General features: G+C 66.2%; 62 protein-coding genes (2 of these 62 cut by a window edge). 4 read left to right on the forward strand and 58 right to left on the reverse strand.

Features of this window, described 5'->3' with window-relative positions; genetic code table 11:
- The 4 genes from E3O50_RS10630 to E3O50_RS10645 all read right to left on the reverse strand — a co-directional run.
- On the reverse strand, positions 1-518 hold the 5' end (the start) of the coding sequence (locus E3O50_RS10630; protein ID WP_134558000.1) for a PTS mannitol transporter subunit IICB. It extends 973 nt beyond the left edge of the window; only the first 518 of its 1,491 coding nucleotides appear in the window; it begins with the start codon at positions 516-518; the stop codon falls past the left edge of the window.
- Between the two features lie 65 nt (positions 519-583).
- Positions 584-2,284 (reverse strand): phosphoenolpyruvate--protein phosphotransferase, encoded by a 1,701-nt coding sequence (ptsP, locus tag E3O50_RS10635; protein WP_134558001.1) that lies wholly within the window; start codon positions 2,282-2,284, stop codon positions 584-586.
- Positions 2,281-2,589 carry an HPr family phosphocarrier protein gene (locus E3O50_RS10640; RefSeq protein ID WP_134449905.1) on the reverse strand — a complete coding sequence of 103 codons (309 nt, stop codon included), beginning with the start codon at positions 2,587-2,589 and terminating at the stop codon, positions 2,281-2,283. The genes ptsP and E3O50_RS10640 overlap by 4 nt, the downstream gene beginning before the upstream one ends.
- Positions 2,590-2,631: 42 nt before the next feature.
- Positions 2,632-2,934, reverse strand: a complete 303-nt coding sequence (locus tag E3O50_RS10645; protein ID WP_134449904.1) for a PTS IIB subunit — start codon at positions 2,932-2,934, stop codon at positions 2,632-2,634.
- 154 nt (positions 2,935-3,088) lie between these two features.
- On the opposite strand from E3O50_RS10645, the gene E3O50_RS10650 reads away from it, so the two are divergent.
- Positions 3,089-4,999 carry a BglG family transcription antiterminator gene (locus E3O50_RS10650; RefSeq protein WP_134449903.1) on the forward strand — a complete coding sequence of 637 codons (1,911 nt, stop codon included), beginning with the start codon at positions 3,089-3,091 and terminating at the stop codon, positions 4,997-4,999.
- A gap of 20 nt (positions 5,000-5,019) precedes the next feature.
- Here the strand turns inward: E3O50_RS10650 and E3O50_RS10655 are convergent, their stop codons facing one another.
- The 50 genes from E3O50_RS10655 to E3O50_RS10910 form a co-directional block, all read right to left on the reverse strand.
- Positions 5,020-5,349, reverse strand: coding sequence for a PTS sugar transporter (locus E3O50_RS10655; RefSeq protein ID WP_166788281.1), 330 nt, complete (start codon positions 5,347-5,349; stop codon positions 5,020-5,022).
- A gap of 197 nt (positions 5,350-5,546) precedes the next feature.
- Positions 5,547-6,377, reverse strand: coding sequence for a type I methionyl aminopeptidase (map, locus tag E3O50_RS10660; RefSeq protein WP_134449901.1), 831 nt, complete (start codon positions 6,375-6,377; stop codon positions 5,547-5,549).
- A gap of 22 nt (positions 6,378-6,399) precedes the next feature.
- Entirely contained in the window at positions 6,400-7,014 is a 615-nt protein-coding gene (locus E3O50_RS10665; protein ID WP_174774563.1) for an adenylate kinase, read from the reverse strand.
- Positions 7,011-8,333 (reverse strand): preprotein translocase subunit SecY, encoded by a 1,323-nt coding sequence (gene secY, locus E3O50_RS10670; RefSeq protein ID WP_134449900.1) that lies wholly within the window; start codon positions 8,331-8,333, stop codon positions 7,011-7,013. The genes E3O50_RS10665 and secY overlap by 4 nt, the downstream gene beginning before the upstream one ends.
- A 94-nt stretch (positions 8,334-8,427) precedes the next feature.
- Positions 8,428-8,973 carry a 50S ribosomal protein L15 gene (gene rplO, locus E3O50_RS10675; protein WP_134449899.1) on the reverse strand — a complete coding sequence of 182 codons (546 nt, stop codon included), beginning with the start codon at positions 8,971-8,973 and terminating at the stop codon, positions 8,428-8,430.
- Positions 8,973-9,155: a 50S ribosomal protein L30 gene (gene rpmD, locus E3O50_RS10680; protein WP_174774564.1), complete on the reverse strand. Its 183-nt coding sequence runs from the start codon at positions 9,153-9,155 to the stop codon at positions 8,973-8,975. The genes rplO and rpmD overlap by 1 nt, the downstream gene beginning before the upstream one ends.
- Positions 9,155-9,826, reverse strand: coding sequence for a 30S ribosomal protein S5 (gene rpsE / locus E3O50_RS10685; RefSeq protein ID WP_104101028.1), 672 nt, complete (start codon positions 9,824-9,826; stop codon positions 9,155-9,157). Before rpsE ends, rpmD begins: the two co-directional genes overlap by 1 nt.
- 35 nt (positions 9,827-9,861) lie before the next feature.
- Positions 9,862-10,233, reverse strand: a complete 372-nt coding sequence (gene rplR / locus E3O50_RS10690) for a 50S ribosomal protein L18 (RefSeq protein ID WP_134449898.1) — start codon at positions 10,231-10,233, stop codon at positions 9,862-9,864.
- A gap of 2 nt (positions 10,234-10,235) precedes the next feature.
- Entirely contained in the window at positions 10,236-10,772 is a 537-nt protein-coding gene (rplF, locus tag E3O50_RS10695) for a 50S ribosomal protein L6 (RefSeq protein ID WP_134449897.1), read from the reverse strand.
- 6 nt (positions 10,773-10,778) lie between these two features.
- Positions 10,779-11,177 carry a 30S ribosomal protein S8 gene (gene rpsH, locus E3O50_RS10700; protein ID WP_066597609.1) on the reverse strand — a complete coding sequence of 133 codons (399 nt, stop codon included), beginning with the start codon at positions 11,175-11,177 and terminating at the stop codon, positions 10,779-10,781.
- A gap of 108 nt (positions 11,178-11,285) precedes the next feature.
- A complete protein-coding gene (rplE, locus tag E3O50_RS10705) occupies positions 11,286-11,885 on the reverse strand; it encodes a 50S ribosomal protein L5 (RefSeq protein ID WP_134449896.1) in 600 nt (199 codons plus the stop codon).
- A complete protein-coding gene (gene rplX, locus E3O50_RS10710; protein ID WP_134449895.1) occupies positions 11,885-12,244 on the reverse strand; it encodes a 50S ribosomal protein L24 in 360 nt (119 codons plus the stop codon). The genes rplE and rplX overlap by 1 nt, the downstream gene beginning before the upstream one ends.
- A 3-nt stretch (positions 12,245-12,247) precedes the next feature.
- Positions 12,248-12,616, reverse strand: coding sequence for a 50S ribosomal protein L14 (rplN, locus tag E3O50_RS10715; RefSeq protein ID WP_134449894.1), 369 nt, complete (start codon positions 12,614-12,616; stop codon positions 12,248-12,250).
- Between the two features lie 33 nt (positions 12,617-12,649).
- A complete protein-coding gene (rpsQ, locus tag E3O50_RS10720) occupies positions 12,650-12,949 on the reverse strand; it encodes a 30S ribosomal protein S17 (RefSeq protein ID WP_134449893.1) in 300 nt (99 codons plus the stop codon).
- A gap of 2 nt (positions 12,950-12,951) precedes the next feature.
- The gene (gene rpmC, locus E3O50_RS19830; RefSeq protein ID WP_134449892.1) at positions 12,952-13,296 is read right to left on the reverse strand and encodes a 50S ribosomal protein L29; all 345 of its coding nucleotides are present in this window, start codon (positions 13,294-13,296) and stop codon (positions 12,952-12,954) included.
- Positions 13,296-13,715: a 50S ribosomal protein L16 gene (rplP, locus tag E3O50_RS10730; RefSeq protein WP_134449891.1), complete on the reverse strand. Its 420-nt coding sequence runs from the start codon at positions 13,713-13,715 to the stop codon at positions 13,296-13,298. Before rplP ends, rpmC begins: the two co-directional genes overlap by 1 nt.
- A gap of 2 nt (positions 13,716-13,717) precedes the next feature.
- The gene (rpsC, locus tag E3O50_RS10735; RefSeq protein WP_134449890.1) at positions 13,718-14,479 is read right to left on the reverse strand and encodes a 30S ribosomal protein S3; all 762 of its coding nucleotides are present in this window, start codon (positions 14,477-14,479) and stop codon (positions 13,718-13,720) included.
- Complete coding sequence (gene rplV, locus E3O50_RS10740; protein WP_134449889.1) at positions 14,479-14,844, reverse strand: 50S ribosomal protein L22; 366 nt, start codon at positions 14,842-14,844, stop codon at positions 14,479-14,481. The genes rpsC and rplV overlap by 1 nt, the downstream gene beginning before the upstream one ends.
- 26 nt (positions 14,845-14,870) lie before the next feature.
- Complete coding sequence (gene rpsS, locus E3O50_RS10745) at positions 14,871-15,152, reverse strand: 30S ribosomal protein S19 (RefSeq protein ID WP_134449888.1); 282 nt, start codon at positions 15,150-15,152, stop codon at positions 14,871-14,873.
- A gap of 9 nt (positions 15,153-15,161) precedes the next feature.
- Positions 15,162-16,001: a 50S ribosomal protein L2 gene (gene rplB, locus E3O50_RS10750; protein WP_134449887.1), complete on the reverse strand. Its 840-nt coding sequence runs from the start codon at positions 15,999-16,001 to the stop codon at positions 15,162-15,164.
- Positions 16,002-16,026: 25 nt separating this feature from the next.
- On the reverse strand, positions 16,027-16,329 hold the full coding sequence (gene rplW, locus E3O50_RS10755) for a 50S ribosomal protein L23 (protein ID WP_104100968.1): 303 nt from the start codon (positions 16,327-16,329) through the stop codon (positions 16,027-16,029).
- Positions 16,329-16,979 carry a 50S ribosomal protein L4 gene (gene rplD, locus E3O50_RS10760; protein ID WP_134449886.1) on the reverse strand — a complete coding sequence of 217 codons (651 nt, stop codon included), beginning with the start codon at positions 16,977-16,979 and terminating at the stop codon, positions 16,329-16,331. Before rplD ends, rplW begins: the two co-directional genes overlap by 1 nt.
- A 4-nt stretch (positions 16,980-16,983) precedes the next feature.
- Entirely contained in the window at positions 16,984-17,643 is a 660-nt protein-coding gene (rplC, locus tag E3O50_RS10765; protein WP_134449885.1) for a 50S ribosomal protein L3, read from the reverse strand.
- A gap of 8 nt (positions 17,644-17,651) precedes the next feature.
- The gene (gene rpsJ / locus E3O50_RS10770; RefSeq protein WP_035834607.1) at positions 17,652-17,960 is read right to left on the reverse strand and encodes a 30S ribosomal protein S10; all 309 of its coding nucleotides are present in this window, start codon (positions 17,958-17,960) and stop codon (positions 17,652-17,654) included.
- Positions 17,961-18,972: 1,012 nt separating this feature from the next.
- Positions 18,973-19,182, reverse strand: a complete 210-nt coding sequence (locus tag E3O50_RS10780) for an Rv0909 family putative TA system antitoxin (protein ID WP_174774565.1) — start codon at positions 19,180-19,182, stop codon at positions 18,973-18,975.
- A 142-nt stretch (positions 19,183-19,324) separates the two neighbouring features.
- Positions 19,325-20,518, reverse strand: a complete 1,194-nt coding sequence (tuf, locus tag E3O50_RS10785; RefSeq protein WP_134449883.1) for an elongation factor Tu — start codon at positions 20,516-20,518, stop codon at positions 19,325-19,327.
- Between the two features lie 144 nt (positions 20,519-20,662).
- On the reverse strand, positions 20,663-22,777 hold the full coding sequence (fusA, locus tag E3O50_RS10790; RefSeq protein ID WP_134449882.1) for an elongation factor G: 2,115 nt from the start codon (positions 22,775-22,777) through the stop codon (positions 20,663-20,665).
- Between the two features lie 102 nt (positions 22,778-22,879).
- A complete protein-coding gene (rpsG, locus tag E3O50_RS10795; RefSeq protein WP_066597688.1) occupies positions 22,880-23,350 on the reverse strand; it encodes a 30S ribosomal protein S7 in 471 nt (156 codons plus the stop codon).
- Positions 23,350-23,724: a 30S ribosomal protein S12 gene (rpsL, locus tag E3O50_RS10800; protein ID WP_055787040.1), complete on the reverse strand. Its 375-nt coding sequence runs from the start codon at positions 23,722-23,724 to the stop codon at positions 23,350-23,352. The genes rpsG and rpsL overlap by 1 nt, the downstream gene beginning before the upstream one ends.
- Before the next feature lie 366 nt (positions 23,725-24,090).
- Complete coding sequence (locus E3O50_RS10805; protein ID WP_134449881.1) at positions 24,091-24,747, reverse strand: spermidine/putrescine ABC transporter substrate-binding protein; 657 nt, start codon at positions 24,745-24,747, stop codon at positions 24,091-24,093.
- 50 nt (positions 24,748-24,797) lie between these two features.
- The gene (locus tag E3O50_RS10810; protein ID WP_134558004.1) at positions 24,798-25,286 is read right to left on the reverse strand and encodes a DUF6121 family protein; all 489 of its coding nucleotides are present in this window, start codon (positions 25,284-25,286) and stop codon (positions 24,798-24,800) included.
- Between the two features lie 77 nt (positions 25,287-25,363).
- Positions 25,364-26,305 carry a hypothetical protein gene (locus tag E3O50_RS10815; RefSeq protein WP_134558005.1) on the reverse strand — a complete coding sequence of 314 codons (942 nt, stop codon included), beginning with the start codon at positions 26,303-26,305 and terminating at the stop codon, positions 25,364-25,366.
- 118 nt (positions 26,306-26,423) lie between these two features.
- Positions 26,424-27,110 carry a hypothetical protein gene (locus E3O50_RS10820; RefSeq protein ID WP_134558006.1) on the reverse strand — a complete coding sequence of 229 codons (687 nt, stop codon included), beginning with the start codon at positions 27,108-27,110 and terminating at the stop codon, positions 26,424-26,426.
- A 2-nt stretch (positions 27,111-27,112) separates the two neighbouring features.
- Positions 27,113-27,778 (reverse strand): hypothetical protein, encoded by a 666-nt coding sequence (locus E3O50_RS10825; protein WP_134558007.1) that lies wholly within the window; start codon positions 27,776-27,778, stop codon positions 27,113-27,115.
- On the reverse strand, positions 27,775-28,821 hold the full coding sequence (gene pilM / locus E3O50_RS10830) for a type IV pilus assembly protein PilM (RefSeq protein WP_241975166.1): 1,047 nt from the start codon (positions 28,819-28,821) through the stop codon (positions 27,775-27,777). Before pilM ends, E3O50_RS10825 begins: the two co-directional genes overlap by 4 nt.
- 35 nt (positions 28,822-28,856) lie before the next feature.
- Positions 28,857-29,654, reverse strand: coding sequence for a prepilin peptidase (locus E3O50_RS10835; RefSeq protein WP_347233254.1), 798 nt, complete (start codon positions 29,652-29,654; stop codon positions 28,857-28,859).
- Between the two features lie 35 nt (positions 29,655-29,689).
- Positions 29,690-31,288, reverse strand: a complete 1,599-nt coding sequence (locus E3O50_RS10840; protein ID WP_134558010.1) for an RICIN domain-containing protein — start codon at positions 31,286-31,288, stop codon at positions 29,690-29,692.
- On the reverse strand, positions 31,285-31,893 hold the full coding sequence (locus tag E3O50_RS10845) for a hypothetical protein (protein WP_134558011.1): 609 nt from the start codon (positions 31,891-31,893) through the stop codon (positions 31,285-31,287). The genes E3O50_RS10840 and E3O50_RS10845 overlap by 4 nt, the downstream gene beginning before the upstream one ends.
- 43 nt (positions 31,894-31,936) lie before the next feature.
- Positions 31,937-32,584 carry a type II secretion system protein gene (locus tag E3O50_RS10850; RefSeq protein ID WP_134558012.1) on the reverse strand — a complete coding sequence of 216 codons (648 nt, stop codon included), beginning with the start codon at positions 32,582-32,584 and terminating at the stop codon, positions 31,937-31,939.
- Positions 32,585-32,668: 84 nt separating this feature from the next.
- Positions 32,669-33,151, reverse strand: a complete 483-nt coding sequence (locus E3O50_RS19915) for a prepilin-type N-terminal cleavage/methylation domain-containing protein (protein ID WP_134558013.1) — start codon at positions 33,149-33,151, stop codon at positions 32,669-32,671.
- A gap of 149 nt (positions 33,152-33,300) precedes the next feature.
- Positions 33,301-34,530 carry a type II secretion system F family protein gene (locus E3O50_RS10860; protein ID WP_134558014.1) on the reverse strand — a complete coding sequence of 410 codons (1,230 nt, stop codon included), beginning with the start codon at positions 34,528-34,530 and terminating at the stop codon, positions 33,301-33,303.
- On the reverse strand, positions 34,530-36,359 hold the full coding sequence (locus E3O50_RS10865) for a type IV pilus twitching motility protein PilT (RefSeq protein ID WP_241975167.1): 1,830 nt from the start codon (positions 36,357-36,359) through the stop codon (positions 34,530-34,532). Before E3O50_RS10865 ends, E3O50_RS10860 begins: the two co-directional genes overlap by 1 nt.
- Positions 36,360-36,389: 30 nt before the next feature.
- On the reverse strand, positions 36,390-38,063 hold the full coding sequence (locus E3O50_RS10870) for an ATPase, T2SS/T4P/T4SS family (protein WP_134449871.1): 1,674 nt from the start codon (positions 38,061-38,063) through the stop codon (positions 36,390-36,392).
- A gap of 125 nt (positions 38,064-38,188) precedes the next feature.
- Entirely contained in the window at positions 38,189-40,429 is a 2,241-nt protein-coding gene (locus E3O50_RS10875) for a hypothetical protein (RefSeq protein ID WP_134558015.1), read from the reverse strand.
- Positions 40,426-41,082 (reverse strand): response regulator transcription factor, encoded by a 657-nt coding sequence (locus E3O50_RS10880; RefSeq protein WP_241975168.1) that lies wholly within the window; start codon positions 41,080-41,082, stop codon positions 40,426-40,428. Before E3O50_RS10880 ends, E3O50_RS10875 begins: the two co-directional genes overlap by 4 nt.
- Positions 41,083-41,212: 130 nt before the next feature.
- A complete protein-coding gene (locus E3O50_RS10885; protein ID WP_134449868.1) occupies positions 41,213-41,932 on the reverse strand; it encodes a thymidine kinase in 720 nt (239 codons plus the stop codon).
- Between the two features lie 55 nt (positions 41,933-41,987).
- Positions 41,988-43,358, reverse strand: a complete 1,371-nt coding sequence (locus tag E3O50_RS10890) for a hypothetical protein (protein WP_134558017.1) — start codon at positions 43,356-43,358, stop codon at positions 41,988-41,990.
- A complete protein-coding gene (locus E3O50_RS10895; protein WP_134558018.1) occupies positions 43,355-44,635 on the reverse strand; it encodes an ATP-binding protein in 1,281 nt (426 codons plus the stop codon). The genes E3O50_RS10890 and E3O50_RS10895 overlap by 4 nt, the downstream gene beginning before the upstream one ends.
- A 153-nt stretch (positions 44,636-44,788) precedes the next feature.
- Positions 44,789-46,372, reverse strand: a complete 1,584-nt coding sequence (locus E3O50_RS19395; RefSeq protein WP_194087893.1) for an Rv2578c family radical SAM protein — start codon at positions 46,370-46,372, stop codon at positions 44,789-44,791.
- A gap of 115 nt (positions 46,373-46,487) precedes the next feature.
- Positions 46,488-47,960: a malate:quinone oxidoreductase gene (locus E3O50_RS10910; RefSeq protein WP_134558079.1), complete on the reverse strand. Its 1,473-nt coding sequence runs from the start codon at positions 47,958-47,960 to the stop codon at positions 46,488-46,490.
- Positions 47,961-48,129: 169 nt separating this feature from the next.
- Between E3O50_RS10910 and E3O50_RS10915 the strand changes: the two genes are divergently transcribed.
- Complete coding sequence (locus E3O50_RS10915; RefSeq protein ID WP_134558019.1) at positions 48,130-49,128, forward strand: glycoside hydrolase family 6 protein; 999 nt, start codon at positions 48,130-48,132, stop codon at positions 49,126-49,128.
- Between the two features lie 86 nt (positions 49,129-49,214).
- Entirely contained in the window at positions 49,215-50,462 is a 1,248-nt protein-coding gene (locus tag E3O50_RS19920; RefSeq protein WP_134558020.1) for a response regulator, read from the forward strand.
- Positions 50,463-50,516: 54 nt separating this feature from the next.
- Here E3O50_RS19920 and E3O50_RS10925 read toward each other — a convergent pair whose 3' ends face one another.
- Both E3O50_RS10925 and E3O50_RS10930 read right to left on the reverse strand, forming a co-directional pair.
- Complete coding sequence (locus tag E3O50_RS10925) at positions 50,517-51,005, reverse strand: hypothetical protein (RefSeq protein WP_134449863.1); 489 nt, start codon at positions 51,003-51,005, stop codon at positions 50,517-50,519.
- Positions 51,002-52,456, reverse strand: coding sequence for a glycosyltransferase family 2 protein (locus tag E3O50_RS10930; protein WP_134449862.1), 1,455 nt, complete (start codon positions 52,454-52,456; stop codon positions 51,002-51,004). The genes E3O50_RS10925 and E3O50_RS10930 overlap by 4 nt, the downstream gene beginning before the upstream one ends.
- A gap of 119 nt (positions 52,457-52,575) precedes the next feature.
- Between E3O50_RS10930 and E3O50_RS10935 the strand changes: the two genes are divergently transcribed.
- The gene (locus E3O50_RS10935; RefSeq protein WP_134449861.1) at positions 52,576-53,187 is read left to right on the forward strand and encodes a hypothetical protein; all 612 of its coding nucleotides are present in this window, start codon (positions 52,576-52,578) and stop codon (positions 53,185-53,187) included.
- A gap of 40 nt (positions 53,188-53,227) precedes the next feature.
- Here the strand turns inward: E3O50_RS10935 and E3O50_RS10940 are convergent, their stop codons facing one another.
- Together E3O50_RS10940 and E3O50_RS10945 are read right to left on the reverse strand one after the other, a co-directional pair.
- Positions 53,228-54,385 carry a diguanylate cyclase gene (locus tag E3O50_RS10940; RefSeq protein WP_134558021.1) on the reverse strand — a complete coding sequence of 386 codons (1,158 nt, stop codon included), beginning with the start codon at positions 54,383-54,385 and terminating at the stop codon, positions 53,228-53,230.
- A gap of 26 nt (positions 54,386-54,411) precedes the next feature.
- Positions 54,412-55,881, reverse strand: partial view of an ATP-binding protein gene (locus E3O50_RS10945; protein ID WP_134449859.1) — the 3' portion only. 183 nt of this gene lie beyond the right edge of the window; 1,470 of the gene's 1,653 nt are visible here — the last part of the coding sequence; its start codon lies off the right edge, out of view — the gene reads right to left on this strand; the stop codon is at positions 54,412-54,414.

Below are 55,881 nucleotides of genomic sequence, written 5' to 3' on the forward strand. Positions count from 1 at the left end.
CCGCCCTCCAGCATGGTGCTGAAGCCGGTCACGACCGGAGCGATTCCGAAGAACGCGCCCAGGGCGAGGATGGCGCCGAGGATACCCGAGGAGAAGTTGTCCACGAGCATCTCGAAACCGGGGCGGATCTTGCCCGCCCACAGGCTGTCGAGCTTCTTGAGGAGCCAGGCGGAGAGCGGGCCGACGATCATCGCACCGATGAACATCGGGATCGCGCTGCCGACGATGACGCCCATCGTGGCGATCGAGGCGATGACGCCACCGCGGACGCCGTAGACCATGCGGCCACCGGTGTTGGCGATCAGGAGCGGGAGCAGGTACAAGATCATCGGGTCGACCATCTTGGCGACGGTCTCGTTCGGGGTCCAGCCGGTCGGGATGAAGAACGCGGTGATGAGGCCCCACGCGATAAACGCCGCGATGTTGGGCATGATCATGCCGCTGAGGAAGGTGCCGAAGCGCTGCACGTGGACGCGCGCTCCGCCTCCGCTCTTCGTGTCAGTTGACGTCGTCGTCATTTCTCTGCCTTTCGTTGTGTGTTCGGGTTGTGATTGCGGGTGAGCGGTGAAACGACTCGCACGTACTAGTCCGTGTGAGAGAAGGTGGCGGCGAGCTTCGTCGCCGCGGCGCGAGCGGATGCCGCGCCGTCTGCCGCGAGGGCGACCGCGGCGAGTTGCCCGGCCTCCTCCGCGCTGAACCGGGCGAGTTCCGCCCGGACGTCGGAGAGTGCCGCAGAGGACATGGACAGGCTCGTGGCCCCCAGTCCGACGAGCACGACGGCGAGCAGTGGGTCCGCCGCCGCCTCTCCGCACACCCCGACCGGTTTGCCGCTGGAGCGGCCTGCCGCGCCGACCTCTCCGATCAGGCGCAGCACCGCGGGGTGCCACGGGTTCTGGTAGCCCGCCACGGAACCGAGGAGACGGTCGGCGGCGAGGGTGTACTGGGTGAGGTCGTTGGTGCCGATCGACGCGAAGTCCGCGTGCTGCAGGATGCGGTCGGCCAGGAGTGCTGCCGAGGGGATCTCGACCATGACGCCGGCCGTCTTGAGCCCGAGCTTGTGGGCGAGTTCCACGAAGTAGGTGGTCTCCTCGACCGTTGCGACCATGGGCGCCATCACCCAGACGTCGGCGTCGGTCGCGGCATCCGCTTCGGCGAGCGCGGTCAGCTGTTCGCGGAGGATGTCTTCGGAGGCGCGCAGGGCCCGGAGGCCGCGGAGGCCGAGTGCGGGGTTCTCCTCCGCTGCGTCGTTGAGGAACGCGAGCGGCTTGTCGCTTCCGGCGTCGAGCGCACGCACCACGACCTTCTTGCCGGGGAAGGCATGCAGCAGGCGTGCGTACTGTTCCGCCTGCTCGAGGATCGTCGGTGCGTTCCGGGAGCCGAGGAAGAGGAACTCGGTGCGGAACAGGCCGACACCTTCCGCGCCCAGTTCGACGGCCCTGGCGGCGCCGTCGGCGGAACCGAGGTTCGCGAGGAGCGGGATCGGGGTACCGTCCCGGAGTCGGCCGGGGCCGGTCGGGGCCTGGGCGCGCAGGGCGCGGGCACGGATGCGGGCTTCGGCCGTTTCGACTTCGGCCTCCGTCGGGGAGACGGTCACGGTGCCGGCTGCGGCGTCCACGATCACGAGGGTGCCGTCGGCGAGGTCGGTTGCCCCTGTGGCGCCGACGATCGCGACAATCGCCTTGTCGCGGGCGAGGATCGCGGTGTGGGAGGTCGGGCCGCCGTCACTCGTGACGAGACCGAGCACGCGGGTGAGGTCGAGCAGCGCGGTGTCGGCGGGGGCGAGGTCATGGGCGACGAGGATGAACGGTTCTTCCTGCTCCGGCACGCCGGGGGCTGCCCGGCCGCCGAGCTGGGCGATGACCCGCTGGGACACGTCGTCGAGGTCTGCCGCACGCTCGGCGAGGTACCCGCCGAGTTCGGTGAGCTGGTCGCGGAAAGTGGAGAAGGCCTCGAACACGGCGCGTTCCGCGGTCTTGCCGGTCGCGAGCCGTTCGGTGAGGTCGTCGACGAGGGTGGGGTCCTCCGCCATCATGGCCTGGGCTTCGAGGACTTCCTGGGCCGCTCCGCCTGCGCGTTCGGCGCGGCCTTCGAGGTCGACGGCGACAAAACGCTGCGCGGCCGCGGCTCGGGCGCCTTCGTCCTCCGGGGTGAGTGCGCTGGGGGTGTCGGTCGGTTCCGGGAGCGGTTCGGGCATCCGCAGCACCCGGCCGATGGCCACGCCCTGGCCGATGCCGGTTCCGGTCAGGTCTGTGCCGGACGTGGCGGATGCCGTCGCGAGGCTCATACCGCGACCCGCGTTTCGGAGGTCGCCGCGTCCGCGGCAGGCAGGTCGTGGTCGGCGGCGAGCAGGGATACGAGGGTGTCGAGGGTGGCACTGGCCCCGTCGTCGACGGTCGCGATGGTGACCTCGTCGCCGTTGCCGAGGCCGAGGGAGATCACGGCGAGGATGCTGGCGGCGTTGACCGCCTTGCCGCCGGCCTTTTCGATGGTGACCTTGACGCCGGAGTCGGCTGCCGCCTTGGTGAAGAGTTTCGCGGGGCGGGCGTGCAGGCCGTTCGCCGAGCCGATTCGAACTGTGCGTTCAATCATCGGTGGGGTTCCTTCCGGTGAAGAGTGGAGTGCTGTACTGGGTCATGCCACGGCTGCGAGCGCCGCGTCGAGTGCTTCGGCTCCGTCGCGGGCCGCGAAGATCGTGTCGGCCAGGAGAGCGCAGCCCACGCCGTGTTCGGCCGCCTGCGCCCGGATCTCGGGGAATCGTGCGGCCAGGTGCGGGCCGACGAGCAGGGCGTCGATGCCGTCGAGGGCATCGGGGAGTTCTGTTTCGCTGGCCGCGGCGACCGTGGCGACCAGGCCACGCTCGGAAATGGTCCGGCGCATCCGCAGCGCGACGAAGGTGCTGGACGCGCCCGCACCACAGATCACAAGAATCCTCATTGACTCAGCCTTTCGGTGTTTCGACTCTTTCAGTTTCGTCCGATGGCCTGGCCCCGGCCAGTAGAGCTGTTTCCGCACCCCCGGAAACACGGCGCGGGAATACCGGAGGGGTGCAGCATGATTGACTAGCTACGACAATGTGGAGTTTTGTGCGATGAGCGACAAACAAACGCGGATGCTGGAGTATCTGTCGCAGACGCCGGTCTGGGTGACCGCCGGCGAACTCGCCGACCACCTCGGGGTGACCCCTCGGACCGTGCGCAGTTACGTGACGAACGTGAAGGCGGCGGCGCATCCGCTCGACGTGATCGAATCGGGGACGGCCGGGTACCGGTTGGATCTCGAGGCGTACGCCGTGTTCCGGTCGAGCCGCAAGCCGGTCGAGCCGGACACCAGGCAGAACCGGCTCTATGCCCTCGTCAGGCGGCTCACCGAGTCGGACAGCGGCCTCGACGTGTACAGCCTCGCGGCGGAGCTCTTCGTGAGTGATTCGACGATCGAGGCCGATCTCGCCCGGGTGCGGTCGCTGCTGCCGGAGACCGGGCTCACGCTCGGGAGGCGCGGCAGCGTCGTGACCCTGGCCGGATCGGAGACGGACCGGCGCCGGCTGCTCAGCCGGATGTTCCGCGAGGAGACCGACCGCGGGATGCTCAACCTCGAGACCATCCAGCGCGAGTTCGCGTCGAAGAGCCTCAGCGCGTTCAAGACCGACCTGATCGCCATGCTCGACGCCCAGGGCTATTTCGTGAACGAGTACGGCACCAACGACGTGCTCCTGCACGTGGCGATCGCCGTCGACCGCGTCACCAAGCGCGCCGCGCCGCTCCCCGCCGAGCCGGAGGCCACTCCCCCTGACGAGATGACCAGGGCCCTCGCCGTGCTCATCAAGCGGCACTTCGACGTCGAGCTCGCGCTCGGGGACCTCGACTACATCGGACTCCTCCTCACCACCCGGGTGATCACGCCGGGTCACGACCAGCCGGCGAAGAAGCTCATCGAGAACTTCGTGCGCCCGGAGGACCTCGACGCGGTCAGGCAGATCGTGACGCAGGCGAGCGAGGAATTCCTCGTCGACCTCACCGAGGAGACGTTCATCGTGCGGCTCACCCTGCACGTTCGGAACCTGATCAACCGCGCGCAGGACCGGTCATTCGCACACAACCCGCTCACCCGGTCCATCAAGACGGGCTACCCGATGATCTACGAGCTCGCGGTGTACATCGCGAGCCAGTTGCAGCGCCAGGAGCGGATCGTGATCAACGACGACGAGATCGCGTACATCGCGATGCACGTCGGCGCGCACCTGCAGCAGCAGTCCCGCCGGGTCGACCTCGTCAGCTGCGCTATCGTCTGCCCGAACTATTACGACATGCACGTCCTGCTGCGGGAACGCATCGAACGTGTCCTCGGCGATGAGCTCGAGGTCGTCTCCGTCGTCACGAGGAGCGACGTGGACTGGAGCGGGCTCGAGGCCGACCTCGTGCTCACGACGATCGATCCGGGCAGCCTCGGTGACGGGATCATCGTCATCCAGCCGTTCCTGACCGAAGCCGACATCGAGCGGGTCCGGAAGGCCGCGAGCCGGGTGCGCCGGCTGCGCAGGCGCGCGCATCTCAAGGACGACCTGCTGCAGTTCTTCGACGCCTCGCTGTTCTCGCACAACTTCTACGCGAACGACGAAAACGCCATGATCCGCGCGCTCGGCGACCGGATGGCCGCGCAGGGCATCATCGAGCCGGAGTACATCGTCGGCGCGATCGAGCGCGAACTGATGAGTTCGACGGCGTTCACCGACAACCTGGCCGTGCCGCACTCGATGTCGATGACCGCGAACCGCACGTCGATCGCGATCGTGATCAACGACACCCCGATGGACTGGGGCGAGGCTCGGGTCAACGTCGTCGCGCTCGTGGCGTTCAGCGCCGCGGGGCGCAAGAGCTTCCAGGATGTCTTCGACCAGTTCGTCGAGGTCTTCTCCGACCGCAACGACGTGCAGCGGCTGGTCCGCAGGTCGGTCGACTTCGCATCCTTCATCGACGAGCTCGTGCACCTGATGGACCAGTAGCCCTCACGGGGAAACCGGGATCAGGCGCGCAGTTCCGCCCAGCCGCGCGATTTGAACGCGTAGATGGCGAGGTCGAGTGCCTCGTCGCCGTTCTGGGAGGCGAACACGGTGTCGGGCAGGAGCGCGACGCCGACGCCCCGCTTGATCGCCTCCGCGCGGATCTTCTCGTAACGCGGGGCCAGATACGGGCCGACGAGCAAGACGTCGATCGGGTCCAATGACCCGGGAAGGTCGGATTCGCTGCCGGCGTGAACCGTCAGTTCGAGGCCCCTGGCCTCACCTGTGTGGCGGATGCGATGGGCGACGAAGGCGCTGGACGCCCCGGCACCGCAAACTACGAGAATCCTCATTGACCTGCTCATTTCTTCGGCGGGCTCTGCCCACTTCCATCTTCCCGCTAATCAGGGCCTTTGGCTAGCGGATGCCGCGCCCCGGCGCGCCGTCTCCCGCCGGGAGAGTACACTTTTGGCCCTTAAGACCGGGTCTTAAGGGCCAAAAATGCGCTCTCGCGGAGGTACGCGCGCGTGTTGGGGCGGCGGAGGGGTGGTTAGGGGATGGGGACGGGGATGACGCCGAGGGGGGCGAGCTGGGCTGCGCCGCCGTCCTCGGCGGTGAGCACCCAGATGCCGTCCTTGTGCACGGCGACGCTGTGCTCCCAGTGCGCGGCCGCGAGGCCGTCACTCGTCGCGACGGTCCAGTCGTCGTCGCGGACGAAGGTGTCGATCGATCCGAGCACGACCATCGGCTCGATGGCGACGACGAGTCCGGGCTTGACCTCCGGTCCCTTCTGGCGCACCCGGTAGTTGAAGACAGGAGGGGCTTCGTGCATGGACCGGCCGATGCCGTGGCCGACGTAGTCGGTCAGGATGCCGTAGCTGCCCTGCGACTCGATGTAGTCCTCGATGGCGTCGCCGACCTCGTTGAGGTACCGCGCCTCAGCGAGGCGGGCGATCCCGTGCCACAGGGACTGCTCCGTGACGTCGGAGAGTTTCTGGCGTTCGGCCACGACCTCAGGCCTGCTCGGGTCCGGGATCACGAAGCTGAAGGCGGCGTCACCGTTCCAGCCGTCGAGGATCGCGCCGCTGTCGATCGAGACGATGTCGCCAGGGGCGAGGACACGGGCGCCCGGGATGCCGTGGACGACGTCCTCGTTCACGCTCGCGCACACCGTGTGGAAGTAACCCTGCTCGAGCTTGAAGTTCGGCAGGCCGCCGCGGGCCACAATTGCGGCCTCTGCGGCCGCATCGAGCTCGAGGGTCGTGACACCGGCCCGCATCAGAGCGCGGGCCGCGTCGAGGGACGCGGCGGTCGCGAGACCCGGTGCGATCATCAGCCGCAACTGTGCCGGCGACTTGTAGATGGATCGACGAAGGCTCATTGCCTGGTTCCCCGCAAACGGATCAGGACGCGCTCGGTGCGTCCGTGTTGATGTCGACGGCGTGAAGCTCGCGCTCCGCGAGGGCACTCAGAATGCGCTCGGTCACCGCATCGACGGCACCGAGGCCGTCAACGGTGACAACGAGCCCGCGGGCCCCGTACACGTCGATAAGCGGAGCGGTCTGCTCCGAGTAAACCTCGAGACGGTGACGGATGACGTCGGCCGTGTCGTCCGCTCGGCCCTGTTCGGCCGCACGCTTGAGCAGACGGGCGACGACCTCGTCGGTGTCCGCTGAGATCTGGACGACGGCATCGAGTGCGGTGCCTTCGGCGTCGAGCAGGCGGTCGAGCTCGTGCACCTGTTCGAGCGTGCGCGGGTAACCGTCCAGGAGGAAACCGCCAGCGGCATCCGCCTGGGCGAGCCGGTCGGCGACGATCTCATTGGTCAGCGAGTCGGGCACGTAGGCGCCCTTGTCCATGAACGCCTTGGCTTTGAGGCCGAGTTCGGTCTGGTTCGTCACGTTGAAGCGGAAGATGTCGCCGGTCGAGACGGCGGGGATACCGAAGGCAGCGGCCAGGCGAACCGCCTGGGTGCCCTTGCCGGCGCCGGGCGGGCCGATCACGAGCAAGCGGGTCATCGGAGGAGCCCTTCGTAGTGACGCTGCTGCAACTGGGAGTCGATCTGCTTGACCGTCTCGAGGCCGACACCGACGATGATCAGGATGCTGGCGCCGCCGAACGGGAAGTTCTGGTCGGCTCCGATCACCGAGAATGCGATCAGCGGCAGCAGGGCGATCAGGCCGAGGTAGAGCGCACCGGGCAGGGTCACCCGGGTCAGCACGAAGTCGAGGTACTCGGCCGTCGGGCGTCCGGCACGGATGCCGGGGATGAATCCGCCGTACTTCTTCATGTTGTCGGCGACCTCTTCCGGGTTGAAGGTGATCGCGACGTAGAAATAGGTGAACCCGACGATGAGCAGGAAGTACATCAGCATGTAGAGCGGGTGGTCGCCCTTGGTCAGGTTGTTCGTGACCCAGGAGACCCACGCCGCCGGGGCCTGTCCGGCAGCCGGCTGGTTGAACTGCGCGATCAGGGCCGGCAGGTACAGCAGCGAGGACGCGAAGATCACAGGGACGACGCCGGCCATGTTGACCTTGATCGGGATGTACGTGTTGTTGCCGCCGTAGGTGCGTCGTCCGACCATCCGCTTGGCGTACTGCACCGGGATGCGTCGTTGCGACTGTTCGACGAACACCACGGCCGCGACGACCAGCAGTCCGACCGCGATCACGATCAGGAAGGTGTCGAGGCCCTTCTGGTTGAGGATCGAGCCGAGGGAGTTCGGGAAGCGGGCCGCGATGGACGTGAAGATGAGGAGCGACATGCCGTTGCCGATGCCGCGCTCGGTGATGAGCTCACCCATCCACATGATGACGCCGGTGCCTGCCGTCATGGTGATGACCATGAGCATGATGGCGTACCAGGCGTCGTTGGTGATGAGCTGCGAGCACTCGGAGCTGGAGGAGGTGCCGAACAGCGCACCGCTGCGGGCGACCGTGATGAGCGTCGTCGACTGGAGGATGCCGAGGGCGATCGTGAGATAGCGCGTGTACTGGGTGAGCGTGCTCTGCCCGGACGCGCCCTCTTTGTAGAGGGTCTCGAAGTGTGGGATGACCACGCGCAGGAGCTGCACGATGATCGAGGCCGTGATGTACGGCATGATGCCGAGCGCGAAGACCGACAGCTGAAGCAGCGCGCCACCGCTGAACAGGTTGACGAGTTCGTACAGGCCACTGGTGCCCTGGTTCGCCGCGAGACACGCTTGCACGTTTCCGAAGTCCACAAAGGGAGAGGGGATGAACGAGCCCAGTCGGAACAGAGCCACGATACCGAGGCTGAATCCGATTTTCTTGCGAAGGTCGGGCGTGCGGAAGATCCGCGCTATGGCGCTGAACAAAAGGCCTCCAGTTACTAACGTGAAACGAGCCTGCCGGGGCCGCTATCGAATGAACGATGGCGACGCCCGACAAGCTCGATCAGCGTCTACGGACTTACTTGATTGAGCCACCCGCGGCGACGATCTTCTGCTCAGCTGAGCTGGAGACCTTGTCGACCGCAATGTTCAGCTTAACGGCAATTTCACCGTTACCGAGCACCTTGACTTTTTCGTTGTCACGAACGGCGCCCTTGGCGACCAGGTCGGCGATGGTGACATCGCCACCGTTCGGGTAGAGCTCGGCAAGACGGTCGAGGTTGACGACCTGGTACTCGACGCGGAACGGGTTCTTGAACCCGCGCAGCTTCGGGGTACGCATGTGCAGAGGCATCTGCCCACCCTCGAAGCCGATGCGCACGTTGTAGCGTGCCTTGGTGCCCTTGGTGCCACGACCCGCGGTCTTACCCTTGGATCCTTCACCGCGGCCGACGCGCATACGGTCCTTCTTCGAACCGGGAGCGGGGCGAAGGTGGTGGACCTTCAGCACCTGCTCGCGCTTCTCAGCGGGTGCAGTCTTCGCGGCGGCAGCCTTGGGGGCAGCCTTCTTTGCGGTGGCGGGCTTGGTTGCCGCCTTGGCGGCAGCGTCCTTCTCGTCAGCCATTAGTCAATCTCCTCGACCTTCACGAGGTGAGCAACCGTGTTGACATAGCCGCGGTTCTGCGAGTTGTCCTCGCGGATCACGACAGCGCCAATGCGCTTGAGACCCAGGCTGCGAAGCGTGTCGCGCTGGTTCTGCTTCTCACTAATTTTGGACTTGATCTGTGTCACTTTGAGGCGAGCCATCAGGCACCTGCCTTTGCTGCCGCTGCTGCAGCAGCAGCCGCGGCGTCGGCGCGCAGGAAACGGGCCGGGGCCACGTCTTCGTACGCGAGGCCACGACGGGCGGCAACGGCACGCGGCTCTTCGAGCTGGTGCAGTGCCTCGACGGTGGCGTGGACGATGTTGATGGTGTTCGACGAACCGAGCGACTTGCTCAGGACGTCGTGGATGCCGGCGCATTCGAGCACGGCGCGGACGGGGCCACCGGCGATAACGCCGGTACCGGCAGCGGCGGGACGCAGCAGGACAACGCCCGCTGCGGCTTCGCCCTGGACGGGGTGCGGGATCGTCAGGCCGACGCGGGGAACGCGGAAGAAGTTCTTCTTCGCTTCCTCGACGCCCTTGGAGATAGCGGTCGGGACCTCGCGGGCCTTGCCGTATCCCACGCCGACGAGTCCGTTGCCGTCACCGACGACGACGAGGGCGGTGAAGCTGAAGCGACGACCACCCTTCACCACCTTGGAAACGCGGTTGATGGTGACAACGCGCTCCAGGAACTGGCTCTTGTCGGCGTCGCGGCTTCCGCGATCCTTGTTCGGGTTGCGCTCACGGCCACCACGACGAGCCTCACGAGGCTCGTTCTGTGCCGGAGCGGTTGACGCAGCGGTTTCGACGGGTGCCTCAGCGGCCACCACGGTCTCCTTGGCTGCTGTGTTACTGGTTTCAGCGGTCACAGGTTCAATCCACCCTCTCGAGCTCCCTCGGCGATGGCAGCGACGCGTCCCGCGTACTTGCTGCCGCCACGGTCAAATACGACGGCGTCGATACCGGCGGCCTTCGCGCGCTCGGCGACGAGTTCACCGACCTTACGGGCCTTGGCGGTCTTGTCACCATCGAAGGTGCGCATGTCCGTCTCGAGCGTGGATGCCGACGCAAGGGTGAAACCCTTGCTGTCGTCGACGACCTGCACGAAGACGTGGCGAGCCGAACGGGTGACGACGAGACGGGGACGAAGCTCCGTCCCAACGACCTTTTTGCGAAGACGTGTGTGCCTGCGTCCGCGGGCAGCGGCCTTGCTCTTACCTCTAGTTCCGAGACCCATGGTTACTTACCACTCTTTCCGGCCTTGCGGCGAACAATCTCGCCGGCGTAACGCACACCCTTGCCCTTGTAGGGCTCAGGCTTGCGAATCTTACGGATGTTGGCGGCGACCTCGCCGACGGCCTGCTTGTCGATGCCACCGACCGTGAGGCGGTTGACGCCCTCGACGGTCAGGGTGATGCCGACGGGCGGCTCGATGAGGACCGGGTGTGAGAAGCCAAGGGCGAACTCGACCGCGGTGCCCTTCTGGGCGACGCGGTAACCGGTACCGACGATCTCGAGGCCCTTGGTGTAACCCACGGTCACCCCGATGATCTGGTTGGCGATCAGGGTGCGGGTCAGGCCGTGCAGCGAACGCGATGCGCGCTCGTCGTCCGGACGGGTGACGACAACGTGGCCGTCTTCGATCGACACCTGGATCGGGTTGGCGACGGTGAGCGCAAGCTCACCCTTCGGGCCCTTGACGCTGACGAGGCGGCCCTCAGTGGCAACCGTGACATCCGCGGGGATCGGGATGGGGAGTCTTCCAATACGTGACATTGTCGACTACCACACGTAGGCGAGAACTTCTCCGCCTACGCCCTTCTTCTCGGCCTGACGGTCGGTGAGCAGACCGCTGGAGGTGGACAGGATGGCAACGCCGAGGCCACCGAGAACGGTGGGGATTTCGGTCGACTTTGCGTACACGCGCAGGCCGGGCTTGGAAACCCGCTTGATGCCGACGATGGAACGCTCGCGGTTCGGACCGAACTTGAGGTTCAGCGTGAGGGTCTTTCCGACCTCTGCATCCTTGACATCCCAGGCGGAGATGTAACCCTGCGCCTTGAGGATGTCTGCGATGTGCGCTTTGAGCTTGCTGTGCGGCATCGACACTGTGTCGTGGTACGCCGAGTTAGCGTTGCGCAGTCTGGTCAGCATGTCTGCGACCGGATCTGTCATTGTCATTTGTGGTGCCTTTCTCGCCTGGTTTCGTTCATCCGTTACACGGGTGACGACCTTGGTCGTGGTGGGGCTGGACGGTTGTCCAGCCCCAGGGTTTAAAACTAGCCGGTACTACTTGGTGTTCTCGGCCGTCTGGAAGGGGAAGCCAAGCGCCTTGAGCAGCGCACGGCCTTCTTCGTTGTTCTTGGCGGTCGTCACGATGGTGATGTCCATACCGCGAAGACGGTCGATCCGGTCCTGGTCGATCTCGTGGAACATGACCTGCTCGGTGAGACCGAAGGTGTAGTTGCCTGCACCGTCGAACTGCTTGTCCGAGAGGCCGCGGAAGTCACGGATACGGGGAAGGGCGAGGCTCAGAAGCCGGTCCAGGAATTCCCACATGCGGTCGCCGCGGAGGGTGACGTGGGTTCCGATGGGCTGTCCTTCGCGCAGTTTGAACTGCGCGATGGACTTGCGGGCCTTGGTGACCTGCGGCTTCTGGCCGGTGATCTTGGTGAGGTCGGAGACGGCGCCATCCATGATCTTGCCGTCGCGAGCTGCCTCGCCGACACCCATGTTGACGACGATCTTCACGAGGTTCGGAATCTGGTGAACGTTCGTGAAACCGAGCTCGGTGGAGAGCTTGGCGGAGATCTCGTCGCGGTACTTCTGCTTGAGACGCGGAAGCGTCTTGACGGGCGCTTCGCCCGCAGCAACGATCGTGTCGGTCATCAGAGGTCCTTCCCTGACTTCTTGGCGTAACGGATGCGGACCGTCTTGGTGACGCCGTCCTTCGTTACCTCTTCGATGCGGACGCCGACGCGAGTCGGCTTCTTGGTCTCCGGGTCGACGATGGCCACGTTGGACGCGTGGATCGGCGCCTCCATGGTCTCGATGCCGCCGGTCTTGGTGCCGCGCTGGGTCTGGCCGACACGAACGTGCTTCGTGACGAAGTTGATGCCCTCGACGAGGACACGGTTCTTCTCCACGAGCACGGCGATGACCTTGCCCTGCTTGCCACGGTCGCCGCCGCGTGCCTGGCTGCGGCCGCTGATGACCTGTACGAGGTCACCCTTTTTGAGTCTGGCCATGATTTAGATAACCTCCGGTGCCAGCGAGATGATCTTCATGAACTTCTTGTCGCGAAGCTCGCGACCGACCGGTCCGAAGATTCGGGTGCCCCGGGGGTCACCGTCGTTCTTCAAAATCACTGCGGCGTTCTCATCGAACTTGATGTACGAACCGTCTGGACGACGGGTCATCTTCTTGACGCGAACGACGACGGCCTTGACGACGTCGCCCTTCTTGACGTTTCCGCCCGGGATCGCGTCCTTGACGGTGGCGACGATGGTGTCACCGAGGCCTGCGTAACGACGACCGGAGCCACCGAGGACGCGGATGGTCAACAGTTCCTTGGCACCCGTGTTGTCGGCAACCTTGAGTCGTGATTCTTGCTGAAGCACTTTTTATACCCTTCTATCAAGTAAGCGCGAGGCTTACTTGGCCTTCTCGAGGATCTCGACCAGGCGGAAGCGCTTGGTGGCGCTCAGCGGACGGGTCTCACTGATCAGGACCAGGTCTCCGACGCCGGCGATGTTCGCCTCGTCGTGGACCTTCAGCTTGGACGTACGGCGGATGACCTTGCCGTACAACGGGTGCTTCACGCGGTCTTCGACCTCGACAACGATGGTCTTGTCCATCTTGTCGCTGGTCACGTAGCCGCGCAGCGTCTTCCGGTAGCCGCGAACGAGAGCTTCTGCCTCGGCTGCGACGACCGTTTCGTCAGTCTTCGCCATGACTAGGCCTCCTTCGTTTCGACGGCCTCAGCGACAGCATCCGTTTCGGATTCTGCAGCCTTAGGGGCCTTCTTGGGCTTCTTCTCTGCCTTGTCGGCCTTGACGGCCGCTTCGACCGGTGCGGGCGTCGGGCGAATGCCCAACTCGCGCTCACGGAGAACCGTGTAGATACGAGCGATGTCGCGCTTGACCGCGCGGAGGCGGCCGTGGCTTTCAAGCTGACCGGTGGCCGACTGGAAGCGCAGGTTGAACAGCTCTTCCTTGGCCTTCTTCAGCTCGTCGAACAGTCGTTCGTTTTCAAAAGTGTCGAGCTCGACTGAGGCGAGCTCCTTGGATCCGATCGCCATTATGCGTCGCCCTCCTCGCGCTTGATGATGCGTGCCTTCAACGGCAGTTTGTGAATGGCGCGGGTGAGCGCTTCCTTGGCGACGATGTCAGTGACACCGCCGATTTCGAAGAGCACACGACCCGGCTTCACGTTGGCGACCCACCACTCCACAGAACCCTTACCGGAACCCATGCGGGTTTCGGCCGGCTTCTTGGTGAGCGGGCGGTCAGGATAGATGTTGATCCAGACCTTGCCGCCGCGCTTCATGTGACGGGTGATCGCGATACGAGCGGACTCGATCTGACGGTTGGTCACATACGCGGGGGTGATGGCCTGGATGCCGTACTCGCCGAACGACAGCTCGGTGCCACCGGTTGCGTGGCCGGTGCGGCCCGGGTGGTGCTGCTTACGGTGCTTGACTCTGCGTGGAATCAACATGGTTATGCCTCAACTCCTGCTGCAACCGGCGCCGCGGCCTCTGCGCGGGGCGCACGGCGGGGTCGGTCGTCACGACGCTCGGGGCGGGACGACTTAGCGTTGGCCTGCTCGCGGGCGAGTTCCTTGTTGGTGATGTCGCCCTTGTAGATCCAGACCTTCACGCCGATGCGGCCGAAGGTGGTCTTGGCTTCGTAGAAGCCGTAGTCGATGTTCGCACGCAGGGTGTGCAGTGGCACGCGTCCCTCGCGGTAGAACTCCGAGCGGCTCATCTCAGCGCCGCCGAGACGACCGGACACCTGGATGCGAACACCCTTGGCGCCGGCGCGCTGGGCGCCCTGCAGGCCCTTGCGCATCGCGCGGCGGAAAGCCACACGAGCGGAGAGCTGCTCTGCGATGCCCTGGGCAACGAGCTGGGCGTCGACCTCAGGGTTCTTGACCTCGAGGATGTTGAGCTGGATCTGCTTGCTCGTGAGCTTCTCGAGGTCGGAGCGGATCCGCTCGGCCTCGGCGCCACGACGACCGATCACGATGCCCGGACGGGCGGTGTGAATGTCGACGCGAACGCGGTCACGGGTGCGCTCGATCTCGATGCGCGAAACTCCCGCGCGGTCGAGGGTCGTGCTCAGCAGGCGGCGGATCTTGACGTCTTCAGCGACGAAGTCGCTGTAACGCTGGCCCGGCTTCGTGCTGTCAGAGAACCAACGCGACACGTGGTCGGTCGTGATTCCCAGACGGAAGCCATACGGGTTTACTTTCTGACCCATTACTTCGTACCCTCCTCAGGAGTGGCGAGCACAACAGTGATGTGGCTCGTACGCTTCTTGATCTGGAATGCGCGACCCTGTGCGCGGGCCTGGAAACGCTTGAGGGTCGTACCCTCATCAACGAATGCCTGGCTCACGAAGAGGTCCTGCTCGTCCAGGTATGTGTTCGCTGCATCGGCCTTGACTCGTGCATTCGCGATGGCCGAGGCCACCAGCTTGTACACCGGGTCGCTGGCGCCCTGCGCTGCGAACTTCAGGATTCCCAGGGCCTCGTGGGCCTGCTTGCCGCGGATCAAGTTGACGACGCGACGAGCCTTCTGGGGGGTAACGCGGATGTGACGCACGCGTGCGATCGACTCCACCATTTCTTCTCCTCCTTCACGTCACCGCGTTAGCGGCGACGGCCCTTCTTGTCGTCCTTCACGTGACCACGGAAGGTGCGGGTGGGCGCAAACTCGCCGAGCTTGTGCCCGACCATGCTCTCGGTGACGAACACCGGGATGTGCTTGCGTCCGTCGTGAACCGCGATGGTGTGCCCGAGCATGTCGGGGATGATCATCGAACGGCGCGACCAGGTCTTGATTACGTTCTTGCTGCTGGCTTCATTCGCCCGGACAACCTTGCGAAGCAGGTGGTCGTCAACGAAAGGGCCTTTCTTGAGACTGCGTGGCATCGTCTACTCCTACTTACGCTTCTTGCCGACAGTACGGCGACGAACGATGAGCTTGTCGCTTTCCTTGTTCGGGTGCCGGGTACGGCCTTCTTTCTGGCCCCAGGGGCTGACGGGGTGACGTCCACCGGACGTCTTTCCCTCGCCACCACCGTGCGGGTGGTCGACCGGGTTCATGGCAACACCACGAACGGTCGGGCGAACGCCTTTCCAGCGCATCCGGCCGGCCTTGCCCCAGTTGATGTTCGACTGCTCGGCGTTGCCGACCTCGCCGATCGTGGCGCGGCAGCGGGCGTCGACGTTGCGGATTTCTCCGGACGGCAGGCGCAGCTGGGCGTAGATGCCATCCTTCGCAACGAGGCGAACCGACGAACCGGCGGAGCGGGCCATCTTGGCACCGCCGCCCGGACGCAGTTCGACCGCGTGGATGATGGTACCGGTGGGGATGTTCTTCAACGGCAGGTTGTTGCCGGGCTTGATGTCAGCACCCGAACCCGACTCGATGATGTCGCCCTGGTTCAGCTTGTTCGGGGCGATGATGTAGCGCTTGGTGCCGTCAACGAAGTGCAGGAGCGCGATGCGCGCCGTGCGGTTCGGGTCGTACTCGATGTGAGCGACCTTGGCGTTGACGCCATCTTTGTCGTTACGACGGAAGTCGATGAGACGGTACTGACGCTTGTGTCCACCACCGATGTGACGGGTGGTGATGCGACCCTGGTTGTTACGGCCACCGGTCTTGGACAGGGGGCGAAGCAGGGACTTCTCCGGGGTCGAACGGGTGATCTCTGCGAAGTCCGCAACAGATGAACCGCGACGACCAGGAGTCGTGGGCTTGAACTTACGAATAGCCATTTCTTATTCCTCTAGTCCGCGCCGCTTAGCCGACGGCCGTGAAGATGTCGATGGAACCGGACTTGAGCGTGACGATGGCACGCTTGGTGTCCTTGCGCTTGCCCTGACCGAACTTCGTGCGACGCGTCTTGCCGATGCGGTTCATGGTGTTGATCGAAGCGACCTCCACCTTGAAGATCTTTTCGATCGCGAGCTTGATTTCGGTCTTGTTCGAGCGCGGGTCCACGATGAAGGTGTACTTGCCCTCGTCGATCAGGCCGTAGCTCTTCTCAGAGACGACCGGAGCGATGATGACGTCGCGGGGATCCTTGTTGATCGGGGTAGCCATTATGCGGACACCTCTTCCTTCTTGGTCTTGCTCGCCACGAACGCGTCGAACGCGCCCAGGGTGAAGACGATGTCGTCGCTGACGAGAACGTCGTAGGCATTCAGCTGGTCCCAGGACAGCACGTGCACCGTCGGGAGGTTGCGGATGCTGCGCAGTGTCAGCTCATCGGTGCGCTCGAGAACGACCAGCACGTGCTTGCTGCTGGCGATCTGGGTGAGCAGCGTGATGGCGCCCTTGGTGCTGGGCGTCTCTGCAGTGAACAGTGCGGTGACGACGTGGAGACGGTCGCCGCGGGCGCGGTCGGAAAGCGATCCGCGCAGTGCTGCCGCGATCATCTTCTTGGGGGTGCGCTGTTCGTAGTTGCGGGGCGTCGGTCCGTGGACGATGCCACCGCCGGTCATCTGGGGCGCGCGGATCGAGCCCTGACGAGCGCGACCGGTTCCCTTCTGCTTGAAGGGCTTGCGACCGGCACCGGAAACTTCTCCGCGGCGCTTGGTCTTGTGCGTGCCCTGGCGTGCGGCAGCGAGCTGCGCGACGACGACCTGGTGGATCAGGGGGATGTTGGTCTGGACGTCGAAGATTTCGGCGGGCAGTTCAACGGAACCGGACTTTGCGCCGGTTGCATCGATGAGATCGAGCGTGGTGGCCATGCGGTTACGCTCCCTTCACGGCAGTGCGGACGAATACGAGGCGGCCCTTGGCACCGGGAACGGCACCCTTGACCAGCATGAGGCCCTTCTCGGCATCAATGGCGTGAACCTTGAGGTTCAGCACGGTGACGCGCTCGCCACCCATACGACCGGCCATGCGCATGCCCTTGAAGACACGGCTCGGGGTCGAGGAAGCACCGATGGAACCGGGCTTGCGGTGGTTGCGGTGGGAACCGTGGGAGGAGGAGACACCCTTGAAGTTGTGACGCTTCATAACACCGGCGAAACCCTTACCCTTGCTCGTGCCCATGACGTCAACCTTGGAGCCGGCAACGAAGACACCGTCAACGGTGAGTTCCTGTCCCAGGGTGTAGTCAGCGGCATCCGCGGTGCGGAGCTCGGTGAGGTGACGGCGAGGCGTGACGCCCGCCTTTTCGAAGTGTCCGGCGGAAGGCTTGTTCACCTTGCGCGGGTCGATGGCGCCTGCAGCGATCTGGACGCCGGCGTAGCCGTCGATTTCCTTGCTGCGGATCTGGGTGACAACGTTCGGCGAGATCTCGATGACGGTGACGGGAACGAGCTTGTTGTTCTCGTCCCAGACCTGGGTCATGCCGAGCTTCTTGCCGAGGAGACCCTTGGTGGTCTTGGTATCGGAGTAAGACATCGCGGGCCCTAGAGCTTGATCTCGATGTTGACGTCCGCCGGAAGGTCGAGACGCATGAGCGAGTCGACGGCCTTCGGGGTGGGGTCAATGATGTCGATCAGACGCTTGTGGGTGCGCATTTCAAAGTGCTCCCGGCTGTCCTTGTACTTGTGAGGGGAACGGATGACACACACCACGTTCTTCTCGGTCGGAAGCGGCACGGGGCCGACGACTGTCGCGCCCGCACGGGTCACGGTGTCGACGATCTTGCGCGCCGAGATGTCAATGACCTCGTGGTCGTAAGACTTAAGCCGAATGCGGATTTTCTGTCCCGCCATGTCGAACTCTCTTTCTTGTCAAGGCTTCGTACATCCCGAAGGCTGCATTGGACGCCGTAGTAGCACTGCTGCTGTCGCACCACTGTTCATCTGTCAATTTCGATTCCTCGTCTCGCAGCCTTCCAGCCGCACGACTTTGAACCGAGCCAACCGCTTCTCCATACCGGGGCATGGGGGAAGGCATGGATTTCCCATGCTTTCCCGGCTGTTGGTTTAAGCTCTGTTCTGCTACCCGCGGCCTAACCGTGCGTCCTGTGGACACCGGCTATGCACTGCCTGGCAGTGATCCCGACACCGCGTGCAGCGCGGCAGTCGAAAGTGTTGAACTAGAAGAGTCTGCCACAGGGGTAGGTCTTTGTGCAACCCGGGCGTGTCGCGACCGGCGTGTCGCGCGTTTCGGCCCCCTTTCGCCCCGTTTCCAGCGCTTCGCTGCCCGTTTCGCGCTCGTTTCCCTCTGCCGGGGCCCGCGCTCGATACAGACACGCCATTCACCACGTGCGGAGGCCCGGTCTCCGAACAGGCAGCCCAAGCTCCAGCAGACGCCCGCGCAAAGCGCATCCTGCTCAACGCAATGGAGAAACCCCAGCGAGTGAAGCCGTGCACCTGCCGACGCACCCCATCTTCACGGCGCTTTTCATCCCACAGCACTTCCTCGGGCGTACGCCCGTCCCTCATGACGGGATCGAAGTACTTGATCTTCCCGTCAGCCTCCCCCAATGCTGATAGTCGGCTAGGACAACAAGTGGTCCGCAGGGTGGTCCGGTGGAATGTGTTCAGTCATGCTGCAGAGCCTGTGACCCACGGAGCACATCTGGAGGTCGAAGGCGTCATTCGTGCGTTACCGACGACATCCACTCCTGTGGAGGACTGCGTTCAGACTCGAGCGCGGGTGTTCCGCCGTTCAGCGCCTGGCACAGCACCCGCGGAACGGCGAAACACCCGCGCTCGAGTGGTGCGTCCTGAGCGCCGCGGCCGACTCGGACGCTCGCTGCGGACGCTCGCCGCGCGAGCGCTAGTCGGTGCCGACGTGAGTGTCGGCGGCGGCGCGGGCCTGCTCGATCTGGTCTTCGAACTTGTTGCCGGTGACCTTGTTGACCGCGTCGGCCGTGCCGTCGAGCAGCTTGTCGCTGATGTCCTCGGCCTGCTCGCTGTGCAGGGCCTCGGTGACCTTGCTGTCGCCCAGGAACTCCTGGGCCTTCTTCGTGATGTCGTCCAGTCCCATGATCCACTCCAGTCCGGCCGCTTCAGTGCGACCGCGACCCACGATAGAACCGGGGCACGCCCACGACAAGGGTCTCGCGGGGACGCAAAAACGGGCCGGCCCCGAAGGACCGACCCGTTTCAGTGGTGCAGGTGGTGAAGAACTACTTGATGATCTTCGTCACGGTTCCGGCGCCGACGGTGCGGCCACCTTCACGGATAGCGAAGCCGAGTCCATCTTCCAGGGCGATCGGCTGGATCAGCGCGACAGTCAGGTCGGTGGTGTCGCCGGGCATGACCATCTCGGTGCCCTCGGGCAGCGTGATGACGCCGGTGACGTCGGTGGTACGGAAGTAGAACTGCGGACGGTAGTTCGCGTAGAACGGGTTGTGACGGCCGCCCTCTTCCTTTGACAGGATGTACGCGGTGCCCTCGAAGTCGGTGTGCGGCGTGACCGAACCCGGCTTGACGACGACCTGGCCGCGCTCGACGTCTTCGCGCTTGGTGCCACGAAGAAGAAGACCACAGTTCTCGCCGGCCCATGCCTCGTCGAGCTGCTTGTGGAACATCTCGATACCAGTGACCGTGGTCTTGATCGTCGGGCGGATGCCGACAACCTCGACCTCGGAGTTGATCTTGAGGGTTCCACGCTCGGCGCGGCCGGTGACGACGGTGCCACGACCGGTGATCGTGAAGACGTCCTCGATCGGCATGAGGAAGGGCTTGTCCTTGTCGCGGACGGGCTCCGGGAAGTAGTCGTCAACGGCCTGCATGAGCTCCAGGATGTTGCCGACCCACTTCGGGTCGCCTTCCAGCGCCTTGAGCGCCGACACGCGGACAACAGGAGCGTTGTCGCCGTCAAAGCCCTGGGCGGTGAGGAGTTCGCGAACCTCGAGCTCGACGAGCTCAAGGATCTCTTCGTCGTCGACCATGTCGGCCTTGTTCAGCGCGACGAGCAGGGACGGCACGCCGACCTGCTTGGCGAGAAGAACGTGCTCACGGGTCTGAGCCATCGGGCCGTCAGTTGCGGCGACAACGAGAATCGCGCCGTCCATCTGTGCGGCACCGGTGATCATGTTCTTGATGTAGTCAGCGTGGCCCGGTGCGTCGACGTGCGCATAGTGACGCTTTTCGGTCTCGTACTCAACATGGGAGATGTTGATCGTGATGCCGCGCTGGCGTTCTTCCGGAGCCGAGTCGATCGACGCGAAGTCGCGCTGAACGTTGGTCTTGGAAGGGAACGTGTCGGCAAGGACCTTGGAGATCGCTGCAGTCAGCGTGGTCTTTCCGTGGTCAACGTGACCGATCGTTCCGATGTTTACGTGCGGCTTAGTCCGCTCGAACTTGGCCTTGGCCACTGTGGGTCCTCCTCAGGACTCTCGGCTTCACCGCCCGCTGGTTTGCGGCCGGTGAAACTGCTGGATTTGTGTACTTATGTTACTCGGGCCGGGAGGCCGAAGCGATTCGGCCCGAAGGCCCGGAAAAGGCCCGAGGGCCCCAGGCTATTCGCCCTTGTTCTTCTGGATGATCTCTTCGGCAACAGCCTTGGGGACCTCGGCGTAGCTCTCGAAGGTCATCGAGTACACGGCACGCCCGGAGGTCTTGGACCTCAGGTCGCCGATGTAACCGAACATCTCCGAAAGCGGAACGAAGGCACGAATGACCTTGACGCCGCTCGCGTCTTCCATGGTCTGAATCTGACCACGGCGGGAGTTGAGGTCGCCGATGACGTCGCCCATGTATTCCTCAGGCGTACGAACTTCGACGCTCATGAGCGGCTCGAGAAGAACAGGGTTCGCCTTGCGGACGGCTTCCTTGAAGCCCATCGAACCGGCGATCTTGAACGCCATCTCCGAGGAGTCGACGTCGTGCGCGGCACCGTCGAGCAGGCTGGCGCGAACGCCGACCATCGGGTAGCCGGCCAGAACACCGACGTGCATGGCGTCCTGGATGCCCGCGTCGACCGAGGGGATGTATTCCCTGGGGATGCGGCCACCGGTGACCTTGTTCAGGAACTCGTAACCCTTTTCGGCAGTGATTTCAAGCGGCTCGATCGCGATCTGAATCTTCGCGAACTGGCCGGATCCACCGGTCTGCTTCTTGTGGGTGTAGTCGTGACGCTCGACGGCCTTGCGGATCGTCTCGCGGTACGCGACCTGGGGCTTGCCGACGTTGGCCTCGACGTTGAACTCGCGACGCATGCGGTCGACGAGGATGTCCAGGTGAAGTTCACCCATTCCCTTGATGACCGTCTGGCCAGTTTCCTGGTTCTGCTCGGTACGGAAGGTCGGGTCTTCTTCGGCCAGCTTCTGGATCGCGAGACCCAGCTTTTCCTGGTCCTGCTTCGTCTTCGGCTCGATCGCAACCTCGATGACCGGGTCAGGGAACGTCATCGACTCGAGTACGACCTGGTGGTTCGGGTCGCACAGGGTGTCGCCGGTGGTGGTGTCCTTGAGGCCGATGACCGCGTAGATGTGACCGGCGGTCACGAAGGCCACCGGGTTCTCCTTGTTGGCGTGCATCTGGAAGATCTTGCCGATGCGCTCCTTCTTGCCCTTGGTCGAGTTGATGACCTGGCCGCCGGAGTCGAGGTGTCCCGAGTAGACGCGGATGTAGGTGAGGCGACCGAAGAACGGGTGCACCGCGACCTTGAACGCGAGGGCCGTGAACGGCTCGGACGCATCAGAGTGACGCATGACGACGACCTCTTCATCGCGCGCGTCGTGGGCCTCGATGGCCGGCACGTCGAGCGGGGTGGGGAGGTAGTCGATGACGGCGTCAAGCATCGGCTGGACGCCGCGGTTCTTGAACGCGGAGCCGCAGAGGACCGGGTAGATCTCGCTGTTGACCGTGAGCTTGCGGATCGCGTGCTTGATCTCGGAGACGGTGAGCTCTTCGCCGGAGAAGTACTTCTCCATGAGGTCGTCATCGGTCTCGGCGACGGTCTCGAGGAGCAGCTTGCGGTAAACCGCGGCCTGCTCGACGAGGTCGGCCGGGATGACCTCGATCTCGTAGTGGGATCCCATCTCGACGTCACCCTTGGAGTCGCCGCGCCAGGTCAGTGCACGCATCTCGACGAGGTCGACAACACCCTCGAAGGTGTTCTCGGCGCCGATCGGCAGCTGGATGACGAGCGGCTTCGCGCCGAGGCGCTTGACGATGGTGTCGACGGTGTAGAAGAAGTCCGCGCCGAGCTTGTCCATCTTGTTGACGAAGCAGATGCGGGGAACGTCGTACTTGTCGGCCTGGCGCCAGACGGTCTCGGACTGGGGCTCAACGCCCTCCTTGCCGTCGAACACGGCAACCGCGCCGTCGAGGACGCGGAGCGAACGCTCCACCTCGACGGTGAAGTCCACGTGGCCGGGGGTGTCGATGATGTTGATCTGGTTGCCGGCCCAGAAACAGGTCGTCGCAGCGGAGGTGATCGTGATGCCACGTTCCTGCTCCTGCGCCATCCAGTCCATGGTCGAGGCGCCGTCGTGGGTCTCGCCGATCTTGTGGTTGACACCCGTGTAGTACAGGATGCGCTCAGTGACGGTGGTCTTGCCAGCGTCAATGTGCGCCATGATGCCAATATTGCGGACCTTGCTCAGGTCGGTGAGCACATCAAGTGCCACGGGTGTCCTCCGGACGTTTTTTGGGGGTGTGTGGGGCGAAACAAGACAAGCCGGTGGGCGAGCGGGGCGGGTGACCCGCCCCGCTCGCTCACCGGATCGCGACTACCAGCGGTAGTGTGCGAAGGCCTTGTTCGCCTCGGCCATCTTGTGTGTGTCTTCACGACGCTTGACCGCGGCACCGAGGCCGTTGGACGCGTCGAGGATCTCGTTGGTGAGGCGCTCGGTCATGGTCTTCTCGCGACGGGCCTTGGCGTAGCTGGTCAACCAGCGGAGAGCCAGGGTGTTGGCGCGGTGCGGCTTGACTTCGACCGGCACCTGGTAGGTGGAACCACCGACGCGGCGCGAACGCACCTCGAGGGTGGGGCGCACGTTGTCGAGCGCCTTCTTCAGCGTGACGACAGCATCCGCACCGTTTTTGGCAACGACGCCCTCGAGTGCATCGTAAACGATGCGCTCGGCGAGGCCCTTTTTGCCGTCGAGGAGGATTTTGTTGACGAGCTGGGAGACGATGGGGGCGCCGTATACCGGGTCAGCGATAACGGGACGCTTGGGCGCTGGGCCTTTACGAGGCATTACTTCTTCTCCATCTTGGCGCCGTAGCGGCTACGAGCCTGCTTGCGGTTCTTGACAGCCTGGGTGTCCAGTGCGCCGCGAACGATCTTGTAACGAACACCGGGGAGGTCCTTCACGCGACCGCCACGCACGAGCACCATCGAGTGCTCCTGCAGGTTGTGACCCTCGCCGGGGATGTAGGCGGTGACCTCGGTACCGTTCGACAGCTTGACGCGGGCGACCTTGCGGAGAGCCGAGTTCGGCTTCTTCGGGGTGGTGGTGTACACGCGGGTGCACACGCCGCGCTGCTGCGGGTTGGCCTTGAGGGCGGGAGCCTTGGTCTTGGTGACCTTGGGGCTGCGGCCCTTCCTGACCAACTGCTGAATGGTTGGCACTAATTACTCCTTGTTATTGCTGCACGGTGACAGCTCATTGATGGTTAGCATTCGATTCGTTCCGTTTCCGGTCCTTGTCGAGTTCATCTGGACCCGCCGGCGCACGCGGAACAAGTTCCGCGCGTTTCAGTGGGTATGCCGTGGGGGCTGCTCGGTGAGCAAACCCAGCATGCGTGCCGTGTCTGGGCGCCCAAGGTGCGGCACGACGAGATCGCGATGGCATGACTCAAGCGCACGACGAAGCGCACACCCCGAAATACTAACTCCCCTCGGGTAGCCCGGTCAAATGGCGAGCCTCCGTCGAGCGGATGCGGCGGGCCGGGCACGCGCGTGGCCCACGCGGCTTGTCCCCCACTCGTCCGCGACTCACAGGCCGTGAGGCCAGAGCGGGGAGTTGAGGGTGCTGTCGAGATCGGCGAGCAGGGACTGCACCCAGGGCTCGACGAACTCGTTCACCGCGGCCCGCATCCGCTCACGATGGCGGTACAACGCCATGCAGACCTGGCCGCCGACCTCGGCCGCGTACTCGTCGGCGAGGCGCAGCTCGGCGCGAATTGCCGCCTTCTCCTCCGCGGTGAGTGGCGCCGGTTCGGCGACGAACGCGGCCGGGGAGGCGGGGCGCGCGAGTTCGGCGAAGGTGAAGAGGTAGGGCGCCTCACGTTCGGCGGGCGGGTCGAGCTCGAGGCCGGCGAACTCGGGGTCGAGGCCGTCGGCCGGGCGATAGCTCGCGACGGCGGCCTTGCGTTCCTCGTTCGCGCGGATCTCCCGGCTGAGCAGCGGGAGGGTGGACTCGGTGTACGCGTCGACGGAGCCGTCAATCACAGCCTTCACGCGCATGGCGAGGGCGTGCTGCACCGCGTGCGGGACATCGGTCGTGAGGCCGGCGGCGCGGATGACGGGCGAACCGAAACAGGTGCGGCACAGCCGCGTCCTGCGGGTGTGCGTGCCGGGTCGCCACTTGGGGAGCCAGCTCAGCCAGTCGTCGACGACATCGCCGACGCGTGCTTCGATGGAACCATCCATGGACATTAAGGTTACTCGATGCCGCAGGTGTTCGGCGGGGAGATTTCGCCCTATTCGTCCGGGCGTTCCCAGGGCCACAGCGGCCGGCCGTGTTCGTTGATGCGGGAGGCGAGCACGAGCGAATACAGCAGGGTGACGACGAAGGCGAGGATGCCGGTCGTCGCCGCGAACGGCTCGCGCAGCACCGCCGCGGCGAAGGTCAGCCCGCTGAACAGTTGCCCGTTTCCCATGGGATAGAGCACGGAGCCGGCGGCGACGAACCCGAGGAACGCGGCGATGCCGGTTCCGGCCGCGTACCCGAGCGCCACCCGTTGGCGGCGCGGCGATGCCCGCAGCCCGAGCCACAGCAGGAGAGCGAAAACCAGCAGCACGGCCGCCGCCGCCATTCCGGGACCGACGAGCGGGCCGGCATCCGTCACCGGGATGACCTCGATGTCGGCGAGCAGGCTGATCATGCCGAAGGCCGCGACGAGCAGCGCCGCGTAGAGCACGGCCGCGAACACGGCGACGACGGCCGCGTATCGCTGATAGTCGCGCATCGCTCAGGCCTCACTCCCCCGCTGCGGGGGCTGCACCGCTACGGCGATTCCGCCGGCCGGCTTCGGACTGTTCGGGATTACTGCGGACGGGAGAGCTGCGGCCCTTCGGCGAGGCGGCGGTCGTAGTCCTGGCGGGCGGCGGCGTTGCGGGCCGTGACGGTGCGTCCGCGGCGGGCGATCCAGGCGCCGAACCAGATCGGCACCTCGCGGGCGACGACGGCGGCGGCGATCGCGTACGGGCTGAGCCACTGCGCGGTGATGAAGCGGACCGCTTCGGACGGGGTGAAGTTCCAGGCCTGCACGGTCAGCAGCGCCGCTCCGATGTAGGAGAAGTACACGATGACGGCCACGAGGAAGCCGAAGAGCACGTATGCCCACCAGCCGCCGCGGTTGACGATCAGCACGAGCAGGGAGAACCCGATGAAGAAGAACACGGCGGGCACGTAGAAGACCGGAAGCACGATGAAGTCGGTGAACTTCGCGGCGGCGTCGGCGACCGAGCCGCTGCCGGCCCCGGCGATGCCGAAGTCGACGAGCGCGTAGACGATGGAGTACACAACTGTCGCGAGAAGCACAAGCAGCACTCCGGCACCCCGGTTGCCCTTGTCGACGGGCGGGGCCGGGGCCTGGATGTAGATGGGGCCCGCGGGCGCCTGCACGGGAACCGCGGGCGTGTAGCCGGGGGTGTAGTCGGTGACGGGAGCATGCTCCGCTGCCGTCTGGTCCTGCGTGGCGACCTGGGCGTCCTCATGTGCGGCCTCGGCCGAGACGGCCGTGGGGGTCTCGTAGGAGATCGGCTCGCCGACCGGCTCGGGGACGACGACAGGGGCGACGGGGGCGGATGCCGCGGGCTCGGCGAGCGGGGCCGGTACCGACTCGTCAGCGGGCACTGCGGCGGCGTGCGCCGGCTCGCTCGGAGCCGGCTGGTCGGTCGGGTCCGTCTCGGACCGCGCGTACGCGGCCGTCGGGGCATCCGTCTCGGGGGTCGTGTTGCGCTCGTCTGATGTCGGGTCGCTCATGCTGCACTCCTCGCGGGCCGGGTGGCCGTAGCTCTCTGCAGCAACCATAACAACATGCCCGGCCCCCGATCGGGAGCTTGGCCGCGCGATTTGTGATTCGGTGCGGCGGTCGTACTGGCTACTGCGCGGGAGCCGCCGCTGCCGGTGTCGCGGCCGGGGTCGTCGCGGTTGCGGGCGGAACGAGCACGTACACGAACCCGTCGATGGCCGCTGAGACGTCCGTGGACGCGCCCTTCTTCGCCGCAGGATCGGGCGCTACCTTGGTTGTCGTCAACCCCGTCACCAGAAAGAGCCTTTCCCCGCTCTGCAGGCCGCTGACGAAATCGAGGGCGTGGTCAAAACTTCCGGAGACGGTGATGTGCACGGCCAGCGAGGCGAAGTTGTTTGCCGTGATCAACGTATTCGTGACGGGTGGTGCCGCCGTGACCCCCGTGCCTGTGGCGGCGAGCGCCGTCGGTTCGACATAGGGCGCGGCATCGGCGACTGTAATTCCGACTAGGGTGACGGCTGTCGACCCGGCGAGAGCGTTGAGTTGGTTCACGAATCGAGGCATTTGCGTTCCCGACGGCACCGACGCCTCAAGCGGGGCCAGATCGGCCTTGAGCGTGTCGATGCCGGCGAAATCGGCCTTGAGCTTTGCGAGGACGCCGGCCTGGCCGGCGTTCGTCATCTCTACTGCTCCTCGGGCATCGTCGGCGGTGGCAATCGCGGCGAGTTGCGGCTGGATACCGAGCAGTAGTCCGAGCGCGACCACGGCGACCATAACGAGCACAGAGCCGATCGTCCAGATCCTGTTCTTGTCCACGATTACTTCCCTTCCGTGGCGAAACGCTTGGAATAAGCGCCGTCATTCACGTGCATGACGATATTGACCGTGTAGGCCCCCGTGGTTTCGTCACGGCTGACGGAGCCGGGCAGTGCGTCAGCGAACCCGGGAAGGCTGGCCAGTGCATCGAGCCAAGTGGGGACGTTCGGAAGGGTTGCGCTCGTCGCGTTGAAGGTCACCGTGCCAACTCGGGAGCCCTGCAGCGGGGCCGTCGGCTGCGAGTACGCAGCGAACGGCGACCCGAATTCCAGGGTCACGGTGTCGATGGACACACCCTGCGGCAGCGTCTGCGCCACGCTCGTGAGGTACTTCTTCCAGTCGACTTCGGTCGAGACTCCGACCTGCTGGGCAGCCTGAACGAGCGCGACCTGGCTCTGCACCGAGCGGACCTCGAGGTATTTGGTCTGTTCGGCAATCAGGGACGCCGTCCGCGACTGCTCGTCGTCCAGGCGGCTTTGCGCCTGGCTCGCCAGCACGGTCGACGCACCTGTGCCTACGACCATGATGGCCACGATGCCGATCGCAGTGATCACGAGCCGCCGCCGCGTTGCCGCGGCTTTGCGTTCCTGATGAACCTCTGGTGGGAGCAGGTCGACTCTCGGAACACCGCCGATGACGAGTGGGGCGTCCTTTCCGGCGCGGCTCACGCGGCACTCCCCAGAGCGAGGCCGAGCGCAACGGCGAAGGTCGACCCGCTCAGCCGGAGCTGGCTCGCGTCGATGGTGCGGGCGATACCGACGGTCGCGAATGGGTCACCTACGACGACCGAGGTTCGCGTCATCTCTGCAAGCGCCTCCGGAAGTCCCTGGAGCTGCGCACCGCCCCCGCTCAATACAATTTGCCGAACCGGTTCGGTGGGGCGGGTGTTGGCGAAATAGTTGATGGTGTTCCGGAGGCTGGTGAGTTGTTCGCTCGCGATCCGGTAGATCACCTCGACAGCGCGCTTGTCGGATTCTGAGACCGCTCCCGTTGCGAGCCCGAGCGCCCGCTTCATTCCTTCGGCCTGGTCGAAGTCCGATTTCAACTCCGCCTCCAGGGCCTGCGTGATGTCAATGCCACCGGTCGCAATGATGCGCACGAACTGCGGCACACCGTCCACCGCAATGACCACGCTCGTCGTGCTCCCCCCGATATCGACGAGGGCGACGGTTCCGGGAATGAGCGGTCTTGTGACCATCACTCGGCTGAGCGCGAAAGGAATCAGGTCGACATCAACGGTCGTGAGCCCGGCGAGTTGAGTGGCCTTGACATTCGCTAGAACAGCGGATTTGACGGCCGCGATGAGCAGGCCGTTGACCATCGGCCCATTCGGTCCCTCCGACTCCGAAATCGGGTAGAAATCGAGAAGCGCATCCGCAACCGGAATGGGAAGCATCTCCTGGACTTCGAAGGGCAACGACTGTCGGATGCGGTCGAGGCCCATCTTCGGCACGCTCAGATCGCGAGCGAGGACCCGCTGGTTGCCCATGCCGAGTACGACATTCTTGGACTTGAACCCGCCTGCGGACCAGAGCCTTTTGAGCGCCGCTGCGACAGTGTTCAGTTCGAGCACCTCGCCGCTGTTCACCGCTCCGAACGGAAGTTCGACGACATGGCACCGGACCAGCGTCGGCCTGGCGGATCCCGGGTCGCTCACCTCGACCGCGCGCAGCACCGAGGTGCCGATGTCTATTCCTACGACACTTGCCACGAGTGGTGCCCCCAACTGTTGTGATCTGACATGGACTATCGGACGCCGATGAGCGACAGGTAGCTGCTCCAGATGGCGTCGCCGAAGAAGATTCCGATCCAGGCACCGACGAGCATCCACGGCCCGAACGGTATGCCGCTTTTTCGACTCGCACGCCTGCTGATCAAGAGGCCGATGCCGAAAATTCCACCCAGAAGGAACGCGGCGAACGACCCGATAATGAATTCGCCCCAGCCGATGTAGCCGAGAAACAAGCCGAGGACACCGGCGAGCTTCACGTCGCCCAAACCCATTCCGCCCGGGTAGAGGAACGCCATCAGAAAATACGCCGTCCAGAGAACGGCCAGACCGATGGCTCCGCCCAAGAGTGCGGCGTAGTCACTGTCAACGATGGACGCAGCGCCGAGCAGCAGCCCCCCGACGGCATAGCCCGGCAACACGATGCTGTTCGGCAGGCGATGCACGTCGAGGTCGATGAGCGCCAGTGCGATGCTCACGGCAGCGAGGTAGAGGTACGCGACGAGGATCAAGCTGCCGCCGACCAGCTCAGCCGCACTTGCGGCCCACACGTCGACGGGGAATCGGGTGTCGATCGCCCACAGAGACACGACCGCAAAGGCAAGCCCCGTGGACAGTTCCACGAGCGGGTAGCGCGTCGATATCGCGGTCCTGCACTGACGGCATTTTCCGCGGAGGACGAGCCAGGACAGGACGGGGATGTTGTCGTAAGGCTTAATCGCGGCCCCGCACCGAGGGCACGCGCTCGATGGCGACACGATCGACAGACCGTTGGGCACGCGATACACAACCACGTTGAGGAAGGACCCGATCACGAGTCCAAAGGCTGCGAGTGTGGCAACGAGTGCGATCATCCGGCGATCTCCCGATAGCCGCCGAGTGTCGAGTCCAGGAAATCCGCAGGGGCATTCCACTTCTGTGCAAGCGATGACCCATCGCAGGCACCCACCTGAATTTCGTGGATATCCAACGTGTACACGGCGCCCGTGTTCACGAGCAGGCAACGGTTGAGACTGTCTTTGAAGACATAGCTGGATGCATAGTCGCCCGTGTCGTTGTATCGGACCCATTTCTGGTTCGCGGCCCCCGAGCAGCTGGTGAACGTCACCCGCACACCGGCCGCACTGGGAGTCGTCAGACAGTATGTGTCTACTGCGGCCGCACTGTCGTTGACGTGCACGACGATGGGTTGCGGTGCGGCCGTCGTGCTCCCCGACGGTGGTTCGTTGTAGAACCACTTGTGATTCCAGAAGACTGTGCCCAGTCCGGACGGGTCTTGCTTGCAGGGATAGGCGATCATGAAGGCGGAACTAATGACCTGGTTGGTCACGTCGGCGCAGCGCCCGAACTCCAGGTAATTGACGAGCTGGTGGGTCGCGTAGCTGGCCGCGCCGGCACCGACCGATGAGGTCGGGGCGAATCGAGCGCCGCACCCATTGCGGACCTGCAGATAGGTCGAGGTGCCATCGGGGGCAAGGCAATTGCTGCTGAGCGTCGCGACAATCGGATTTTGCTGACCCACCCACGAGTAAGACCCGGTCCAACTCCACAGCTGGTTCCACCGCGAAGTGAGAGTCGATGCCACACAGTCAGCTAGTAGCGCATTCTGTGTTCCTGCACCATATGTGACCGGACCGGTGATGCATTCACCCGGCACTCCGCCAGCGGTTGTACTCGCGAGCTTGAGTCGATAGTCGCTGGTGTATGCCCATAACTGGAGGGGCGTGCCCGTGCAGGTGGCTTTCGCCACGAATTTCACCTTGGAACCGGCTGTGGCGGTCTCCGCTTGCAGGCACAGCAACTGGGTGGAATCGTAGATGAGGCCACCGGACACGTTGATGTTCGTGACCTTGAATTTGTAGACGGCAGACAGTGTGCGGAAGTTGGTGGTCGGCGCCGCATCATCCGTACCGCGTGACAGGATGTAGGCGTAGTTCGGGACTCCCGCCGGTGTGCCGGAAGCCAAAAGCGCGCACGTCATGCGGTTCGCCGATCGCCACGCAGCCGTATCGTGGGCTGGGAAAGCGGGGTCCGCTGGATCCACAGCGAAATAGTCGACGGTGACCGCGTACGACGCGCCAGGCGAGCCCGCAGTCACACTCCCGGCAACACTCCCCGATAGAACCGATACTCCACTGGCCGCGCAGGGAAGCTTTGCAGGCACCCCGAAGGTAGTGGTTCCGACCACGGGGGCGGCGGCAGCGGTGCGAATCAAAGCGAGAGTCGTCTGCAAACCCGCCTGCGCCGAGTACACGGTGCGCGTATTTCGAGCGGCCGTGATGGCGGGAACAGCCTGGCTCAGGATCGAGCTCAACAGCACGACCGACAAACCCGCCGCGAGGATCATGAAGAAGATCGCGGTCAGTAGGGCCACGCCGCTTTCGTCGTCGCGTCGCTTTGATGCGAGCTCGCGGACTTGGCTCCACTCGTTAGACACGAGTTTGATCATGGTCGGACTCCTGCCACGCATACGGGTGTGTCACTGACCAGGTTGAGGTTGACGTCCGCGTTGCTCGGAGACAGAATCGAGCTGTTTCGCGCAACGAAGGAAGTAGTCATGGCAGCTCCCGCGTTGAGTGTCGCGTTCCCGACATGAAGGGTCACGACCAGTTGCTGCATTGCAGAGCTTCCGTCCGCAGGCGTCAGTGCGAAGGGATAGGCAGACCCACCGTCATCGACGACGTTGCTCGCCTTCGTCACCCACGATGCGCTGGGCGACCCCGTGAGGTCGGTCCAGGTCCGGGACTCGAGGCGTGCCGTCGAGGGGACGAAGCGCCATTGGGTGCAAGTGGTCGCCCCGCTCGCCGAGCTGTTCGCCGGCGTGCGAAACTCCACATAGCGTGCGCCGCTGGGGCCCGTGCCGGGGAAGTTGATCGAGTCGGCATAGCGGAGCTGACGGTCGAAGGCACCGAAGACGGTCACGGTCGTGTTCGATGATTCGGCAACAAGCTGGGCCCTTGTCGCGCTCTGGGCGATCGTCACGGTCGTGCCGAGGATAAGCGCAACGAACAGGGCGAAGATGCTCATCGCGACAAGGAGTTCCACAAGGGTCATACCGTTATCGGCCCCGTCGAGTTCGGCGGCCGCGGCTGCGGGCTTAATTGGTATCCCAGGGAAGGTCGATGTGGGTATCGACCAGGCTCGTGGTCTGATAAGAACATCCCGCCGTGCCTGAACAGACACCGCCGGCGTTCCACCGAACTATCACCATCACGCGAAGGACCGGCGACCAGCCGGTCGGTTCGGGCAGCGAGGGTGCCGTATAGCCGGCGACTTTGGTGCACGTTCCCGGCGCGGTGGCTCCGACGCTCTTCTGATAGCACGTGCCCACGAGGATGTTCGTAGTGTATGTGGTTCCGCTGAGGCTGAGCGGCGCACTGAGAATAGGAACCGTCGCAACTGATGCTGCCGTGGCACCGGGGTCCCAAGCCGGATACGTATCGGATAGCCCGCTTGTGCCCGAATTGATTGCGTTTGTCCAGTTCGCGCTCACATTCGACTGGCTTCGGCCAGCGACGAGAGCACCCGTTACGGCCGATTGGGCGCTTACTGATTCCATCGCCTGGTTGGCGATCGTGACGGCGAGCTCCTGACGCTGTTGCGCGACCGCGCCGCTCTGACTGGTAATGCTGAGCCCCACTGCAGCTGCGGCGATGATTCCCATGATGCTGATCGCGACGATGACCTCGATGAGGGTCATGCCGGTGGATTCGTCGGCTCGCGCGTGATGCAGGGGGAGTTTCACGACGCCTCCTTGCGGGGGTTGGAGGATAGTACGGGAGTGCGGGACGCCGCAAGAGCGACGCCCCGCACGTTGATGCCTACGGGACTAGTTCGTGGGTGTCGTGGCCGACCAAGTCGCCAGACCACCGGCGGCGCTGTCGTACTTCTGTCCACCAGCAGAGATGTTGCTGTTCGTGCCCACGATTGTGTAGCTGTTGCCGCCCGTGGCAACCAGCACCTGCAAGGAGTTACCGCTCGAAATCTTGAACACGACGCCAGCGGTTGCGGACGTGACGACCGCAGAGGCTGTCCCTGCGACACCAGCTGTAGCTGTCGGGCCAAAGGTCGAGTAGCTCCCGTTGTGCGAGGTCCCCCAAGTTTCGACGACCACTGCTGCGTTCTTGAGGTCGGACGAGACGGAGGCCTGCCAGGCGCTCTGGCGCTGGTTCAGGAAGACCGGGATGGCGATTGCGGCGAGGATGCCGATGATGATGATGACGACGAGGAGCTCGATGAGCGTGAAGCCCTTCTGCTTCTCGTCGGGGTTCTTACGGCGGCGTTCGAGTTCGGCCAGACTTTTTCTCAGCATTGCGGGATCCATTCATTAGGGGGCAGTGGACCGACCTACTGAATCGATCGGACTCTAAGAGTATTTGGAGGTCATTTTCAGCTGCGACCCATGAATGAGGGGTATTGCATCCAATCGTGCCCCCAGTGCCGGGGTCACTCTCGGCGTTTCTACTTCACAGCCCCGGCGATGCTGAAGATCGGCATGTAGAGGGCGACGACCATGCCCCCGATCACGACGCCCATGAAGGCGATCATGATCGGCTCTATCGCCGCCGTGAGTTGCTCCGTGGAGGCTTGCACCTCGTCGTCGTAGAAGTCAGCGATTTTAGTCAGCATGGTCTCGAGGGAACCCGCGTCTTCCCCCACGGAAATCATCTGGGTGACCATCGGGGGGAATACCGGCTGGGCCAGCAACGGGACTGAGATCGATTGACCCTGGCGCACAGACTCTGCCACCTTCACGAGCGCGCTCTCGATCACCCAGTTCCCCGAGGTCTCGCCGACGATCTTCAACGCCTGCAGGATGGGCACGCCCGCGCCGATCATGTTGGCGAAGTTCCGGCTGAAGCGGGCGACGGCGATTTTCTTCAGGAGAGGGCCGAAGACCGGTAGTTTCAGCTTGATCGGGTCGACGGTCCTGCGCACCCGCTCGGTGTGCTTATTCCGGTTCCACCAGATGCTGAACGCCACGATGGCAACCACCAGAATGGGCCCGACCCACACCATGGCGTGCGAGATGTCGACGAGGATCTGGGTCGCCAACGGGAGCGCGCTCCCGAGCCCTTTGAACATGTCCTCGAAAATCGGCACGATGAAGATCAGCATGATCGCGACCGCGAGGAGGGCCATGACCAGCACGATCACGGGATAGGTCATGGCGGACTTGATAGTGCCGCGGAGCTTGACTTCCTTCTCGAAGTTGGCCGCGATTGCCTCGAGTGCACGGTCTAGGAAACCACCGGTCTCCCCCGCCCTCACCATGTTGATCATGATCGGCGGGAACTCACGGCCGTGCTTGGCGAACGATTCCGAGACCGAGACGCCGGTCTCGACGTCATCTCGTACCTGAGCGAGGATCTTGGCGAGCGGCTTGCTCTCGGTCTGCTCCGCGAGGATGTTGAGGGTGCGCAGGAGCGACAGGCCAGAGCCGATCATGGTCGCCATCTGGCGGCTCATGATGGCAAGATCCTTGAGGCCGACCCCCTTGGTGAAGCCGGGGATCGAGATCTCCCGGTTGAGGCCGGTGCCGTCTGCCGATTCTTTGATCGAGATCGGGGATATACCCATACTGCCGAGGCGACTGGCCACAGCCGTCTCGCTCGACGCATCCAGCTTGCCCTTGACAGTCTTGCCGTTGTTATCCCGGCCGACATAGGCCCAGGCCGTAGCCGTGGCCATCAGCGTTTCGGAATCGTGTAGGTGTCGCCGTAGTCGACTCCGCCGCCGCCCATCGAGCGTGACGAGTCTTCCATCGACGTGTCGGCACGCTTGATCAGCTGCTGCAGGCTCTCCACGTCGTGGGCCTTATCGAGGGCCGCCTGGCGGGTGATCTGGCCGGAGTCTACGAGGTCGGCGAGGTGCTGGTCCATCGTGTGCATTCCGTCGCCGCCACCGGCCTGCATCATCGACGTGATCTGGTGGGTCTTGCCCTCGCGGATGAGGTTGGCGATTGCCGGCGTCGTGACGAGGATCTCGGTCGCGACCACGCGGCCCTTCTGGTTCGCGCGCTTGACGAGGGTCTGGCAGACCACGCCGCGGAGGGTCGCCGCGAGCTGGGTACGGATCTGGCCCTGCTGGTGCGGCGGGAACACGTCGATCATGCGGTCGATCGTCTGGGCGGCATCCTGGGTGTGCAGGGTCGCGAAGACGAGGTGGCCGGTCTCGGCGGCGGTCAGGGCCACCGAGATGGTCTCAAGGTCCCGGAGCTCACCGATCAGGATGATGTCGGGGTCCTGGCGCAGCACGTGCTTGAGAGCGGCGGCGAAACTCTTGGTGTCGTGGCCGACCTCGCGCTGGTTGACGAGCGACTTCTTGTGCTTGTGCAGGAACTCGATCGGGTCCTCGACCGTGACGATGTGGTCGGGCCTCGTGCTGTTGGCCAGGTCAACCATCGCGGCGAGGGTCGTGGACTTACCCGAACCGGTGGGCCCGGTGACCAGGACAAGACCGCGGGGCAGCAGCGAGAACCGGCCGACGGACTCGGGCACGCCGAGTTCCTTGAGCGGCTTGATCTCGCGCGGGATGAGCCGGAAGGCTGCACCGATCGAGTTGCGCTGGTGGTAGAAGTTCACTCGGAACCGGGCGCCGGCGGCGGTGTACGCGAAGTCGAGCTCGCGGTCGTCCTCGAATCGTGCGAGGTCTGCGGGCGAGATGATGCTCTCGAGGGCCGTCCTGACTTTCTCCGGCATCCAGGCCGGGAGGCCCTCGATCGGGCGCAGGGCGCCGTCGATGCGGATCGTGGGCGGGGCGCCGACGGTGATGTGCAGGTCGGATGCCTCGAGCTCGAGCACGAGGTGGAGGGCGTCGATCAGGTCCTGGTCGGCGGGGCGGCCGTCGGGGCCGATGTGCACGGGGGAATGCGGGCGGGCACCTTCGGTGTGGGTCTCCGGCTCGGCCTGGATCGCGGCGCGGCGACCGGCCGGGCGCGCGTTATGCGAGACGTACGGCTGCGGCGGGGTCAGCGCCGGGTCGGCGACCCGTTCCTGCTCGGCGGCGGCAGTGGGCACAACGAAGGGAACGACGAAAGGTGTCCCGGTGGGCGGCTCCATCGGCTGCGTGCCCAGGGGAGTGTGCGGTGCGGCCACCGGCTGCGGGAGCGTGTACGGGGCCGCTACCGGGAGCGGAAGCGTGTAGTCGATCGCGGAACGGGGCGGTTCGGCCTGGTTCACATCGATGTCGTCGAGGTCCTCGTCAGCGGATGCCGCCGGGGCCGCGAATCCCTGGAGGGGCGCCGGGGCGAAATCGGGTTCGGCGCGACGGACGCTGCGGCGTTCGAAGCCGTGGCCGCCGGTTTCGTCGATTCCGGCGCCGCGACGTTCGGCCGCCGCGCTGTCGACCGCGGCCTGGAGGCGTGCGGTGCGCTCGGCCGCGACCTGCTCGGCGGCGGTGCGCTCGGCATCCGCCTTCTCGAGGGCAGCGCTCTCGGCGGGGCCGGCCGCGATCTGGTCCCACCAGGAGACGTTCTCTCCCGGCTCGACGGCCGGAATTTCATAGATGGGCTTGTCCATGCGTTCTTTCCTTTCGGCATGCGACGAGCGCTATGCAACAACTCGCAGAATCTCTTCGATCGAGGTCAGGCCCATGCGGACCTTCTCCCAGCCGTCATCACGGAGGGAAATCATTCCCTCCGACCGGGCGGCCCGGCCGATGTCCGCGCTCGAGGCGCGGTCGACGGCGAGCCGTTCGATGTTCTCGGAGACCGTCATGACCTCGTGCACGGCGAGCCGGCCTCGGTACCCGGTCTTCGAGCAGTTCTGGCAGCCGATGGGCTGGTAGAGCACCGGCAGCGGCTGGGTCGGGTCGAACCCGAAGCGCAGCTGGTTCAGGCGCTCGACGGTGACCTCTGCGGGGGCCTTACAGCGGTCGCAGAGGCGGCGGGCGAGGCGTTGGGCGACAACGCAGTCGAGGGCGGAGCCGACGAGGAAGGGCTCGATGCCCATCTCGGTCAGGCGCGTGATCGCGCTCGGGGCGTCGTTGGTGTGCAGGGTCGAGAGCACGAGGTGGCCGGTGAGCGACGCCTCGATGGCGATCTGCGCGGTCTCGTGGTCGCGGATCTCGCCGAGGAGCACGACGTCGGGGTCGCTGCGGAGGATGGACCGCAGCGCGCTCGCGAAGGTGAGCCCCGCCTTGGGGTTCACCTGCACCTGGTTGATGTCCTTCATCCGGTACTCGACGGGGTCCTCGACCGTGATCACGTTGATCTCCGGGCGGGCGACCGAGTTGAGCGTGGTGTACAGGGTGGTCGACTTGCCGGACCCGGTCGGGCCCGTGACGAGGATCATCCCGTAGGGCTTCGTGTACGACTTCCTGTACGCCTCGTAGTTGTGCTCGAGCAGGTTGAGGTCGTGCAGGTCCATCGTCGTCGAGGAGTTGTCGAGGATTCGCATGACGATCTTCTCGCCCCAGACCGTGGGCAGGGTCGCCACGCGGAGGTCGATCTGGCGGCCGGCGTGGCTGACCGACATCCGGCCGTCCTGGGGCTTCCGACGCTCGGCGATGTCGATGTCGCTCATGATCTTGAGGCGCGAGATGACGCCGTTCTGGATGCTCTTGGGCGCCCGCTGCATCTCGTGCAGCACCCCGTCGATGCGGTACCGCACCCGCAGGTTGTGCTCGGCGGGCTCGATGTGGATGTCCGAGGCCTTGTCCTGGATGGCCTGGCTGACGAGGAGGTTGACGAAGCGCACGATCGGGGCGTCGTCGTCGAGCGAGTCGGAGACCCCGAAAGCCGATGCGGCCTCGACGGTGGCCTGCTCGTCCTCCATGGTGGTGGTGAGGTTGCTGAGCTCGTCGTCGGCGCGGTGGTAGCGGGCGATCGCGGCGAGCAGGTCGTTCTTCTCGGCGACGACCGGGATGACCCGCATCCGCGCGGACTCGCGCACGTCGTCGATCGCGAACACGTTGCCGGGGTCGACCATGGCGAGCACGAGGCGGCCGCCCTCGATCGCGATCGGCAGCACCTGGTGCCTGCGGCTCATTGCCGGGGTGACGAGGGCGACGGCGAGCCGGTCGACGGGGAAGTCGATCAGTTCGACGAAGGCGAGGCCGGCCTGCTCGGCGCGGGCACGGGCGAACTGCGCCTCGGTGATCACCCCGGAGTCGACGAGTGCACGCACGGCGCTTTCGTCGGCCGGGTCACCGGCCATGAGGGTGTCGAGCTTCTCGATCGGCAGCAGCCCGTGCAGGATGAGAATCTCGGTCAGTGAAGCCACGTGATCCTCCCCCGCCGGCTGAAGCTGCAGAGAACCGCGAGCGCACGCAGCAAATCTATCCACGCCCGGGAAAGTTGGTAACGCCCAACGCTAACCCCGCGTTCGAGTCCGGGACAGACCCACGATCAGGGGGTGCGGAGCTTTCCGACCGGCGAAACCGTCAGCATCCGGGTACCCGTGGACTCGACGACGAGGGAAGCGACGTCGTCACGGCCGGGCGGGAGGAGCCGCGCGGTGAGGCGACCGGCGTCGAGCAGATCGAGCTGGCCGGCGACGATGCCCGCGACCGCGGCGAGCGCCTCGGGGGGCCGTCCGCCGGAGTCGTCGAGCAGGGTGACGTCGACGCCGCGGAGCCGTGCGGCGCGGGCGGCGGTGATCACGGGTTCGACGAAGAGCGTCCTGGCCCGGATGGCGTCGCGCAGGGTGGCCTCGACGATGAGGCACTCGGCGCGGAGCGGCGGATCGAGGTCTTCCCCGCCGGCCAGGCGCTCGAGGGCAGGCCGGGCGAGCGCGTTCACTCGGGCGAGTTCCGATTCCCGTTCGGTGACACCCGCTTCGGCGCTCGCGGTCGTCGCGATGGAGACCGCGCGCTCCCGGTTGAGCACGGCGAGGGTGCGGGTCGAACGGGTGAGCCCGACGGCGAAGACCGCCCCGGCGAGCAGGGTGGCGGCGTGCCGCACCACGAGGGTGAGGCCGTCGGCGACGCCCAGCCCGTTCAGAAGCGCCCAGCCGAGGCCGACCGCGACGAGCAGGCCGTAGCCGGCCCAGGCCGGGCCGGGCCGTCCGCGGGTGGCGAGGAGGACGAGCAGCAGGGTGACGGCACCGAACGCCCAGTGCGCGAACGGCTGGGCGGATGCGGGGGCGACGGCTGCCGAGGCGAGCGCGGCCCCCGCGGTGGCGAGCAGGATCACCACGACAGGGGCCCGGCGGGGAATCGGGTCGGGGACGATGACCAGGAGCCACGCCGCGGCGGCGACGATCAGGAGCAGGCCGAGGGCGGTGAGGGGCCGGCCTGCGGCGGGGCCGGGGTCTCCGAAGGCGAGGAGCAGGTGCACCGCGGCGAAGACGGCGAGGAGGACGAGGGCGAGGCTCCGCGGCAGGGTGACGAGCAGCGGGATGGCTGCGGGCGTTGCCGGGGTTCCCGGGGCGACCGGCATGGCCAGCGTTGTCGCCTCCGGCGTCCAGGAGACCACGACCTCGGCGCCGGCGCCCGGCCGCGACCAGACCGTGGCCGCCCCTCCCGCCACGCGGCGCATCCGCTCGACGATGCTGCGGGCGATGCCGAGGCGTTCGGCCGGGACGCTCGCGGGATCGAAGCCGACCCCGTCGTCGCGGACGGTGATGCGGAGGCCGGGGCCCTGCATCCGTGCGGTGACGCTGCGGTGCACCGGGCGGTCAAGGCCGACCCCCGCAGCGACCCGGGAATTGCGCAGGGCCTCGCCGACGGCGCCGAGCAGGGCCGTCGCGGCTGCGGCCGTCACTACTGAGCGGTCGTCGAGGTCGGAGTTGACGACGGCGTCGGGCGTGATCTGCGCGGCGAGGGCTTCGAGTCGTCGGGTCAGTTCTGGGCCGGGGACGAGCTGCCCGGGGGCGCGGTCCCTGACCGCGTCGAGGCGCACGAGGGTGGCAGCGGCGTGCTCGGCGAGGGCTGCGGCCGGAATGCCGCCGCGGCCGGCCATCAACAGGGTGGAGATGACGCTGTCGTGCACGAGCGCGTCGATCGCCACGCGCTCGCGGCTGCGGGCCACTCCCGCCGCGGCGGCAGCGATGTCCGCCCGAGTGGCGACCGTCGCCGTGTCGACCCGGACGGCATTGCGGCGGGCCGCCATCATCAGCCCGAGGAAGACGCCCACGAGGAGCATCGAGTAGACGGCGTCTTCGAGGCCGACGAGGACTGGCTGGGGATCCGTCGATGTCGCGGCGCGGACGAGGCCGCTGAGCGCGCAGACGACGACGAGATAGGCCCAGCCGAAGCGGTCGCGGGTGGCGACGCCGACGGCGAGGACGGGCACCCCGGTGAAGGTCAGGGCCCAGGGGATGTCCGCGCCGGCCGGGAGCGGGGTGGCCCGGAACGACAACCAGAAGACGAGGATGGCGAGGAACACGACACCCTCGGCGAGCGCGATCCGGCGCAGCAGCCTCAGCGACGCCCGCCGGGAGAGCACACCGAGCGCGACGGGCAGCCCGAAGACGAGGGCCCAGATCAGGATCGCGGGAAGGGGTCGCGGTGCCCAGACCTGACTGAGGAAGGAGCCCAGGCTGAGGAGGCAGAACACCACCGCGGTGGGACCGATCGACGTATAGAGCACCCGGGCGAGGCGCTCGGCGGCGGTCGGGCCGGCGAGCGGGCGCCGGCCGCGCCTCACGGCTGGCCGGGGACCGGCAGGATGCCGTCTTCGAGGGCCCGCTTGTACAGGTCGATCTTCGTGTTGGCCGGGCGTCCGACGCGCTGGTATTTCGAACGGACCCGGCGGATGTAGTCGATCACGGTCGCCTCGGCGAGGCCGGTGCGGGCGGCGACGAGCGGGGCCTTCGCGCCGGCCGCGTAGAGGGAGAGCACTTCGCGTTCCCGCGGGCTGAGCCCGGCGTCGTTGAGCTCGGGGTCGCCGTCGAGGGCGGCAGCCCACTCGGTCGAGGGGATCGGCTCCCCGGCGGCGGCGCGGAGCACCGCGTCGAGCAGCACGGCGGTCGGTTCGGACTTGCGCACCACGCCGAGCACCCCGCTGCGGGCGGCCGTGCGCATCAGCACGGCGTCGTCGCCCGCGGTGAAGGCGAGGACGGCCGAACCGGCGGAGCGCAGCCGGTCGACGTTGTCGCCGACGGCCGAATCGTCGGACAGCCGCAGGTCGAGGATCACGAGGTCGACCGGGTGGCTGGCCTGCGCGGTCGATTCGAGCAGGTCGGTCACCGAAGCGACCGTTGCGACGACCTGGATCTCCGGGAGCGCCCCGAAGAGGGCGGCGAAACCGCGCGCGACGATCTCGTGGTCATCGATCAGGGCAATGCGATAGCTGGGCACGAGAAACTTTCGGTCAGGCCGTACGGGGACGGCGCCTGCGGTGCGGTGAAGCTGGATGGTGTTCCTGCCGCCGACGTGCGTGTTCGGGTGCCACCGGAAGTGACGGCTTTTCGACGGTGATGTGCTGGTCCTAGGGTGAAACCGGGGGAACGCGCCGGGGGGCATGTGGGGCGCTCGCAGTCTCGCCAGGGACGAGGTCTTCTGGAGAAACAGCCGGGCGCCCCCTCCCCTCGTTCATGGCCCGATGGCCGAGGCGCCCGCCGCTCTCCTCGAGGTAGCAGGAGCCGCACAGGGACTCATAGGTGACGAAGGCCCCGTCGATCGCGACCTGGTCGCCAGCGAAGACGAAGCGCCCGTCGATCTTGCGGCCGTTGAAGACGGCCTTGCGCCCGCAGCGGCAGATGGTCTTGAGTTCTTCGAGGCTGTGCGCGATCTCGAGCAGGCGGCGGCTGCCGGGGAACGCGACGGTCTGGAAGTCGGTGCGGATCCCGTACGCCAGGACGGGGATGTTCTCGAGGATCGCGATGCGGAGCAAGTCGTCGACCTGGGCCTCGGTGAGGAACTGCGCCTCGTCGACGAGGAGGGCGCTGACGTCGAGCCCGTCGCGGGCGACGACCTGAGCTCGGTGCTCCTGGAAGAGGGCGTAGGCATCCGTCTCAGGGGTGAGCAGGAAGTCGACGCCGCGCGTCACACCGAGGCGCGAGAGGATGCCCCGATCACCTTTGGTGTCGACAGACGGCTTGGCGAGCAGCACACGATGGCCGCGCTCCTCGTAGTTGTATGCGGCCTGGAGCATCGACGTGCTCTTGCCGCTGTTCATCGCTCCATAGCGAAAGTACAGTTTTGCCACGGTACCTGGAATCCCCCTCTGCGCCACCCGGCGCGTTCGTCTGCCCCGGGTCAGTTCAGCGTACTGGGCGTGCGACGCGTCGGCGTTCGGGGCCGTGTTCCGCGTCGAACTCGAGCGTCACGAGCGGACGACGACCGGATGCCCGGCTCGTGGAGACGCGCACCCGCCCGAACACCACGTGCAGGACGCCGAGGTAGGGCCGCAGCAGGGCGCGAACGGCCCGGGCGGGCAGGTCGATGCCGACCTGGATCGTGACCTGGTCGAGCCGGGGGTCGGATGCCGGGGCGCCGGCGCCCGCGGGCATCTCGCGCCGGGGTCCGCGGTCGGGGATCGTGCGGAGCGGGGAGGTGCTCAGCGGGATCTCGGACGTCGTGGTGAGCGGCGACCGGGTCAGGGCAGGCCGCGGGGACCCGGTGCCGCGGAACTCGTCGCCCGCGGTGACCTGAACGACGAGGCTGCAGGGGTCGAAGCCCGGCGCCGAGCAGAGGGCACCGAGCAGGGCCGCGGTCGCGGCGCGCTGGTCGGTATGGAAGGCGGCGGCGCGGCGGTCGGGATCGGCGACCACGAGCAGCGGGGTGATGCCGCGGGCCAGGAGTGCCGCGCGCTCCCTCGCGATGGCCGCGTCGAGCCAGGTCTTGTCCAGCTCGCGAAGGAGCGCCTTGCGCACGTCGGCGGCGAGCGCACCGGCCCGGGTGATCTCGGCCTTGGTGATCTCGCCGCGTTCGAGGACCTCGGTGAGCAGCGGGAGCACGCCGGCGGCGAGTTCGGTGCGCTGCTGCTCGACGACGGCCCTGACCACGCGGGCCCTGGTCTCCTCGGTGCGCTCGATGATCGCACGGCGGGCATCCGTCTGCCAGGCCAGCAGTGAGCCGACGAGGCGACGGGAGTATGCGGCCCCGGCGAGCGCGGGAGCGAGGACCTGGGTGACCGCGACGGCGGCGAAGACGACGGGGGCGACGTCGATGGAGTGGAAGGGCGCCTGCACCCAGGTCACAGCGGCGACGACGAGCGCGAGGACCCCGGCGGAGGCCGCGATCTGGCGCCACGGCCGGTAGGGGGCGAGGCCGAGCAGGAGGAGGCCGATCGCGACGGGACCGAAGTCGTCCTGGATCAGGGCGTTGTGGTTCCAGCGGGAGGCCTGTTCGAGCAGGTAGGCGGCGAGGGCGAGCACGGCGATGGCCACGTGCGCGGCGGCGCGGAACGGTGCGTTTCTCGGGCGGGAGGCGAGGACGAGCAGGATCGCGGCGAGGGTGACGGCCGCGATCGCGAGGGAGCCCAGGAGCGCGTTGCCGGTCTGGCCGGCCTGGGTGATCGTGGCCGTGACTGCGGAGACCGTGACGATCGCGGCGATCGCCGGCGCGAGCGGCCACGCGGCGAGGGCTCCGAGCGGATCGAGCTGCTGCTGGGTCAGGGAGCTGCGGCTCATAGCGGCCAGCCGATCCCGGCGTCGCTCGCGGTGTCGCCGGCCGGATCGGATGCCGGGCCGCTTGCCGCACCGGTGCCGGGCCGTTCGACGGCGTCACCGGGAGGCGCAGGCACCGTCAGGAGCACAGAGGTGCCCGCACCGGGACGGGTCATGATCGTGACCGAGCCGCCGAGGCGCTCGATCCGGCGGCGCACCGCCTGGCGAAGGCCGAGGCGGTCGGCGCCGGTCTCCGATTCCGTGAAGCCGCGGCCGGCATCCATCACCATCACCGAGAGATCGCGGTCGGTGGATTCGATGACGACCTCGGCGGAGACGATGCCGGCGTGCAGGATGACGTTGATCAGGCACTGCTGCACGGCGAGGCCGAGCTCGCGGTCGGCGACCGCGTCGAGGCGGCCGAGGGCGGCGCGCTCCCCCGTGACCTCGACGACGAGGCCGCGGTCACGGCAGCGTTCGATCGCGGAGTAGACGGCACTGTCGAGCCAGCCGTCCGGGCCGGAAAGTCGCTCGTCGGAGTCGGTGAGCCAGCTGGTGCCGTGCAGGGTGTCCACGGTCTCACGGATGCCTGCGGCCAGGTGCGGGCCGAGCGGCCCGGGGTGGGCGTGCACGAGCGCGACAAGCTGGTTGAGCGTGGTGTCCTGGCTGAGGGCGACTGCGCGCACGTCGAGTTCGTGCCGCAGCAGCCGGGACTGGTCCTCCTGCAGCGCCCGGTGCATGGCGAGCTGCACCGGACGGTGCCTGCGCCGGCCGAGGCCGCTCACGAGCATCACCCCGACGAGGAAGAGGTACGTCGACACCGTGAACGCATCGGGGTGATAGGGCACCCCGGTTTCGAGGGCGGCGAGGACGGTCACGGTTTCGGCGAGGATGAAGCCCGCGGTGCCCCAGAGCACGCCCACGAGGGCGCCCGTTCCGACGCCGCCGACCATCAGCAGCGCCATCTTCGGCATGGACACGAGAAAGACGTCCGAGCTGTGGAAGAGCTCGGGCAGCCCGAGCAGGGTGACGCTGACGACGTAGGTGACGACGGAGCCGACGAGAAGGTAGGCGACCGAGAGCAGCACGGTGCGGTGGCGGGACAGGAGGAAGAGGAGGATCGCCATCGAGAGGATCCCGATCAGGCTCACGCCGATCTGCGCGCTCGGGTGGCTGATGCCGAGAACGGCGATCGAGACGAGGGCACCGACCAGGCAGGTGAGGCCGAACCAGTGCGTGGCCTGGGCCAGGGCACGCCCGACCGAGGTACCGACCAGATGGTCGGGGAGGCCTAGGGTCATTGCCGCTCCGTTCTCCGTCGATTATCGCATCCGGTGGAGTCCTTCTGGCGTGAAGGGTCGCGAATCGAGGTTCGCGTGGGCGTTGAACGTCGATCTGCGACACCTCAGCCGGGGCGGGGGCGCAGCGAGGCATCCGCTGTGCGGAGCCGCAGTTCAGAACAGGGTCGGCTGCAGCTCAGGCGGGAGCTCGCCCGCAATGAGCAACCCCGGGCCGGGCACGGGCCGGCCAGGGAACGCAGGGACGGCGGGCGCGGGGCGGGCGAGCGCGCGGGAGCGGACGCCGCCGGTGACGGGATCCTCGATCCCGTGCTCGAGCCCGTGCGCCCGGATCAGCGGCTTGATCCGGAGCGCGAGCCATTGCCGGTAGCCCTTGGGTGCGTAGGCGTTACGACCGTAGAGCTCGTGGTAGCGGGGCACGAGGTCGGGGTGGTCCCTCGCGAGCCACTGCATGAACCAGTCGCGCACCCCCGGCCGCAGGTGCAGCGCGGAGTACATCACGTCGGAGGCCCCGGCAGCCTTCGCCTGGCGGAGGGCGTCGTCGAGGTGCGCCCGGGTGTCGGTGAGGAACGGCAGGATCGGCATCATGAACACGGAGCAGCGCAGGCCGCGCTCCCGGATGGCGGTCACCGTGGCGAGGCGCGCCGCCGTGGATGGCGTGCCCGGCTCGACCGCTGACTGCAGCTCGTCGTCGTAGATCGCGATCGAGAGGGCGAGGTCGACGGGCACGAGCGTGCTCGCCTCCACGAGCAGATCGAGGTCGCGCCGGATCAGGGTGCCTTTGGTCAGGATCGAGAGCGGGGTGCCGGAGTCGGCGAGCGCCGCGATGACGCCCGGCATCAGCCGGTAGCGACCCTCTGCACGCTGGTAGGGATCGGTGTTGGTGCCGAGCGCGACGGCGTTGCGCTCCCAGGCGGGCCTGGCGAGCTCCTTGCGGAGAACCTCCGCGACGTTGACCTTCACGATGATCTCGTTGTCGAAGTCCTTGCCGGCGTCGAGGTCGAGGTACGTGTGCGTGTTGCGGGCAAAACAGTTGTGGCTGATGACTCCGTTCGCAATGAAGTCGCCGGTCCCGGTCGTGATGTCGATCATGTCCATCGTGGTCCCCAGGTCCTCGACGGACACGACCTGAAGTAAAGCCGCGGACTTCACGGCTGCACCGGCGATGGACAGCTTCCGGTCAATGGCGGGCCCTACGAGCCCGAAACCCATGAGTTTGTTGTTCTCGGTCAGGTAGGGACGTTGACCGTCCCCGCGCATGGCGCGGGTGACGAACCTCCACCCTCGCTCGGTGAGGAAGCGGTGATCTCCGCTGGCCACGAGCTCGGTGCCGTCAGCGAGGGTGACGCGGTAGCCGCGCTTCCGGGTGTCCCAGGAAGCGAGCACTTTGGTCTGCACATACCGCCGGTAGGCGCCGACGGTCTCCGTGCCCATGATCGCATCGCCAACCCTGACCTCCCAGAGTGGCTTCTGCCGTCCGTCGGCCATCAGGATGAGCGTTTCCGGGCTCAGGCAGTATGTGCACGCATGGGAGCAGCCTCGGTAGGGGTTGATCGTCCAGCCGAACGGCATGGCGCTCTGGCCGGGCACCCGGTTGAGCGCGGACTTGGCCAGGATCTCGTGGAAGGTGATCCCCGCGAACTCGGGGGTGCGCACGCTCCGCACCAGGTTGTTCAGCCGGGCAAGGCCGGGAAGCGCGCCCGCTTGTTCCGTCGTGAGTTCCTGCCCGCTCCACCGCATGCATACATTCGAACACACGTTCGATACTTGCGCAAGGGTGACGCGGCATCCGCCCTCACCGATTCGACGGAGATCGTGCCCGACTCCGTCGGATCGGTCAGGGGTTGGGGATCGGTCAGGGGTTGGTGAGGTGCAGGGTCGCGGCGGTCGCGGCGAGGGAGGCTGCGGCGCGGGCGGGGTCGTCCGACAGGGTCGTGCCGAGGCTCGGGATCAGTTCGCGGAGTCGCGGTTCCCAGGCCGGGTACTGCTCGGGGAAGCAGCGCTTGAGCAAGTCGACCATGATCGGAGCCGCGGTCGATGCCCCGGGGGATGCCCCGAGCAGGCCGGCGATGCTGCCGTCGGCCGAGGTGATGACCTCGGTTCCGAATTGCAGCACTCCGCCCTCCTTCGGGTCCTTCTTCATCACCTGGACACGCTGGCCCGCGGTGATGAGCTCCCAGTCGGCCATCTTCGCCGTCGGCATGAACTCCTGCAGGGCCTTGAGCTTGACGGTGCGGGACGCGAAGACCTCGCCGAAGAGGTACTTCATCAGGCCGACGTTGTGCCGGGCGACGGCGAGCATCGGGCCGATGTTGTGCCCACGGACAGAGAAGGGGAGGTCGAACCAGGTGCTCGACTTGAGGAACTTGGGGGTGAACCCCGCGAAGGGCCCGAACAGCAGCGAGGCCTCCCCCTCGACGTGGCGGGTGTCGAGGTGCGGGACCGACATCGGCGGGGCGCCGACGGCGGCCTTGCCGTAAACCTTGGCCTGGTGCTGGGCAACGACCGCGGGATTGGTCGTGCGCAGGAACTGGCCGCTGATCGGGAACCCGCCGAAGCCGCGTGCCTCGGGGATGCCGCTTTGCTGCAGCAGGGCGAGCGCGCCGCCGCCGGCACCCACGAACACGAAGCGGGCCTTCACCGTGCTGGGGTGCCCGCCGACGAGGCGCCGGAGGTTCAGCCGCCAGGTGCCGTCCGCCAGCTTCTTCAGGCCGGTGACCTGCTGGTTGACGTGGACGCCGACACCCTTGGCTGCGAGGTCGTCGAAGAGGTAGCGGGTGAGTGCGCCGAAGTCGACATCGGTGCCCGAGGCGATCCGGGTCGCGGCGATGCGCTGATTCTTCGGGCGGTTCTTCGTGAGCAGCGGGGTCCAGGTGCCGATGACGGCCGGGTCTTCGCTGTATTCCATCCCGTGGAAGAGCGGCTGGTCCTTGAGCGCCGCGAACCGTTTGCGCAGGTATTCGACGTTGGACTTGCCGTGCACGAACGTCATGTGCGGCGTCGAGTTGATGAACTTCGTCGGTTCGGGCAGAACGCCGTCGATGACCAGGGACGACCAGAGCTGGCGGCTGATCTGGAACTGCTCATTGATGCTCACGGCCTTGTCGGCGGTGACGCTTCCGTCGCTCGCCTGGGGCATGTAGTTGAGCTCGCACAGGGCAGCGTGACCGGTCCCCGCGTTGTTCCAGGGGTTCGAGCTCTCCTGGGCGACCTCGCCGAGGCGCTCGTAGACCTCGATACTCCAGTCGGGCTGCACCTGTTTGATCAAGGTGCCGAGAGTGGCGCTCATGACGCCGCCACCAATAAGTACGACATCAACCTGCGCCATTGGATTCACACGTTCGAGTGTAACGCCGCGCGCACGGGCGCCTGACCGCGTCCGATACCGCCGATCACCCCGGACTGGGGGCGAAATGGGACACCAAAACGGAACAAAGATCCGTCAGACGATACTCCTGCGTAACATATCTGTATAACCCCCCCGATAGGGTGGGTTCGTGCATTCGTCCGGCTCGCGTACAGGTCTCGTCCTCGGCATCATCGCCCTGGCGGTGCCCGTGCTTGCCCTCGGCACTTTCGTCAGCGCTTTCGCCCTGCAGGTACCCGGAGGTCAGACCGTGAACCCGCTGGCAACCACCTCGTTCTACGTTAATCCGTCCTCCTCGGCGGCGCAGGCCGCAGCGGATGCAGCCGAAAGGTTCGGGGCGACCTCGGCAGAGGCGACGGCGCTGGGCCGGCTCGCCGCCCAGCCCGCGGCGATCTGGCTGACGCCGGAGAAGTATCCGCTCGACACGGTCGGCGAAGAGGTCGCGACCATCACAGATGCCGCGATCAAGGACGGGAAGACAGCCGTCTTCGTTCTCTACGGAATCCCCAACCGGGACTGCGGCAACTTCTCGGCCGGCGGGCTCTCGGTGCTCGAATACCCCGGCTGGGTGCAGGCGATCGCGACGAGCCTGACGTTGCGCGAGGCCGTCGTGATCCTCGAGCCCGATGCCCTCTCCCTCGCCACCCAGTGCAACAACGTCGAGGAGCGGGTTCACGAGGTGCACACCGCGGTCGACCTCCTCGCACCCACGCGCGCAACGGTCTACCTCGACGCCGGCCACTCCGAATGGATCGCCCCGTCCGCGATGGCCGGGCTGCTCAACCGCTCGGGCATCGCCTCCGTGCGCGGTTTCGCGACGAACGTGTCCAACTACATGGACTCCGTGGCCGAGCACGCGTATGCACAGCAGGTCTCCGACCTCACCAACGGCGCCCACTACGTGATCGACACCTCCCGCAACGGTGCGGGCTCGAACGGCGAGTGGTGCAATCCCCCCGGCCGCGCCCTCGGCGTCCTGCCCTCCGTCGTCTCGAACCAGGGCGCCCAGGATGCGAACCTCTGGATCAAGCAGCCGGGCGAGAGCGACGGAACCTGCAACGGCGGCCCCACGGCAGGGGACTGGTGGAACGCCCAGGCACTCGCGCTCACCAAGGCCGCCGGATGGTAAGCCCCGGTGCCGCCCGCACTCCCCTCGACAGCACACCGTTCATTGTTCGTTTTCGGTCGCAGGCCGAAGCAGCTAGGAGATAGATCATGGAAACAACGGAGAGTGAGCGGCGCGTTGCTGTCATCATCGAGGACGACGACGATATCCGTCATCTCCTCGAGGCCGTGCTGACCCAGGCCGGTTTCGACGCAATCGCGACGAGCAACGGTGTCGACGGCGTGCGCGCGGTGCGGGCGTACGACCCGATCGTCACTACCCTCGACGTGAGCATGCCGGGTATGGACGGCCTCGAGACCGCGAAGCGCATTCGCGCCTTCAGCTCGACCTACATCGTGATGCTCACCGCGCGCGACGAGGAAATCGACACCCTGCAGGGCCTGGAGGCCGGCGCAGACGACTATATGACCAAGCCGTTCCGCCCGCGCGAACTGCGCGCCAGGATCGACGCCATGATGCGTCGTCCCCGTCAGGCCCTCGTCTCACCGTCTTCGACCTATGCGGATGCCCCGTCTGCGGACGCTTCCGACGACTCCGGCTTCCCGGCAGCGCCGGCCGAGTATGCGACCTCAGAGCACGCCACCACCGACTACGCGCAGGCCGCATCCGCGCCGGAATACGCGCAGGCCCCTCCGGTCGAGTACCGGCCGGCCACAGCGGCTCCGCACTACCAGCAGCCGCCCGTTGCGCAGCCGACGACCTACCAGCAGGCCCCGCAGCAGCCGCAGGCACCGCAGTACCAGCAGGCGCCGCCCGCGCAGTACCAGCAGGCGCCACCGCAGCAGGCCGCGCCGCCCGTGCAGTATCAGCAGGCCCCACCGCCCGGATACGTCCCCGGGCCGTCCGGCTGGGTCCCCGCCCCGGTCGAGTATGCGCCGGCGCCCCCGCAGGGCTGGGCGCCCGCCCCGACGCCCGAGGCTCCCCCGGTGGCCCAGCCGCAGGCATCCGCCCCCTCGAACGCGCTCGCACTCATCGCGCCGCAGCCCGCCGTTCCGGACGCCGCGGACTGGATGGAGCACAACGGCCTGCGCCTGAGCCCGGAAATGCGTCTCGCGGTACTCGGCACGGCGGAGCTCGACCTCACCCGCACCGAATTCGACCTGCTCGCCGCGTTGCTCGACTCCAAGCGCCGCGTGCGCAGCAAGGCGGACCTCGCGCTCCTCCTGCGCGGCGAAAGCTACGTGACCGCGTACTACGTGAACGAGGCCGACAAGCGTGCCGTCGAAGCGCACATGGGCAATCTGCGCCGCAAGCTCGGCGACAGCCTCACCACCCCGCGCTGGCTCGAGACCGTGCGCGGCGTCGGTTACCGGCTGGCGGCTTCCGAAGACGACTGAGGCCCGGCTCTCCGCCGGAACTCCGCAGGGGCGGGCCCGAGGCTCGTCCCTGTTTCAGTGAGCGTGCGTCGCGGGGAATTCCCAGCGCCGCGGCGGAACCGCACGGTCGCCGAACTGGGACTGCTGCTCATACTGAGCCTGCTGTTGCCCTTGTTGAGCCTGCCAGGCCTTCTGGGCGCGCTCGGCGTCTTCTGCCCTGGTCGTCAGCACGGCGAGCTCGGCACAGGTGGCTTCGCCGACCTCGACAAGCCGCCGCATGTGTTGCAGGCAGCCCGGCAGATCATTGCGCGAGAGCGCACTGTGCACGAGGGCAGCGGTCGCTTCGAGCACGACGGCTCCCACCATCGTGCTCGTCGAACGGATGCTGAGGAGGACGACGTGCGCCTCTTCCAGGTCAGGCCGGGCGAGGGACTCCGCAAGCCGCTCGGCCCGGCTGGGCCAGAGGGCGATGAAGTCGCGCAGGAATCGGTGACGCAGCGAGGTATCGCCGCCCACCTGGTTGAGCAGCGTCTCGAGCGCCCCGTCTTCGAGTAGGGCGATCACACCCGGTAGCCCCGGTGACGCTTGACGAGTGTGCCGAACATGGTGAGGGTCTGGATGATGGTGGTGACGCCGAGGATCGGCCAGCCGATCCAGAGGACCGTCGACTGCGCCACCACGGGCAGCTGCAGCCAGATGAACACGAGCGCGGCGAAGAAGGCCGTCGCGAAGATGAGCGGGAAAAGGAAGGCGTTTCCGGAGCCGCGCTCTGCCTTGGCCTGCTCCGCCCAGTTGTCGACCTGCTTGTTGCTCGCGAACTTCGTCCAGGCCCTGAGGAAGTGTCCGATTCGCACCCACATGTAGATCTCCGCGGGGAACCAGGCCAGCGCGAAGAAGAAGTCCCGCCCGTTGCGGTTCTTCATCGACCAGGCCGTGCGGAAGTTGAGCAGCAGTGCGACGAGCGGCGGGATCAGCCAGACCGGGCTGAACACGAAGGCGCCGATCGACAGGGATGCGGCGAGCAGGATGATGAACAGACCACGGGTGACGATGTTGACGGCCATCGAGAAGTTCTCGATCCAGCGGAGCCGGAGGTTGGGGTGGAAGGGCTGCCCCTTCGTGTCGCCGCGCTGGCCGGGCCACATCAGCTCGATGGCGCCGAAGTTCCATTTGACCTGCTGGGCGTCGAGGCCGCGCAGGGTCGTCATGCCGCCGACGTTGGCGCGGGCCTGGGCGCTGATCTTGGTCAGGTAGCCGGCGCTCTTGATCTGCAGGGAGAGGAGGGAGTCCTCGACCTCGCTGTCCTTCACCCACGGAGTGGACTGCTTGCTGTCGATCATGACTTCCTGGAGGGTCCGGATCGAGAAGATCGAGAACTGCCCGCCGAGGACGGCCATGTTGCGGCCGCGGAGCATGTTCTGCATGTTGAAGGCGGCGAACTGGGTGCGCTGGCCGGCGATGAGGAACTTACCCATCGTGCCGTCGATCTGGCTGTCGTCGATGCTGTAAATGGCGGAGATGCCGCCGACGCGGGTGTCGGAGGAGATCTCGGCCTCGAGGTGCCAGACCGCCCGGGGGTCGGCGGTGGTGTCGCCGTCGACGCCGAGGAGGTAGTCGCAGCCCTCGATGAGCGAGAAGCCGTAGTTGAGCGCACCGACCTTCTTGTCCGGGTTCTCCCCGATGTCGTGGACGAAGATCTCGGTGAACTGCTCGACACCGTCGGTCATCCGCATGTGCGGGCCGGCGTAGTGGCTGGCGATCTCGACCGTGTCGTCCGTCGTGTTGTTCACGACGACGTGGATCACGTCGGGAAGACGCGTCTGGGCGAGCAGGGAATCCAGGACTGAAGCGATGGAGTCCGCTTCGTTGTACGCAGGAACGATGCACCCGATGGTCGGGCGGAACACGGGCAGAGCGTCGACGATTTCCGTGAAATCGTTCGCGTAGGCCGCGAGGGAAGGGTCAACCGGGGGCTGGGCCTTGACATACGGGGAATTCTGGGGGTTCTCGTTCACAGGTCTTACTCTCCCATCCGAACCGCAACTTTTGCCACACCCCCGGTCAAGGTCTCCGCAAGATAAGCTCAAGCGCAGCCCCCCTGTTCGGGCTTGAACCACGATCCACGGGAGTCCTCATGCCTGCTCGTTCCCTCTCACGAGTGCTTCCCGCGCTCGGTCTGGGTCTTCTGCTCACAGCGTCTCTGAGCGGATGCGGCCAGGCACCCTGGTCGACGGGTCTCGCCTCGAGCACGCCGACGGCCACCTTCTCGGTGGCCCCGATCATTCCGGTGATCAATGACCTCGCGACCGGTTCGACGACCCGCAACCTCAAGGCCGGCGATGTCACCCTCGCCGTGAACTACTGGTCGACGCTCAACATCGGCGAATGGACACCCTCCGCGAACAAGCCGATCAGCTTCTCTCTGATCGGAACCCTCGGAACGGACGACGGCCAGGCCGTCTACCTCTCCCGGGTGAGCGTCGCCGCGTCCGTGAAGGGCCCCAGCGGCCCCCTGACCGCCCCACCCGCCTCGGTCGACCAGGCCTCGATCGCGCCCGGCTACCTGATCAAGACGCCGTACAGCTACAGCCAGACGTTCATCCTGCCCGCGGTCGACCCCGCTGCGACGAGCATCACGCTCGCATTCACCTACGAGGTCCTCGTGCAGTCGACGCCGACCTCGGCGGCATTCGCCAAGTCGACGGCGAGCGACGAGATCACCGTCGCGCTCACCCCCGCCGGATAGCCGCCGGTCGGCCGGCTTCCGCGACTCGGTCCGTCGGGTCTCAGGCCGCTTCGGAGACGACCGTGATGTCGTTGCCACCGCCGCGCTTGAGCGTGCGGATGGCCTCGGTGACGGCCGACGTGAGCACGCCGAGCTCGTAGCCGTGGTCGAAGGTGTCCGCGATGGCGAAACTCGCGGTCAGGCGGATGCGATAGGAGTCCGTGACCGGTTCGTCGACGAGCGCGGTCTGGATGCGTTCGGTGATGCTCCGGGCCTCCGTTGCGGACGAGACACTGACGAGAATGAGGAAGCTGCCGGCGGCGGGGTGCCCGATCAGGGCCATCACGGGCGCGCTGTACCGCAGAGTCTGGGCGAACCGGGCGATGGCCGCGTCACCTGCGGCGCGCCCGAAGGCGGTGTTGATCTCCGGGAGGTTGTCGATGTCGGCACCGATCACGGCGAGTCCGAGCTGCCAGCGGTCGGCCCTCTCGATGTGGTCGGTCGCCGCCTGCACGAAGGCACCAGACGTCATCACGCCCGCCGCAGAGTGGATGCCATCGGTGAAGTCCCCGACGGCGTTGTTGCCGAGCTTCTCGGCGCGGAGGATCGAAATGGCGATGGAACCGACCACGATCAGGGACATGTTGACGATCGACGCAGATCCTGTTCCGAAGAACCGGGAGAAGTCCGGGTGGTCGTGGCCGAGCGCGACCAGGGCGACCACCCGCGCCGACGTGTAGAACGTCACGATCCAGAGGCTCAGACCCAGAATCCTGCCGTTGATGTTCCTGCCGAGCCTGCCCCGCAGCGCCTCAGAACCGCCCAGGGCGCCGAAGGCGGCCATGGCCGCCCAGGTCACCCCTGAGGCGCCCCAGCCGTCGCCGCCCGGCGCAGTGACGAGCGTCCAGATCGCGACGACCGCTCCGGCCGCTCCGACGGTCCACAGCAGGGACTCCCGCGAGTTGTAGAGGCGGGAACCGCTCCAGAACGCCCCGGACAGCACGACGAGGCCGACGTTGCCGACCAGGAGACCCCACCAGTTCGATGCCCCGATGATCGCCACGCCGTAGCCGAAGGCCACGGCGATCCCTGCGATGAAGGCGAGGCTCCAGAGCTTGCCCGCCGCGTCATTGCGGTTGAGGGCCGTGTTCAGGATGAACGACACCCCGCAGAGCACGACGATGAGCGCGCTGACGATAAAGAGTGTGGTCGAGTCCAAGTGCTGGGCCCCCTTCTGAGGGCAGTCTATCGGCTGGCGACGGGCGTCAGGGGTAGCGTGAAGACCGCCACCGAGCCTTTGCCCTTGGTGGATTCGAGGCGCAGGTCGCCCCCGTGCTTGCGCATGATGTCCCTGCTGATGCTCAGCCCGAGCCCGGTGCCGTGCACGCTCGAATTCCGTACCGAGTCCGCACGGTAGAACCTGTCAAACAGTTTGGTCTGTTCCTCGGCGGTCATCCCCCTGCCGGTATCCGAGATCCGCAGTTCCGCCAGCCCGTCGGCGACGGCCAGCGTGACCCCGATCCGCCCGGACTCGACGTTGTACTTGATCGCGTTCGAGAGGACGTTGTCGACGACCTGCCGCAAGCGGAACGCATCCGCTTCGACCGTGACGGCGGGAAGGGCCTCGACATCGAACCCGATGGTGCGTTTGGAGGCCGAAGGGCCGGCGGACTCGAGAGCGTCAGCGACGATCCCGGCCAGGTCGCACGGGGCGACGTTGAGCGGAGGCTCGTGCTTCGAATCACTCGCGTCGGTGAGCAGCCCGGAGACCATCTCGAGCAGTCGGTCGGAGTTCTTCGACGCGACCTCGAGCATGCCCCTGGTCGACGGGTCGAGACGTTCGTCATCGAGAGCGAGTTCGAGGTAGCCGAGGATGGACGTGAGCGGTGTGCGCAACTCGTGGGACACCGAGGCGACGAGGTCGTCGCGGGCCTGGATCGCCCTGACTTCCGCGGTCACGTCGCGCGAGACCATGACGCCGCCGTCGTAGTCGCCGTTCTCGTCGGTGATCGGTCGCGCGGAGACCAGGAGGGCAGCCTGCTGCTGGCCGGGTTCGCCGACCCAGACGGTGAGGCGGTCGATGGTCTCCCCGCGGAGCGCCCGGGAGTACGGCCGGTCCAGCTCGTCGTACGGGGTCACCCTGTCTTCGTGGAACACCGTGCTGACGACTGCCGGCCGGTTGTCTGTCGTGCCATAGAGGGCGAGCAGCTCGCGCTGCGCACGGTTCAGGAAATTCGCCGTGGAGGCACGGTCGAATCCGACGACCCCGAAGTCCACAGCGTTGAAGAGTTCGTCGAGGGTCTGCTCCTGGCGGCGTGAACGTCGCAGGGCCGACTCGAACAGGCCGGCCTGCTGGGTGAGGAGCACCCGCTGCGCCGCGGCGCGCTTGGTCGTCAGGTGCGTGGTCACCGCGACGAAGCCCAGCATGGTCGGTATCATCGCGAGCTGGGGAACGTCGGCCAGGGAAATGGGCACGGAACGGAACAGGGTCCCGCCCCAGATCATGACGGCCGCCAGGATGACGCTCCCCGTCGCACCCCGCGCTCCGAAGTGCGTCGACAGCCAGATCACGGGAAGCACCAGGAGGAAACTCGCGCCGATCGCGGTCGCGGCCTGCCAGATCAGCACGATCGCGATGATGTCGACGACGGGAAGCAGGACGATCCAGTACTTGGAGTGGTCGCTCCACGTGACGAGGGCGCTGACGGCCGTGAC

The organism is Cryobacterium sp. MDB1-18-1, from assembly GCF_004402735.1.
Taxonomy (GTDB): domain Bacteria; phylum Actinomycetota; class Actinomycetes; order Actinomycetales; family Microbacteriaceae; genus Cryobacterium; species Cryobacterium glucosi.

Bases quoted from the DNA above. Each gene is read 5' to 3' on its own strand.
- E3O50_RS10815 (WP_134558005.1), bottom strand. From the start codon at position 26,305: ATGAGCGACCCGACATCAGACGAGCGCAACACGACCCCCGAGACGGAT.
- map (WP_134449901.1), bottom strand. From the start codon at position 6,377: ATGAGCCTTCGTCGATCCATCTACAAGTCGCCGGCACAGTTGCGGCTG.
- rpsS (WP_134449888.1), bottom strand. From the start codon at position 15,152: ATGCCACGCAGTCTCAAGAAAGGCCCTTTCGTTGACGACCACCTGCTT.
- ptsP (WP_134558001.1), bottom strand. From the start codon at position 2,284: ATGAGCCTCGCGACGGCATCCGCCACGTCCGGCACAGACCTGACCGGA.
- rpsH (WP_066597609.1), bottom strand. From the start codon at position 11,177: ATGACAATGACAGATCCGGTCGCAGACATGCTGACCAGACTGCGCAAC.
- E3O50_RS10910 (WP_134558079.1), bottom strand. From the start codon at position 47,960: ATGGCGCAGGTTGATGTCGTACTTATTGGTGGCGGCGTCATGAGCGCC.
- E3O50_RS10645 (WP_134449904.1), bottom strand. From the start codon at position 2,934: ATGAGGATTCTTGTGATCTGTGGTGCGGGCGCGTCCAGCACCTTCGTC.
- E3O50_RS10840 (WP_134558010.1), bottom strand. From the start codon at position 31,288: ATGATCAAACTCGTGTCTAACGAGTGGAGCCAAGTCCGCGAGCTCGCA.
- E3O50_RS10655 (WP_166788281.1), bottom strand. From the start codon at position 5,349: ATGAGGATTCTCGTAGTTTGCGGTGCCGGGGCGTCCAGCGCCTTCGTC.
- rpsJ (WP_035834607.1), bottom strand. From the start codon at position 17,960: ATGGCGGGACAGAAAATCCGCATTCGGCTTAAGTCTTACGACCACGAG.
- rplX (WP_134449895.1), bottom strand. From the start codon at position 12,244: ATGGCCAGACTCAAAAAGGGTGACCTCGTACAGGTCATCAGCGGCCGC.
- E3O50_RS10845 (WP_134558011.1), bottom strand. From the start codon at position 31,893: ATGACCCTTGTGGAACTCCTTGTCGCGATGAGCATCTTCGCCCTGTTC.
- rpsG (WP_066597688.1), bottom strand. From the start codon at position 23,350: ATGCCTCGTAAAGGCCCAGCGCCCAAGCGTCCCGTTATCGCTGACCCG.
- E3O50_RS10665 (WP_174774563.1), bottom strand. From the start codon at position 7,014: ATGACCCGCTTGCTCGTGATCGGCCCGCCCGGCGCCGGCAAGGGCACC.
- E3O50_RS10650 (WP_134449903.1), top strand. From the start codon at position 3,089: ATGAGCGACAAACAAACGCGGATGCTGGAGTATCTGTCGCAGACGCCG.
- rpsQ (WP_134449893.1), bottom strand. From the start codon at position 12,949: ATGGCGAAGACTGACGAAACGGTCGTCGCAGCCGAGGCAGAAGCTCTC.
- E3O50_RS10895 (WP_134558018.1), bottom strand. From the start codon at position 44,635: ATGACCCTAGGCCTCCCCGACCATCTGGTCGGTACCTCGGTCGGGCGT.
- rplP (WP_134449891.1), bottom strand. From the start codon at position 13,715: ATGTTGATTCCACGCAGAGTCAAGCACCGTAAGCAGCACCACCCGGGC.
- rplR (WP_134449898.1), bottom strand. From the start codon at position 10,233: ATGGGTCTCGGAACTAGAGGTAAGAGCAAGGCCGCTGCCCGCGGACGC.
- E3O50_RS19920 (WP_134558020.1), top strand. From the start codon at position 49,215: ATGGAAACAACGGAGAGTGAGCGGCGCGTTGCTGTCATCATCGAGGAC.
- E3O50_RS10860 (WP_134558014.1), bottom strand. From the start codon at position 34,530: ATGGCCACGGCTACGGCCTGGGCCTATGTCGGCCGGGATAACAACGGC.
- E3O50_RS10780 (WP_174774565.1), bottom strand. From the start codon at position 19,182: ATGGGACTGGACGACATCACGAAGAAGGCCCAGGAGTTCCTGGGCGAC.
- E3O50_RS19915 (WP_134558013.1), bottom strand. From the start codon at position 33,151: ATGCTGAGAAAAAGTCTGGCCGAACTCGAACGCCGCCGTAAGAACCCC.
- E3O50_RS10805 (WP_134449881.1), bottom strand. From the start codon at position 24,747: ATGGATGGTTCCATCGAAGCACGCGTCGGCGATGTCGTCGACGACTGG.
- rplC (WP_134449885.1), bottom strand. From the start codon at position 17,643: ATGTCTTACTCCGATACCAAGACCACCAAGGGTCTCCTCGGCAAGAAG.
- E3O50_RS10935 (WP_134449861.1), top strand. From the start codon at position 52,576: ATGCCTGCTCGTTCCCTCTCACGAGTGCTTCCCGCGCTCGGTCTGGGT.
- E3O50_RS10640 (WP_134449905.1), bottom strand. From the start codon at position 2,589: ATGATTGAACGCACAGTTCGAATCGGCTCGGCGAACGGCCTGCACGCC.
- E3O50_RS10890 (WP_134558017.1), bottom strand. From the start codon at position 43,358: ATGAGCCGCAGCTCCCTGACCCAGCAGCAGCTCGATCCGCTCGGAGCC.
- rplF (WP_134449897.1), bottom strand. From the start codon at position 10,772: ATGTCACGTATTGGAAGACTCCCCATCCCGATCCCCGCGGATGTCACG.
- rpmD (WP_174774564.1), bottom strand. From the start codon at position 9,155: ATGGCTCGCCTCAAAGTGACACAGATCAAGTCCAAAATTAGTGAGAAG.
- rplW (WP_104100968.1), bottom strand. From the start codon at position 16,329: ATGGCTACCCCGATCAACAAGGATCCCCGCGACGTCATCATCGCTCCG.
- rpsC (WP_134449890.1), bottom strand. From the start codon at position 14,479: ATGGGTCAGAAAGTAAACCCGTATGGCTTCCGTCTGGGAATCACGACC.
- rpmC (WP_134449892.1), bottom strand. From the start codon at position 13,296: ATGGCGATCGGATCCAAGGAGCTCGCCTCAGTCGAGCTCGACACTTTT.
- rplV (WP_134449889.1), bottom strand. From the start codon at position 14,844: ATGGTGGAGTCGATCGCACGCGTGCGTCACATCCGCGTTACCCCCCAG.
- E3O50_RS10865 (WP_241975167.1), bottom strand. From the start codon at position 36,359: ATGGACAAGCCCATCTATGAAATTCCGGCCGTCGAGCCGGGAGAGAAC.
- rplD (WP_134449886.1), bottom strand. From the start codon at position 16,979: ATGGCCACCACGCTCGATCTCATCGATGCAACCGGCGCAAAGTCCGGT.
- rplB (WP_134449887.1), bottom strand. From the start codon at position 16,001: ATGGCTATTCGTAAGTTCAAGCCCACGACTCCTGGTCGTCGCGGTTCA.
- rplE (WP_134449896.1), bottom strand. From the start codon at position 11,885: ATGACCGACACGATCGTTGCTGCGGGCGAAGCGCCCGTCAAGACGCTT.
- E3O50_RS19395 (WP_194087893.1), bottom strand. From the start codon at position 46,372: ATGCGGTGGAGCGGGCAGGAACTCACGACGGAACAAGCGGGCGCGCTT.
- rplO (WP_134449899.1), bottom strand. From the start codon at position 8,973: ATGGCTGACGAGAAGGACGCTGCCGCCAAGGCGGCAACCAAGCCCGCC.
- E3O50_RS10810 (WP_134558004.1), bottom strand. From the start codon at position 25,286: ATGCGCGACTATCAGCGATACGCGGCCGTCGTCGCCGTGTTCGCGGCC.